At 40.6% G+C, this 57,671-nt stretch carries 43 protein-coding genes and 1 pseudogene (2 of these 44 running past the window's edge); 16 read left to right on the top strand and 28 right to left on the bottom strand.

The genetic code is table 11. From position 1 onward, the window contains the following. From MWU78_RS12575 to MWU78_RS12550, 6 genes are all read right to left on the bottom strand, one after another. Window positions 1-882 carry the 5' end (the start) of a sialate O-acetylesterase gene (locus MWU78_RS12575; protein WP_246998220.1) on the bottom strand. 1,062 nt of this gene lie to the left of the window's left edge, so the window shows 882 of its 1,944 coding nt (coding positions 1-882); it begins with the start codon at window positions 880-882; its stop codon lies beyond the left edge, outside the window. An 8-nt stretch (window positions 883-890) separates the two neighbouring features. After that, window positions 891-2,795, bottom strand: a complete 1,905-nt coding sequence (locus tag MWU78_RS12570) for a hypothetical protein (RefSeq protein WP_246998219.1) — start codon at window positions 2,793-2,795, stop codon at window positions 891-893. A gap of 193 nt (window positions 2,796-2,988) precedes the next feature. Next, on the bottom strand, window positions 2,989-3,936 hold the full coding sequence (locus MWU78_RS12565) for a DUF5017 domain-containing protein (protein ID WP_246998218.1): 948 nt from the start codon (window positions 3,934-3,936) through the stop codon (window positions 2,989-2,991). A gap of 29 nt (window positions 3,937-3,965) precedes the next feature. Beyond that, window positions 3,966-5,567 carry a RagB/SusD family nutrient uptake outer membrane protein gene (locus tag MWU78_RS12560; protein WP_246998216.1) on the bottom strand — a complete coding sequence of 534 codons (1,602 nt, stop codon included), beginning with the start codon at window positions 5,565-5,567 and terminating at the stop codon, window positions 3,966-3,968. A 26-nt stretch (window positions 5,568-5,593) separates the two neighbouring features. Beyond that, window positions 5,594-9,061 carry a TonB-dependent receptor gene (locus MWU78_RS12555; protein ID WP_246998215.1) on the bottom strand — a complete coding sequence of 1,156 codons (3,468 nt, stop codon included), beginning with the start codon at window positions 9,059-9,061 and terminating at the stop codon, window positions 5,594-5,596. 89 nt (window positions 9,062-9,150) lie between these two features. Continuing rightward, window positions 9,151-10,314: a FecR family protein gene (locus MWU78_RS12550; protein WP_246998213.1), complete on the bottom strand. Its 1,164-nt coding sequence runs from the start codon at window positions 10,312-10,314 to the stop codon at window positions 9,151-9,153. 118 nt (window positions 10,315-10,432) lie between these two features. On the opposite strand from MWU78_RS12550, the gene MWU78_RS12545 reads away from it, so the two are divergent. From MWU78_RS12545 to MWU78_RS12525, 5 genes are all read left to right on the top strand, one after another. Continuing rightward, the gene (locus tag MWU78_RS12545; RefSeq protein WP_246998211.1) at window positions 10,433-11,032 is read left to right on the top strand and encodes an RNA polymerase sigma-70 factor; all 600 of its coding nucleotides are present in this window, start codon (window positions 10,433-10,435) and stop codon (window positions 11,030-11,032) included. Between the two features lie 297 nt (window positions 11,033-11,329). Next, window positions 11,330-11,806: a (2Fe-2S)-binding protein gene (locus MWU78_RS12540; RefSeq protein ID WP_246998209.1), complete on the top strand. Its 477-nt coding sequence runs from the start codon at window positions 11,330-11,332 to the stop codon at window positions 11,804-11,806. A 4-nt stretch (window positions 11,807-11,810) separates the two neighbouring features. Further along, window positions 11,811-13,985 (top strand): molybdopterin cofactor-binding domain-containing protein, encoded by a 2,175-nt coding sequence (locus MWU78_RS12535; protein ID WP_246998207.1) that lies wholly within the window; start codon window positions 11,811-11,813, stop codon window positions 13,983-13,985. A gap of 146 nt (window positions 13,986-14,131) precedes the next feature. After that, window positions 14,132-14,596, top strand: coding sequence for a (2Fe-2S)-binding protein (locus MWU78_RS12530; protein WP_246998205.1), 465 nt, complete (start codon window positions 14,132-14,134; stop codon window positions 14,594-14,596). Window positions 14,597-14,610: 14 nt separating this feature from the next. Then, window positions 14,611-16,833 (top strand): molybdopterin cofactor-binding domain-containing protein, encoded by a 2,223-nt coding sequence (locus MWU78_RS12525; protein WP_246998204.1) that lies wholly within the window; start codon window positions 14,611-14,613, stop codon window positions 16,831-16,833. 116 nt (window positions 16,834-16,949) lie between these two features. Here the strand turns inward: MWU78_RS12525 and MWU78_RS12520 are convergent, their stop codons facing one another. The 6 genes from MWU78_RS12520 to MWU78_RS12495 form a co-directional block, all read right to left on the bottom strand. Further along, window positions 16,950-18,560, bottom strand: coding sequence for a sulfatase (locus MWU78_RS12520; protein WP_246998202.1), 1,611 nt, complete (start codon window positions 18,558-18,560; stop codon window positions 16,950-16,952). Window positions 18,561-18,762: 202 nt separating this feature from the next. Then, on the bottom strand, window positions 18,763-20,217 hold the full coding sequence (locus MWU78_RS12515; RefSeq protein WP_246998278.1) for a TolC family protein: 1,455 nt from the start codon (window positions 20,215-20,217) through the stop codon (window positions 18,763-18,765). Next, entirely contained in the window at window positions 20,207-23,452 is a 3,246-nt protein-coding gene (locus tag MWU78_RS12510; RefSeq protein WP_246998200.1) for an efflux RND transporter permease subunit, read from the bottom strand. Before MWU78_RS12510 ends, MWU78_RS12515 begins: the two co-directional genes overlap by 11 nt. 126 nt (window positions 23,453-23,578) lie before the next feature. Continuing rightward, window positions 23,579-24,661 (bottom strand): efflux RND transporter periplasmic adaptor subunit, encoded by a 1,083-nt coding sequence (locus MWU78_RS12505; protein WP_246998198.1) that lies wholly within the window; start codon window positions 24,659-24,661, stop codon window positions 23,579-23,581. A 157-nt stretch (window positions 24,662-24,818) separates the two neighbouring features. Then, window positions 24,819-25,256, bottom strand: coding sequence for a hypothetical protein (locus MWU78_RS12500; RefSeq protein WP_246998196.1), 438 nt, complete (start codon window positions 25,254-25,256; stop codon window positions 24,819-24,821). Window positions 25,257-25,462: 206 nt separating this feature from the next. Beyond that, window positions 25,463-26,311, bottom strand: coding sequence for a ThuA domain-containing protein (locus MWU78_RS12495; RefSeq protein ID WP_246998194.1), 849 nt, complete (start codon window positions 26,309-26,311; stop codon window positions 25,463-25,465). A 441-nt stretch (window positions 26,312-26,752) separates the two neighbouring features. Between MWU78_RS12495 and MWU78_RS12490 the strand changes: the two genes are divergently transcribed. Next, window positions 26,753-28,540 carry a sulfatase gene (locus MWU78_RS12490; protein WP_246998192.1) on the top strand — a complete coding sequence of 596 codons (1,788 nt, stop codon included), beginning with the start codon at window positions 26,753-26,755 and terminating at the stop codon, window positions 28,538-28,540. A 469-nt stretch (window positions 28,541-29,009) separates the two neighbouring features. On the opposite strand, the gene MWU78_RS12485 is transcribed toward MWU78_RS12490, so the two are convergent. The 3 genes from MWU78_RS12485 to MWU78_RS12475 form a co-directional block, all read right to left on the bottom strand. After that, window positions 29,010-29,291: a pyrimidine/purine nucleoside phosphorylase gene (locus MWU78_RS12485; protein WP_246998190.1), complete on the bottom strand. Its 282-nt coding sequence runs from the start codon at window positions 29,289-29,291 to the stop codon at window positions 29,010-29,012. A gap of 193 nt (window positions 29,292-29,484) precedes the next feature. After that, on the bottom strand, window positions 29,485-30,591 hold the full coding sequence (locus tag MWU78_RS12480) for an ATP-binding protein (RefSeq protein ID WP_246998187.1): 1,107 nt from the start codon (window positions 30,589-30,591) through the stop codon (window positions 29,485-29,487). Between the two features lie 95 nt (window positions 30,592-30,686). After that, window positions 30,687-31,496, bottom strand: a complete 810-nt coding sequence (locus MWU78_RS12475; protein WP_246998186.1) for an alpha/beta hydrolase — start codon at window positions 31,494-31,496, stop codon at window positions 30,687-30,689. Window positions 31,497-31,853: 357 nt separating this feature from the next. Here MWU78_RS12475 and MWU78_RS12470 point away from each other — a divergent pair, with 357 nt between their 5' ends. From MWU78_RS12470 to MWU78_RS12440, 7 genes are all read left to right on the top strand, one after another. Continuing rightward, window positions 31,854-32,819: a hypothetical protein gene (locus MWU78_RS12470; protein ID WP_246998184.1), complete on the top strand. Its 966-nt coding sequence runs from the start codon at window positions 31,854-31,856 to the stop codon at window positions 32,817-32,819. 18 nt (window positions 32,820-32,837) lie between these two features. Next, complete coding sequence (locus tag MWU78_RS12465) at window positions 32,838-33,812, top strand: nucleoside hydrolase (protein ID WP_246998182.1); 975 nt, start codon at window positions 32,838-32,840, stop codon at window positions 33,810-33,812. A gap of 15 nt (window positions 33,813-33,827) precedes the next feature. After that, window positions 33,828-34,175, top strand: coding sequence for a VOC family protein (locus tag MWU78_RS12460; RefSeq protein WP_246998180.1), 348 nt, complete (start codon window positions 33,828-33,830; stop codon window positions 34,173-34,175). 176 nt (window positions 34,176-34,351) lie between these two features. After that, window positions 34,352-35,155, top strand: coding sequence for a helix-turn-helix domain-containing protein (locus MWU78_RS12455; RefSeq protein ID WP_246998178.1), 804 nt, complete (start codon window positions 34,352-34,354; stop codon window positions 35,153-35,155). An 87-nt stretch (window positions 35,156-35,242) separates the two neighbouring features. Continuing rightward, window positions 35,243-35,785, top strand: coding sequence for a cupin domain-containing protein (locus MWU78_RS12450; RefSeq protein ID WP_246998176.1), 543 nt, complete (start codon window positions 35,243-35,245; stop codon window positions 35,783-35,785). A 175-nt stretch (window positions 35,786-35,960) separates the two neighbouring features. Then, window positions 35,961-36,416, top strand: a complete 456-nt coding sequence (locus MWU78_RS12445; protein WP_246998174.1) for an SRPBCC family protein — start codon at window positions 35,961-35,963, stop codon at window positions 36,414-36,416. A gap of 155 nt (window positions 36,417-36,571) precedes the next feature. Then, window positions 36,572-37,195, top strand: a complete 624-nt coding sequence (locus MWU78_RS12440) for a hypothetical protein (RefSeq protein WP_246998172.1) — start codon at window positions 36,572-36,574, stop codon at window positions 37,193-37,195. 99 nt (window positions 37,196-37,294) lie between these two features. Here the strand turns inward: MWU78_RS12440 and MWU78_RS12435 are convergent, their stop codons facing one another. From MWU78_RS12435 to MWU78_RS12400, 8 genes are all read right to left on the bottom strand, one after another. Next, window positions 37,295-38,515, bottom strand: coding sequence for a hypothetical protein (locus MWU78_RS12435; protein WP_246998170.1), 1,221 nt, complete (start codon window positions 38,513-38,515; stop codon window positions 37,295-37,297). Window positions 38,516-38,737: 222 nt separating this feature from the next. Next, window positions 38,738-39,922, bottom strand: a complete 1,185-nt coding sequence (locus tag MWU78_RS12430) for a M20 family metallopeptidase (protein WP_246998168.1) — start codon at window positions 39,920-39,922, stop codon at window positions 38,738-38,740. A 1,332-nt stretch (window positions 39,923-41,254) separates the two neighbouring features. Then, window positions 41,255-41,629: an endonuclease domain-containing protein gene (locus tag MWU78_RS12425; protein ID WP_246998167.1), complete on the bottom strand. Its 375-nt coding sequence runs from the start codon at window positions 41,627-41,629 to the stop codon at window positions 41,255-41,257. Window positions 41,630-42,291: 662 nt separating this feature from the next. Further along, window positions 42,292-43,206, bottom strand: coding sequence for an FAD:protein FMN transferase (locus MWU78_RS12420; RefSeq protein ID WP_246998165.1), 915 nt, complete (start codon window positions 43,204-43,206; stop codon window positions 42,292-42,294). A 125-nt stretch (window positions 43,207-43,331) separates the two neighbouring features. Further along, entirely contained in the window at window positions 43,332-44,768 is a 1,437-nt protein-coding gene (locus MWU78_RS12415) for a c-type cytochrome domain-containing protein (protein WP_246998163.1), read from the bottom strand. A gap of 3 nt (window positions 44,769-44,771) precedes the next feature. Continuing rightward, window positions 44,772-46,232 (bottom strand): DUF1501 domain-containing protein, encoded by a 1,461-nt coding sequence (locus tag MWU78_RS12410; RefSeq protein ID WP_246998161.1) that lies wholly within the window; start codon window positions 46,230-46,232, stop codon window positions 44,772-44,774. Between the two features lie 5 nt (window positions 46,233-46,237). After that, window positions 46,238-48,580, bottom strand: coding sequence for a PSD1 and planctomycete cytochrome C domain-containing protein (locus MWU78_RS12405; RefSeq protein WP_246998159.1), 2,343 nt, complete (start codon window positions 48,578-48,580; stop codon window positions 46,238-46,240). Between the two features lie 221 nt (window positions 48,581-48,801). Further along, window positions 48,802-49,218 (bottom strand): hypothetical protein, encoded by a 417-nt coding sequence (locus tag MWU78_RS12400; protein WP_246998158.1) that lies wholly within the window; start codon window positions 49,216-49,218, stop codon window positions 48,802-48,804. 27 nt (window positions 49,219-49,245) lie between these two features. On the opposite strand from MWU78_RS12400, the pseudogene MWU78_RS12395 reads away from it, so the two are divergent. Then, window positions 49,246-50,450: pseudogene (locus MWU78_RS12395) on the top strand (IS3 family transposase). A 23-nt stretch (window positions 50,451-50,473) separates the two neighbouring features. Further along, window positions 50,474-50,596: an AraC family transcriptional regulator gene (locus MWU78_RS12390; protein ID WP_348647085.1), complete on the top strand. Its 123-nt coding sequence runs from the start codon at window positions 50,474-50,476 to the stop codon at window positions 50,594-50,596. Between the two features lie 70 nt (window positions 50,597-50,666). Here the strand turns inward: MWU78_RS12390 and MWU78_RS12385 are convergent, their stop codons facing one another. Both MWU78_RS12385 and MWU78_RS12380 read right to left on the bottom strand, forming a co-directional pair. Further along, window positions 50,667-51,218 (bottom strand): YceI family protein, encoded by a 552-nt coding sequence (locus MWU78_RS12385; RefSeq protein WP_246998156.1) that lies wholly within the window; start codon window positions 51,216-51,218, stop codon window positions 50,667-50,669. A 48-nt stretch (window positions 51,219-51,266) separates the two neighbouring features. Next, window positions 51,267-52,283 carry an SUMF1/EgtB/PvdO family nonheme iron enzyme gene (locus MWU78_RS12380; protein ID WP_246998154.1) on the bottom strand — a complete coding sequence of 339 codons (1,017 nt, stop codon included), beginning with the start codon at window positions 52,281-52,283 and terminating at the stop codon, window positions 51,267-51,269. A 162-nt stretch (window positions 52,284-52,445) separates the two neighbouring features. Between MWU78_RS12380 and MWU78_RS12375 the strand changes: the two genes are divergently transcribed. Beyond that, complete coding sequence (locus MWU78_RS12375) at window positions 52,446-55,160, top strand: pitrilysin family protein (protein WP_246998152.1); 2,715 nt, start codon at window positions 52,446-52,448, stop codon at window positions 55,158-55,160. A gap of 84 nt (window positions 55,161-55,244) precedes the next feature. On the opposite strand, the gene MWU78_RS12370 is transcribed toward MWU78_RS12375, so the two are convergent. The 3 genes from MWU78_RS12370 to MWU78_RS12360 form a co-directional block, all read right to left on the bottom strand. Further along, window positions 55,245-55,427, bottom strand: a complete 183-nt coding sequence (locus tag MWU78_RS12370; RefSeq protein ID WP_246998150.1) for a CPXCG motif-containing cysteine-rich protein — start codon at window positions 55,425-55,427, stop codon at window positions 55,245-55,247. Window positions 55,428-55,506: 79 nt separating this feature from the next. Further along, window positions 55,507-56,871 carry a TolC family protein gene (locus MWU78_RS12365; protein WP_246998148.1) on the bottom strand — a complete coding sequence of 455 codons (1,365 nt, stop codon included), beginning with the start codon at window positions 56,869-56,871 and terminating at the stop codon, window positions 55,507-55,509. Then, window positions 56,871-57,671, bottom strand: partial view of an efflux RND transporter permease subunit gene (locus MWU78_RS12360; protein WP_246998145.1) — the 3' end only. Its footprint extends 2,499 nt past the window's final position; 801 of the gene's 3,300 nt are visible here — the last part of the coding sequence; its start codon lies beyond the right edge, outside the window; its stop codon occupies window positions 56,871-56,873. The genes MWU78_RS12365 and MWU78_RS12360 overlap by 1 nt, the downstream gene beginning before the upstream one ends.

Genomic DNA, 57,671 nt, shown 5'->3' with positions numbered 1-57,671 from the left:
AAACCACACGACCCCATCAATGTTCTTTAGCTCGGAGCGGTCCCATCGCAGGGGCATTTTACACGTCTTATAATCGGAAATGTTAGTTGGAAAAAAATATCCTTCTTCCTTACTGTCATCCTTGATTCCCTTTGCTTCTTGAAATGATTTTTGTGCAGTTTCCTGAGAGGCGACAAACCTAACTGGATCTACGCCAAAAACACCTTCTGGATAGCGTTCCCAATATTCTGCCGGTAGTTTCTTGTAAACTTCCCTATCAGTCCAAGTTTCAATTTGCGTACCTCCCCATGAATTATTAATCAGCGCTATGGGGATACCTGTATCTTCATAGACCTTACGGGCAAAGAAATAACCAACTGCTGAAAACTGCCCCACAGTCTCAGGATTACATTCCGTCCACGCCCCATCCAAATCCTCCAATGGATCATAGCCCATGTTCCTCTTTACCCTAAAAGAACGAATTTTGGAATAATGGGCCTTAGATATCTCATTTTCAGCATCTTTAACATGTCTCACTGAAAATTCCATGTTGGACTGCCCACTACAGATCCATACGTCACCAATTAAAATATTTTGCAGCACAATCGCATTCTTACCTTGTATGCTTAACGAATATGGACCTCCAAAAGCCATGGGTTTTAGGGTTATCTCCCAGTTTCCATTGGTGTCCGCCAAAGTTTTATGTTCCTGTCCGTTGAAAGCGACCTCTATTTTTTCGGCCGCATCCGCCTGGCCCCAAATTTTTACGGGGGTATCCCTTTGAAGCACCATATTGTCACTGAATATGTTTGGTAGCACAACTTCTGCCTTGGCAATCAACACGCCACACAAAGCTATAAGCAGGAATACAAGCTTCTTCATTTTCCTATATCTATTGTTCATAAAATGCATCAATTTGCAGTAATCACCGGAATGTTTCCTTGCCAATTAACCGTGATTTCTGTTTGACCATCATCAATTTTTAGAATACTATTATCCATATTAATAGACGGACTCTCTATCATTGGCCATTGGCGGTACCCTAACTCTGATTTATTTTTGATTTTTACAACGGGAACCGATTCTGCCATCCCTTTAATACCCTTTCTAGACAAATGTTCCGGCATTTTATTTTCTGGGGCTATAGGCAGCCCTTCCTGATATTGAATCTGTAGTTTCTCCTTTTGACTATCGGTATAAGTAACCCTCATATTCTTCCAATCTATGGAAAGCCGATTTTTATTCAAGGTTCGGCGAAATTTATCGAAGGTACCCGATTCACTTTTACTTCCGAGTTCGAATACAAAACCAGTCTGGGCGTGATCGCTTTTCACAATATTGAAACCATCCAATCCTTTCCCTTTCAAATCGGTCTGTTCATAATAGCTTTTTAAGGGTCTGATCCCGATATAGGTATCTCCTTCCCGAAGAAAGATCCAGCCGTTTTCCTCTACTTTTTCATCTACCGATTTCGGATAGCGCAACATCCCCCTTTTTATCAGATTATCTGCATGGCCGTCCCGCCAGGCCCATTTGGTCTCACTCGGAGTGTTGACCCATGGATCCTTTTGCGGAATATTAAAGAGTGTGATCACCGTGTTCTTGGAATGAGCGGTCTGTTGAAAGGGGGAGTTGGTCCCCTTATACCAGGTATCCGCGGTGCGATCCTGTTCGTCACCGTCGCTATACCAGTAGGGGTGAAAGCAATTGATATAATTAAATCGGTCCGGGCTATGATAGGAAATGTTGAACCCATTGGCATCGTGGTCGGCATAATCACCCCCGGGTGTCCAGCGAAAATTTCCTGTCCCGATGGCATAGGTCTTGTTGCGAAATACTTTGCGCATCATCCAGTGAGGGACTCCAGTTCCAAAGGGTCCAAAGGAGGAGGCCGAAGTTTTTAGTTCAAACGGGGCAGAATCGTTGGAAGCTAAGCGAAAAAAGACGCTTGGGGGCACCACTCCGGACAGCGCCGCAAAAATAGTATAGCTTGCTTCCTGATAATCGTCAAATTGATCCAACTTCACATTTCCCGTTGCAGGGCCCCAGCCCCACATCAACCAATTGTAATAGGTAGTGGCAGAGATATAACTCTCATCGGAAAGATGATCCTGCTGTGTGTTCATCCTACCATAGGGTGCCAAAATAGTTCCTTCAAAATTGTTCAAGGACAAAAGGGACCATTTATAAAGCATAAACGCTTCGGCTATGGCTTTGACTTCAGGATCCTCGGCATATTCCATTAACATTTCTACTGGGAAGTTCATAACCACTTCATAAGTAGTGGAAAGGTATTCTGCATACCCGTGATTATATACGTTTTTAAAGGTCTTGCGCAAACGCTCCTTCATATCGGCCATCAATTCCGTACTGCTCATGCCATTCGCCCAACGGGCATCGGGGAACAGCTGCCCAAAAAGATAGGCACTGGACCACATCATAGTGGCATGGTTCTCAGTACCGTGACCTAAGAAGCCTTCCCCTCCCTGCTTATCCGATTTAGCCAACTTTTCCAGATCCCTTTTAATCTTTTTCAACTGTTTTTCATTAAAGCTGTCCCAGTATCGACATAGTGCCAGGGCCATCCCAGGAAAGTCGAACATGCTTTGATATCGATTATCCAGGTCGTTGGTAATATAGGTCAATGCCGCCTCGTCGTATGGATCGGATTCAAGTCGGGCAATGGCCTTGGGCAGGCCATGTTTTCCCCTTTCAACTAGAGTAACATCCTTAAGTGAATTAACAACCTGACTTTTTCGGTCTTTATAAGATGTTAGATCTTGGGCGAATAGTGTTTGCGAATAAATTACAAACAACAGAGCGAAGATTTTTGTATTTATTTTTTGATATTCCATAATAATACTAGGCCTAACAATTAATTAGGCTTTTAATTTTAGTTTCAGGCTACCTGAATGATTAACCAAAATAGCTACTAGAAAAAATGTGGGCTTAAGTAAGTTTTAAGAAAAAAAGGACCAGCACCTAATGGTACCGATCCTTCTAAAAACGCTAGTCCTCTTCCAAGGGTTGTACTACGACATCTAATTCTTTAACCACTTCCTCCGCACCATAAATATTGCTTGCCTTGCCGACAAAGGATACCTTATATTCCCCGGCCGTATTGAACTGGTATTCGTAATCGGTCATTGACGCCGACATGTTCTTAACCAATTTCCCAACATCCGGTGTTACGTGGGTCAGGTCAATGGGCCCAGAGATACACCATGCCTCGGCTTCGGCAGCTGTACCGGCGTTAGTAGAACCTGTAATTACAAAGTTACTGGAACTAACCCCCCAATTGTAGGAGTTGACCAAATTACTGCCCACCCAACCAGGGCTAACCGTGGTGGAAACTCCATAATTATTAATAGCTGATGTACCATGGTTCGCAATGTTATATGAGGTACTATCAGCTAGATTATTTTTTACCGCAAGGGAGGAAATAGTCCATTTATTTTGAACAGATCCCGGATAGCCTTTGTACTTAAAAGCTAAATAAACCGGTTTATCCGAAAAATCGGTCAAATCAATATCCCCAGAACCTTTGTTCGAACTGCTTGTGGCCCACTCTGCACGATCGGTAATATCCGTCCAAGTAGCTGTAGTAATTCCCTGGGCCACTGTGGCACTATCTCTTGTACCCAACATATAGAGATCTTGGGAGATCAATAATTGAAGAGAAGATTCCTGAGATCCATTGGCCAAAGCCGAATTAAAACTCATTATCGGAGTGCCCTCTGCAGAAGTCCGCCCCGAGAATTCATGTCTGCTACCTACTTCCCCTGAAAAAAAAGTAACAAAATCGGCATTTCCCGTCAATTGAAATTGTGCAAGCTCACCTTCCACATACTCAGATTTTTCCACGGAAACGTTCAATGTAGGTAAATCTACGCTATCATCTTGGCAAGAGGTAAGAAAGGCACATGCCAGTACTATCATCGAATATATATTTTTCATATCTATTTTATTTTGTATTTGAAATATAATTACCACCCAGGATTTTGGGTCAACAATGGATCTAATGAAAGCTCCCTAACCGGAATGGGCAGATAATAATCCTTTTCGGAAATGTTTAACCCTGATCGATTGTAAACTGAATAAGCCAAGTTATTGGCATTATTATAATCCACCATTTCCCTCATCTCCTCCACCAAAATACCCCAGCGGATCAAATCCATTCTACGAAAGCCCTCAAAACACAATTCGGTATACCGCTCATCCTGAAGAATATCAAGGAATGCCTCCTTAGAGCTAATGTTTTCAATTTCAGAAACCTGCGCCCTGTTCCGCACCCGATTTAAATATTCATGCGCCTTGGGTGTGGGTCCGTTCAATTCGTTTTCGGCTTCGGCGGCCATTAGCAATACATCGGAAAAACGCAACAGCGGGTTGTTGGTTGAGTTATAATTTTTAATTTTATCCTCTTGCAATTCATATTCCCTTCTGAATTTACCGATATTTCTATTTACTACCCTGTTTGGATCTTCTGAAGTTCCTACATAAACTTCGGACCAATACTCTTTTACAGGTGGATTGGAATCTCGAACGAATCGATAAGAAGCAATACACCAATCCCTTCGTGTATCTTGATATTGGTCATTGTATTCAAAAGCATTGTATAGTTTAGCAGTGATCCTATATTGCGCCCCTGAATATCCGTATTCCAAAATCCTTTGGGCAATACCATTATTATTCCCTAAATCGCCGATTTCGGCCGTCCCAAAAACCCCCGATGCACCATCGGTAAAATGACCTATTTCGAAGATACTTTCTTGGGTTTCATACTGATCCTGAATTAGGTTGATAAATACTTGCGCATAATCTGGGTTAAGATCGTGCAAGCCAGAGTTGATTACCTTCTCGGCCCAGAACAAGGCGTTTTCATAATATTCCTGTATTTGTTCGGCGGATTTATCCTTTCTGTTCAAGAATCCCGCTCTATATAGACTTACTCTTGCCAAAATTCCCTGCACTGCCGATTTCGTAACCCTTTCAGCATAGGAATAATCGGTAATCGGGTTCACCAAGGATTCTGCTTCTACCATTTCCGCATAAATAAAATCGTATACTTCAGAAGCATTGGTTCGTTCAAAATAAACATCATTTGCCGATTGGGTGGGCTCGGTTTTTAAGGGCACGGCACCGTAATTTTGAACCAACATAAAGTAATAAAATGCCCTAAGGAATTTGGCTTCCCCTATAACAACATTCTTTGCATCTTGTTCCATATCAGCATCGTCAATATTCTTCAACAAAATATTGGCCCTTTCAATACCTATATACAATTCCCTCCAAATGATACTCACACGCACATCGGAGGCCGGATAATCATAGCTGGTGATAGAAACGCTCGTACTTCGCCAAGCCTGATCAGTTACATCGAACATGGTCGAGAGACAATCGCCTCCACCAAATATATAATTGGAGCCAATTTTATCGTAAATACCGTTTAGCGCGTATTCTACTTCCGTTTCATTACTAAAATAGGTAAGAGAGCTGGCCATGTCAGTGGGCTCCGTATCTAGTTTGACACATGAGGTCAAAAGTCCTACAAGGATAATATGAATGGATAATATATATTTTTTCATCGTATTAAAACTTAGTTTGGTTTACCTTAAAATGTTATATTAATTCCAGTGATTAGGGTTCTCTGTCTTGGATAAGGAGAGTAATCAAAGCCAGGGGTCAAAGCTGAATTCCGTGTAGAAACCTCAGGATCAACACCAGAATAGCCAGTCCATGTAAATATATTTTGACCGGAAACGTATGTCCTGAATGATTTGATACCCAATTCTTTCAAAAACTCTGAAGGAATTGTATACCCCAAAGAAGCGGTCTTTAACCTTAGAAAAGAACCATCTTCAACAATTCTACTGGAAAAGAAAGCAGGTTCTCCTTTTGCCCTTGGAATATCCGAAGTTGGGTTTTCTTCGGTCCAACGATCAGTATAAGTGGCATATTGGTTTCTACCTGTGAGGAAGGTGCCTTCAAAAACTACCCGATTGGCATTCATGATTTCATTGCCATAAGAGAATTGAAAAAAGAAACTAAGATCAAGGTTTTTATAGGTAAACGAATTGTTAAAACCCCCTACGAAATCAGGATTAGGATTCCCCATAACGGTATAATCGTTCAAACTAATATTTCCATCCCCATCAATATCTGTGTACTTCGCATATCCCGGTAATATATTGCCCCGTGCACTTCCGTTGCCCGGAATTTCGTCCTTTAAAGAATAATTTCCATTGGTCAACTGATTAAAATCCTCGTATTGATATAGCCCTTCATATAAAACGCCATAAAACAAGGCAACCGGCTCTCCTACCTGCGCTATATAACTTGGATTGCTGTTGTATACCGCAAATGTGGTAGATGTCAAAGAGCTCTGATTATCAACAAGTGCCAATACCTTACTTCTGTTAAATGAAATATTGAAGTCAGACTTCCAAGTAAAATTTTCACCATCTATATTTACCGTGTTCAAGGCAAACTCAACACCTTCATTGGAAACAGCACCAATATTCTTATATGCGGTTGAGAATCCGGTTGCGTAGGGCACTTGGGCATTTAGCAACAGGTCTTTTGTTTCCTTGTAATAGTAATCGCCTGTAAACGAAATCCTGTTGTCAAAAAAACCAAGGTCAAGACCAAAATTTAATTGCGAAGTGGATTCCCATTTAAGGTCAGCATTGTCCAATCCGGATACAAAGGTCCCTCGGGTAGGATTCTCATTTCCGAAAGAATAACCAGTCCAATTAGCCGTACCTATTCCTGACAAATAGGCAAAATCGCTCACTCGGTTATTTCCGGTCACCCCATATCCTATTCTGACTTTGGCATTAGAAACAAACTCGATAGGTTTCATAAAACTTTCCTGGCTCAGGCGATAGGCCAATGCTGCAGAAGGAAAATACCCCCACCTGTTTTTTGGTGCAAACTTGGACGAGCCGTCGGCCCGAACCGTAGCAGTAAAAATATACTTGGATTTATAATCGTAATTAAGTCGTCCAAAAAAAGATTGTAGCGCCCAGTTGGAAGAGGATGCTGAAATACTGGTCGGGGTACCTACATCCAACCCACTTAAACCCAATTCTTCATCTGTAATCTGAACAGATTGCCCACCAAATAATGAACTTTTATTCTTTTGTTGGGAATAACCGGCCAAGACAGTCAATGAATGCGTCTTGTTAAACCTATTTGAATAGGTTAAGAGATTTTCATTTGAAAAGGTCGTACTACGGTAATATGATTGAGATCCATTAGGCCCCTTAGATGATGGATGATTGGGACCTCCGTTACGCGTTTGTGAGTTATAGAATGAATTGCTTTGCCTTAAATTATCACTGGCACCACCCGTCATTCTAAATTTCAACCCTTTTATTATGCTATACTCTAGCGAAGCATTCCCCAATAAGTTCTGGGAAATGGATTCACGCAGTACATTTTCAGCTTCGAGAACAGGGTTAACCCGATAATCCGTCGCTGGATTCACTTCCGGATCATTTAGTTCTTCTTCAAGATCCACATCAAACGCAGTGGTTACAGGACGATAACTCCAGATACTATACATTAAACTGGCACTGGTAGATCCACCATTGTTTGTTGCAATAACCCCATAATTCTTGGTGTTACTGTAATTTACATTTATCCTGGCCTTTAATTTATTGGTAAGTTCCTGATCCAAAGAAATTCTGCCTTGATATCGTTCAAACCCCGTATTTATAAATATTCCCTCCTGCTCTAAATAGGATCCGGACATATAATACTTTGTTTTTCCACTACCCCCGGATATTGATAAATTATTGCTCTGCATGGCACCAGTACGCAACACCTTATCATACCAATCTATCTTTTCGTAGGTTTTGTAATCCTCCAAAGTCCTACCTGGACCTTCCAAGTAAACATAAGGTGAATTTAATGGGTCAATCTCCAACTGCAAAACAGCAAAATCATAAGGATCCATGGTTTCAATCCGCTTAATATCATCTTGTAACCCATAATACCTATCAAAACTTATGGTCGGAACTCCTTCCTTGCCACTTTTGGTAGTAATCATTATAACCCCATTGGCCCCTCGTGCCCCATAAATGGCAGTAGCCGAGGCATCCTTTAATATATCAATTGATTCTATATCCGAAGGGTTAATAGAACTGTTGTCATTGTCCTCCAATGGAAAACCATCAACAACATATAGTGGGGAATTGCTCTGTGTCAATGAATTTCCTCCCCTTATCACAATTTCGGGAAGTGTACCCGGTTGGCCATCACCTGAAATCACCGATACACCCGCCACACGGCCGGCCAAGGCATCATCAAATGAGGTCACGGGAGCTTTGTTCATTTCGGGCATCTTTACACTTCCTACCGACCCTGTTAAATCGCTTCTTTTCACTGTTCCATAACCCACTACAACAACCTCATCCAGGTTGGAAGCACTTTCCAATAGACTCACGGTTACAATAGCCTTTCCATTAATTGGAACCTCTTCTGTAGCGAAACCAACATAGGAAAATTCTAAAATGGAATTCTCATCAGCCACTGAAATGTAAAAATTCCCGTCAAAATCGGCCTGGGTACCATTTATTGTACCCTTTTCTACAATGCTGGCCCCAGGTAAAGGAACACCTTCCTTATCTGTCACAGTACCACTGACTTGAAATTGTACATTTTGATCCGCTAATTTGGTTGAACCGCTAATTGAAGTATTTGCCGATTTTTTCTTCACGACAATAGTGCCACCATCCGTGAAATTATACGTAAAACTAATTGGAGACAGGCATTTATCAAGCAGCTCTCCTGCTTTAATAACCCCCTTTTTCAAGTCGATATTTGGAGCAGTTTTTATCTGGTCATGCCGATAAATAAACTTATAATCGGTTTGTTTATTGATCAACCGAAATGCTTGTCTTATTGTCAGGGACATATCTGTATCAATGATAATCTCAGCATCTTGGGCCTCACCATTTAGGGGAGTGAGTGCAAATGAAATCGCACAAAACAGGAAAATAACGGATTTCATAAAAAAGTGTAAAATAACTTTGCCCAACGGACAAGGTGGTCGTTTGGTTAATTTAAATTTCATAAATTTGTAATGGTTTAGTTAAACATTGTTTTAATTGATCTACTTTGGAAAAAGGCTATTGCTGTGGAAGGTGCTGGCCTTTTCCTTTTTTATTTAATAATAATTGTTTTATCACTGATCTCGAAGGTTATTTGGCCTTCACTAGTGGCCTCTATAAACTTTAGAATATCTTCTACCGCCTCGGTTCTTTCCAATATTCCGGTAAAAACAAACTTTTTTTGTTTGGCATTCTCAAAAACAACTTCTGTATCATACCATCTGGCAAGTACTGTCATTATTTCCTCCAAAGGTTTTTCATTAAAGGTAAACAAACCATTTATCCATGATATTTCTTGGGACACATCTATTTCCTGAATGTCTATTTCATCACCTTCATGGTTAATTATAGCTTGTTGATTGGGCGCCAAGGTTTCACTAACCTCCCCTTTTTTAATTTTAATTTTTCCTTCAACCAAGGTAGTGGCCATAATTTGATCATTGTTATAGGCCCTAATATTAAATTCTGTACCCAAAACATCTATTTCCTGGGATTTAGTAATAACATGAAATGCTGCACCTTTGTGCTCGGTACTTGGCGAAACCTTAAAATAAGCTTCTCCGTAGATTAATTCTACCCTGCGAGTATAATCTTCACTAAATGCTACTGGATATTTTAATTTGGTTTCAGAGTTTAACCAAACTTCTGTCCCATCCGACAATTTAACAAAAAACTGCCCTCCCCTGGGAATAGTGAGGTAATTGTACATTTGCTCTTTTACAGCAACATCACTTTGTTCTTTATCAACATAAACCAGCTCCTCCCCATTACTGCTAACTTTACCACTTTGGAATTTTTTTCCTTTTTCCAGAGCCACTTCATCTCCATTTTCCAAGGTAAGAATAGCCTTATCGGTACCTGTAACAATTAAATGGGGCTGTTGCTTAACCTTAGTTCCATTTGCTGGGTTGTTGTTATACAACAGATAAAATGTCATTCCCAACACCAACATAACCGAGGCCGCTACAGCCATTCTCTTATAATGGTTTATCCTTTTTATCCGTTCACCCTTTTTTAGCCTAGCTTTTATAGATTCCTTGGCTTTTTTAATATCGAATTCTGTCATGGAAAGTGTACTTAGGTATTGTGTTTTAACAAAACTATTGAAGACATGTATCCCTTGGTCGTTTTTAAGCAATTCCTCCAATTTTTCCAACTCTGAAAGATTTGCTTCCTTATTTAAAAACTTAACGATTAATTTATCTATTTCAGCCATGTAATATTCAATAATTACTACCTAATACGTTTCATATTTTAATACCCCTCTATTTTTTTATGATTTTTTTTAGATATTCACTATTATTGCCAACTAATATTAAGAATTACCTATTTCAATGGAAAATCATAAAAACTTGTTTTTGGCCCAAAGATTAATTTCAGGTGACCCAAAAGCCTATGATCTATTGATGGATTCTTATTACCAGAATTTATGTGCTTATGCCCAATCTTTGTGCAATGACCATGATTTTGCCGAAGATATTGTTCAAAACGTATTTGTTAAGATTTGGGTTAAGAGAAAAAAAATTAATCCAGACTTATCCATCAAGAGTTATTTATATAAATCGGTTTATAATGAGTTCATCAATCAATACCGAAAAAATAAACCGGTAATTTATCTGGAGAAAAAATATTTTGAGGCTATTGATTTGGTGGTTGATATAGAGCCGGAAGAACTGGACAACTTAATACAACTAATGAATGCCGAAATCGAAAATTTACCCTCCAAATGCAGGGAAATATTTTTAATGAATAAAAAAGAAGGTCTTACCCATACTGAAATCTCCGAATATCTTAATATCTCTATAAAAACTGTGGAGGGCCACATTACCCGTGCCTTTAAAATTCTTACTGAAAAACTGGGCGCTAAAGTGGAAGCCGTGCTTTTTTTACTTTTTAGTATTAAGAAAAAAAAGGGGTGCTCATCTATCGGCTAATCTCATTTAATGTTAATTAAATGTCAGAATAAAAGGTTAGCTTAAGTTGTCATTACCCTATTGGTGATTGACTCCCTTATTCAATTGCCATATCATTTTACAGTTTTCATACCCCTAGATTTTGGATTTTCAATTGAAGCCATCCGAGCACTTTGGAAAAGGCTTCTCTATAATCTACCATAAAGCCACAACAGAACTCCCAAATACACAAAAGAACACCTATTATTCAAAAATTTCAAACTTACAATAGGCTACATCCTTCTTTTTCAGTAATTTAATGGGAAACATTGTTATATCATGGCTACATTTCAACTGGACATAAATAATACAAAACTCAAAGTTGAAGTTACTGAAGGTACTTCTCTGCTATGGGTATTAAGAGAGCATTTAGGACTCACCGGTACCAAATACAGCTGCGGTATTGGACAATGCGGGTCATGTATGGTCCATATAGACAATGGACCTATGCGGGCCTGTTTATTGCAGGTGGAGAATTTTGCGGAAGGACAAAAAATTAAAACCATAGAGGGTTTGTCCAAAAACGGGGATCATCCAGTTCAAAAAGCATGGATTGAAGCCCAGGCGCCACAATGCGGCTATTGTCAGTCTGGGCAGATCATGCAGGCCGTTGCCCTTTTGGATGCCAACCCCAATCCTACAACTGAGGAAATTAAGACCCATATGAATGGTATTCTTTGCCGCTGTGGTACCTACCTACGTATTATTAAGGCCGTTGAATTGGCTGCTGCATCCCAATCCAAAATTGAAAATTAATATCATGGTCCAAACGAAAACTACCATTAGTCGGAGGAAATTCATAAAATCATCCAGTGGAGTGGCCCTATTCATTGGTGTATCGGGTATTTTGCCTCAGTTGATATCCTGTAAAGATCCAAAAAAAATTAAAGAACAACTCGCCCAACAAACACTTACAGCCTGGGTGAAATTATCGGAAGATGGCGAAATCACTATTTATAATCCAGCTGCCGAAATGGGGCAAGGCTCTATGACATCTTTACCTTTACTTTTCGCTGAAGAAATGGATGCGGACTGGTCTAAAGTGAAAGTGGAGTTTTCTCCTCAGGAATCTGAGGTATATGGTTCCCCCGGCTGGGCCCCAGGTAGCAAACTTATGTTTACGGTAGGGAGTAGAACCACAAATAGTTACTACCAGGTTATGCGAAAAGCAGGTGGCCAGGCCCGTTATGTATTAATGAGCAGTGCGGCCAAACATTGGGAAGTGCCCATTTCTGAGATAACAACATCCAAAAGTTTTATAATACATGAAAAAACGGGTCAAAGAATAAGTTACGGTTCCTTGGTTCCATTTTTGGAAATGCCCGAAACACTACCTGTCTTTACGGAGGAACAATTAAAAAATCCCAAGGAATTCCAGTTGGTCGGAAAAGACATTCCTCGAACAGAAATCCCTGCCAAAGTGGATGGTAGTGCTCTATTTGCAATTGATATTCGCTTGCCAGGAATGGTCTACGGAGTGTTGGAAAGAGGAAATCTGCACGGTTCCAAACCCACTTTGACCAATGAATCGGAAATCCTGGCCATGGAAGGGATACTAAGAATAATCCCCTTGGATTATGCCATTGGGATTGTTGGCAAGACTTTGGAACAAACCTTGAACGCCAAAAAGAGCCTAAAAATAAATTGGAGTAAATCCAAGGCTACCGGACATAATTCCCAGGAGGTTTATACTACTTATGAAAAAATAGCCTCGCAAAAACAAAGTGGTAAGGTAATTATAGAAAAAGGAGATTTTCCAAAGGCCATAAAAACTGCGTCCAAAACCTATAAGGTCGATTTTAAAAACGATTATGTTTACCATGCACAAATGGAACCTCTAAATGCGGTGGTGCAGGTTGCGGAAGATGGTGGTAGTGCCGAAGTATGGGTAGGTAGCCAACAGGGTCCGGACACCAAGTTGGGTGTCCCTAAAATCCTGGACATTGCCCCGGAAAATGTAAACGTACATCTACAGTATTTGGGTGGTGGATTTGGCAGACGAAGTATGAACGATTTTGTTGAGGAATGTACCATACTGGCCAAAGAAATGGAGCCACTTCCCGTAAAATTAATATGGACCAGGGAAGACGATGTTACCTATGGAGCTTTCCGTCCACTTTCCCTACAGCGCTTAATTGCCTGTACAGACGCCAATGGTACTGTTACCGGTTTTTCGCACAGTGTTATTGGGGACGGCGGTAACCTAGTCGCAAGTGCTGTTGCAAATGATCATTACGATATCCCCAATCAATTTGCGGAATGGAGGGAAGCCTCCAATGGCATTCGATTAAAGCATTGGCGTGCCGTGGGCCATGGCCCCAATAAGTTTGCTATTGAGTGTATGCTGGATGAAATTGCACTGGACCAAGGATTGGATCCTTTGGAACTTAGGAGGAAATTAATGGTCAAGGCACCTAGGGCATTAGCTACACTGGAAAAAGTCGCTAAAATATCCAATTGGAACACACCATCTGTTAATGGCCGGGCCAAGGGTATGGCTTTTGTGGAACATGGATCATTAGGGACTGGGGTGTGTGAAATTTCTGTTGACCGCAGTACGGGCAATATTAAAGTACATCATTTCTGGATTGCGTTGGATGCCGGAGTCGTTGTACAACCGGACAACGTAAAAGCACAAATGGAAGGTGGTATCATTATGGGCATGAGCAGTGTACTAAAGGAACAAATTACTATAGTTGATGGACAGGTGCAACAATCCAATTTTCATGATTATGATTTGCTCAGAATGCAGGACATCCCGGAAAGTATTGAAACGGCAATCCTTGAATCCACAGAAGTACCCGAAGGGGTTGGGGAAACAGCAACACCTATGGTTGCATGTGCCATAGCCAATGCATTTCTTAAATTAACAGGGAAACCATTGCGACATCTGCCATTCTCCCCAGAACGTGTTTTACAGGCTTTAAATAGTTAATTAATTGAAATTATAAGACCTAACAAAAGCCACTATACACATTCTTAAAAATCCATTTTTAACTCATTGATCGGCTTCACCTATGAATTAACGATTCATTTGTTTTGGAAAAGCATTTCATTATCTTAGAAGCTTAACTTATGATCATGCCAACCTACCACCTCAACATCAATGGTTCCCAAAAAAGGGTCGAAACAGAAGCCGATACTCCCTTACTTTATGTCTTAAGGGATTATCTGGAACTCAACGGTCCTACGTATGGGTGTGGACTTTCGCAATGCGGGAGCTGTATGGTGTTGGTAAATGGTAGTGCAACTACCAGCTGTATGCTACCGGTATCGTCCGTTGACGAATCTGAAATAACCACCTTGGAAGGTCTTGTAAGTGATAATGGAAAACTCCATGCCGTTCAGCAAGCATTTGTAAAGGAGCAAGCTGCCCAGTGCGGTTATTGCCTCAATGGGATGGTGATGACCACTATTAGCCTATTGAATAAAAACCCTAGTCCGGATGACCTGGAAATCAGAAATGCGCTTGAAGGCAACCTATGCCGTTGTGGTAGCCATACTAGAATAATCAAGGCTGTTAAAATCGCGGCCAAAAGCCTCTAAACCATACTCACACCATGATCGCAATACCATTTCAATCTAGAAGAAAATTCCTCAAGAACATTGGTTATATCAGTGTAGGGTTCTCACTTCTGGGGGCTTGCATAGGTGCGGAAGACCCTACTATAGCTTCCCGTATAACTTATGACGGAAAACTTCCGGGCAGTATAGGACGTGCCAAAACCGTTAACGCCTGGATCGAAATATTGGAAGACGGCAACATTCGGGTATTATCAGGAAAGGTCGAATTGGGACAGGGAATACGCACCGCCATCCAACAAGTTGCCGCAGAAGAATTGGATATGGATTTGGACAAAATTCAAGTACATCTGGCAGAAACCGGGCTTACTCCAAATGAAGGCTATACCGGCGCCAGTGCTTCAATTCAAAATAGCGCAATGTCCGTGCGTTATGCCGCAGCCAAAGCAAGACAGGAATTACTGTTATTGGCAAGTAAAAAACTAAATACTCCCATTAACGACCTGCTACTATTCAATGGCATTGTTAAGTCGAAACTGGGCAACAAATCTCTCACTTTTGCTGAAATCCTCGAAGGTGAACAAATAGACAGGGAAGTTAGCATTCCGGTACCCATTAAAAACAAAGCAGAACACCGCTATGTTGGAAAATCTGTTCCAAGAACGGATATAGGAGAAATGGTTCGGGGACAGGCGGGCTATATTCAAAATCTGCGCTTTCCCGGTATGGTGCATGCCAGGGTGGTAAGGCCACCTGGGTATGAGTCAAAACTGCTTACTCTTGATGAGAACGGCTTAATGGCAGAAGTACCTGGCGTTATTAAAACGGTGGTGAAAGGAAGTTTTGTGGGGGTAATTACTGAAAGGGAACATCAAGCCATAAAAGCGGAACAATACCTTAAAAACCACTCTGAATGGACCACTTCGGTACCCTTTCCCGAAAAAGAAAATCTGTTTACGCACATCAAAGAGATTGCCAATAATCCTGAAACTGTAAGAAATGAAGGTAATGTGGAGGCTGCTATTAAAGGAGTGGAAACCATTAAGGCGAAATATACAAAACCCTATATAAAGCATGCTTCTTTAGGCCCGGCTTGTGGATTGGCCATGTTTGATGGGGAAGTATTGCACATCTGGTCCCATAGTCAGGGGATATATCCTTTGAGGGAAGCCTTGGCGACCATGTTGTATATGGAGGCCGAAAAAATACATATTACAGCTGTTCCTGGGGCAGGTTGTTTTGGTCATAGCACGGCTGATGATGCCGCAACCGATGCCGCCCTTTTGGCTTTGGAATACCCCAATACCCATATTCGGGTGCAATGGTCCAGACATGATGAACATTCATGGGACCCCTATGGCCCAGCTATGATCGTAGAATTGGAAGCTAGCTTGGATGAAAACAATAAAATAAATTCTTGGAAGGCCGAGGTGTGGACGGACTCGCACAGCACACGCCCCAATAAGGATGCCGGGACGGTATTGGCAGCGCGGTATTTGGAAACTCCGTTCACAATGAAGTCGAGAGGGTACTTGGGAGGAGGCCATAGAAACGCCGATCCGTATTACAAAATCCCCAATATGAAGCTGAATGCCCACTACTACGAAGGACCCTTCCGAGTATCCTCGTTGCGCAGCTTGGGATCTTTCACCAATATCTTTGCCGTAGAATCTCTTATGGATAGCCTTGCAGAAAAGGCGGGACAAAACCCGCTCGATTTTCGTCTAAGGCATCTGGAGGACGGAAGAGCTATTGCGGTTATCCACAAGGTGAAAGAACTTACCGCTTCCCAAAATATAGCCGTTGATCAAGGTGTTGGCTATGCCTTTATGAGGTACAAGAATACGGACGCCTATATAGCCATGGCTGCCAAAGTTGCCGTAGATAAGGTCACCGGCAATATTGAGCTTATTAAAATGTGGGCAGCAGTAGATGTGGGTGAAGTAATCAATATGGATGGGATTACGAATCAAATTGAAGGAGGTATGATCCAGGCGGCCAGCTGGACCCTAAAAGAGCAGGTGACTTTCAATACAAATGAAATCACTGGCACAGACTATTTAAAATACCCCATTTTACGATTTTCGGAAATACCCTTAGTGGAGGTAGCCATAATCAACCGTCCCAACGAAGCTGCATATGGCGTTGGGGAAGTCTCAATGCCACCAACTGCAGCTGCAATTGCCAATGCTATCTACAAGGCTTGCGGCAAACGTGTGTTTGATCTGCCGATTACACCTGAGAAGATATCGGATAGTTGAGACTATCAATGCAATGTTAAAGCAAAGCAGAAATTATATATATTAAACCCATCCCAAAAAAATAGCGTGCATTATGCCCGCTATTTTTTAATACCTATTTAATTTAATAGAATCCTTTAGTACTTTTTGGATTGTTCAATATACTTATCATCCAGTTCTTTGGAATCCTTATATTTTGTCCGTAATTGGGCCAGTTTATCCTTAAGTTCTTTGAGGATCTCAGCATAGTCTGGATCATCATAGACATTGTTCAACTCCTTGGGATCTTTTTTACGGTCATACAATTCCCATTCATCCACGTCATAATAAAAATGTGCCAATTTGTACTCCTTGGTAACTATACCATAATGACGTTTTACCATATGCACACTGGGATACTCATAATAGTGGTAATAAACCGCCTCCCTGTTCCATTGGTCGCTTTGCCCCTTTAACAATGGCATTAAACTTTCTCCTTGCATATCAGCAGGCGCCTCTATTTGTGCCGCCTCCAAAAACGTCTGGGCAAAATCGAGGTTCTGTACCATCTCTTCCTCAGTGGTTCCAGGTTTAATTTCATTGGGCCAACGGATCAACAATGGTGTTTTAAACGATTCGTCATATATAAAACGCTTGTCGAACCAACCGTGCTCACCTAAATAAAACCCTTGGTCAGAAGTATAGACTACTATGGTATTTTCGGCCAGGCCGTTGTCATCCAAATAATCCAACACTCTTCCTACATTATCATCCACCGAAGAAATACTGCCCAAATAATCCTGCATATACCGTTGGTATTTCCAAGTCATTTTTTCCTCGTCGGTCATGGAAGGCCACTTCTCCATAAAATCCTGATTTATGGCATCGATAATTGGCTTATATTCTTTCTTTTGTTCTTCGTTTGCGCGATTAAATTCGTTATAAATATTGGCCTGTGTATTTTGAACTACAGGAACGACATTTCCCATGGTCTCTATGGTTTCGGGCCAAATCTTGCTATCATGGCTATACTCCATGTGGTACAAAAGATTCATTTCGGCAGTTTTGGCCGCAGAGCCCCTATTCTTATAATCGTCGAAAAGGGTCTCCGGCAAGGGAAATGTTTTTTGGGTGTACTCCTTAAACTTATCGGATCTTGGCCACCAAGGTCTATGGGGTGCTTTATGCAGATACATTAAAAGAAAAGGCTTATTGGGGTCCCGTTTTTTGTCCAACCAATTAAGACTCATTTCAGTTATAATATCGGTTACATATCCCGTAATGGTAGTATCTCCTTTTTGGGTGATAAAATCCGGATTAATATAATGTCCCTGACCTGGCAAAATCATGAATTCGTCCACTCCTTTCGGATTGTTTCCAAAATGCAGCTTCCCGAACATGGCCGTTTGGTAACCCGCTTTCTGAAAAAGCTGCGGAAAGGTGACCTGGGTGGTATCAAAGGGATTATGATTATCAATTTTTCCGTTAATGTGGGTATGCTTCCCTGTTAGAATGGTAGCCCTGGACGGTGCACAGATCGAATTGGTAACACTGGCATTTCTGAACAGAATTCCCTCCTTGGCCAAACGATCAATATTTGGGGTCTGGATTAAGTGGTCACTATATGAACTTATGGCCTGATAGGCATGGTCATCGGACATGATGAAAAGGATGTTGGGTTTCTGTGGCTTCTTGTCTTCTTTCTCTGCACAGCTGTGCAACAACAAAAGGCAAAGTGTAAATAGGGAAAATAATGGTAATGCTTTCATATAGTTGAATGGTTTAAATAAGGTACCTAATATAGGAAACAATAAATATATAAGGTTTATGGATAATCCTCAAATAAATTTGAGGCGCCCCTTCATTTTGGAATTAATCCAAAAGTCTTATCAGCCTCAAAATAGGAAAAGCCATTCTACATGAATGTAAAATGGCTTTCCTTCAAAGTTATTGGCAACCCTTGGATAAACTTTATCTATCCCATCCTCCTCCTAAGGCCCTGTACACACCTACCTTGGCCAACATTTGGTCCTTTTTGGTCTCTACAAGTTCCTCACTGGATTCGAGGGCATCACGTTGGGTCAGAAGTACTTCCATATAATCTGCCCTGGCCGATTGAAAAAGTCGAATGGAAATATCGATAGACTCCGTAAGTGCTTGAACCTGCCCTACTTTTAATTCATAACTTCTGTTAAGATTATCAATATTGGACAATTGATTTACTACTTCCATATAGGCATTCAATATAGCCTTCTCATACTCATATACCGACTGTATTTGCCTAGCGTTGGCATTGGCATACGCAGCCTTAATTGCATTTCTATTGATGAACGGGGCCACTACATCCCCAACTACATTATACAATAAGGACTGGGGCGTAGAAGTCAAAAACTTTGGCTTAAAAGCCTCCAAACCAACCCCTGCCTTTATCCCTAGGGAAGGATAGAAATTGGCCTTGGCCACTTTAACATCCAACTTGGCCGCCGCCAGTTCATATTCAGCCTGTCTAATATCTGGCCGGTTTTGAAGTAGTTGGTAGGGCATCCCTGCCATTACCTCACCCACGGTCCATTCAATAAAACCATTAGAATCCCTTACGATATGTTGCGGTGATCTCCCGATCAGAAAATTAATCTTATTCTCAGTCTCTACGACCTGCTGTTGTATCTCGTATTTTTGACTCTTGTTCTTGAGTACCTCCGCCTCAAATCTACGCACCGCCAACTCCGTTGCCCTTGCTGCTGTTTTTTGAAGCTTTACCATGGCAAGGGCATTTGTTTGAATGGCAAGATTCTGTTCAATAATAGCCAATCGACTGTCCAAAGCCACCAATTCATAATAAGATGCGGCTAATTCGGAAACCAGATTGGTCACCATAAAATTCTTGCCCTCAATAGAGGAAAGATATTCGAAAACAGCAGCCTTTTTGGAGTTTCGCAGCTTTTTCCAAACATCCACCTCCCAAGAAGCGTAAGCTCCTACCATAAAATTGGATAGAGGTTCCGGGAACTCCTCCCCCTCTCGAATTTCAAGATGCTCCTCCACTGCACCATTCCTGGTATAAGCGCCCACTTTTTCAACTTCCGCTCCAGCCTGAATATTCACAGAGGGCAGATATTCCCCTTTTCTGGTCCTGATCTCATTTTTGGCCATCTCCACCTGTTGAAGCATTATATTCAACTCCTGATTTTTAATCAAGGCTGTATCTATCAGCGCGCTTAGATGGGGATCCGAAAAAAAATCCTTCCATTGGATACTAGCACTGTTCAAACTATCTTCCAATTGATTTTGATACCTCTCCGGCACATCTGAATTTTCTTCCAACAGCGTTTTTGAAGGAACACAGGAATATACGGCTACAACAGCAATTAAAGCCAACCCATACAACCTGATCCTTTTAATGGTTAACATTCTCTTATTTTTCATCATCTTTTCCTTTGGTTAGTTTTTTCAAAAGTTTCGTAATCTCCCTCAGTTTGGCTCTAGTCCTACTTTCTCCCTCACTGGTACGCATTAATTCTTCGGAAAAAGGTTCACTGGCCTCATCTTTGATCAGATTCCTTCCTTCTGCCATACTGCCAAAAATGTAATAAAGTCCTGGTATAACCAACACCCCGAATAGTGTACCTATGAGCATTCCGCCCATGGCCGACCCACCGATGGTCCTGTTTCCAATGGCTCCAGCTCCGGTAGCCACGACCAGGGGAATCAAACCAGCGATAAACGCGAATGAAGTCATTAAAATGGGCCTAAACCGGGCACGGGAGCCTTCTATGGCCGCTTCAAGAATTGTGGCGCCCTGCCTATGTTTTTGAACGGCGAACTCAACTATAAGCACCGCGTTCTTGCCCAATAGACCAACAAGCATAATTACCCCTATCTGGGCATATACATCATTGGCCAAGCCCATCATTCGCAGTAGCGCAAATGAACCGAAAACACCCACAGGCAACGATAGAATAACGGCAAAAGGCAAAAGAAAGCTCTCATACTGGGCCGCCAGCACGAAATACACAAATATCAATACAATAATAAAAATGTATAGGGATTCATTTCCTCTTTTGGCCTCATCGAACGAAAGCCCTTCCCAAGCAATGTCATACCCTCTGGGCAGGGTTTGGGCAGCCACCTCTTTTATGGCGTTGATAGCGTCCCCAGTAGTGTACCCAGGTGCAGGAAGCCCATTGATTGTGGCCGAATTATACAAATTGTAGCGGGTAATCTCATTGGGGCCCAAACGTTTTTCCATGGTCATAAAGGCAGAATAAGGTACCATTTCCCCTTCTTCATTTTTTACGAACAATTTTTCCAGATCAGATGGAAGTGCCCTATACTCAGGGGCCGACTGAGTATAGACCTTAAAGAACCTTCCGAATAGTATAAAGCCCTGTTCATAGGTACTACCAATCAAAATATTCAGGTTTTCCATGGCCTTACCAATAGAAACCCCTTTTTGCATGGCAATCTTATTATTAATTTTAAGTTCGTATTGGGGATAGTTGGCAGAGAAAAAAGAGAACAATCCTGTTAATTCTTCCCTTTTGGCCAAAGCGTCCATAAAATCATCATTTATCTTTCCAAAACCATGATAATCCGTGGAATTGGTCTTATCCAATAAACGCATCGAAAATCCGCCCGAAGAACCAAAACCAGGTACCGCTGGCGGCTCAAAATATTCTATCCTGGCCCCCAGATTTTGGGTTTCCTCTTCCAATTCCTCCATAATCTCATGTACGGAATGATGACGCTCGGACCATGGTTTTAAATTGATTAGACAGGTACCGGCATTGGACCCACGTCCTTCGGTCATAATCTCATAACCGGCCAAAGAAGAAACAGACTCTACTCCATCCATTTCTTCACAAATCTGCTGCAATTTACGGGCAACATCATTGGTCCTTTCCAAAGTGGCTCCAGGTGGCGTCTGTATAATGGCATAAATCATCCCTTGATCTTCATTGGGAATAAATCCTGCCGGCAGCGATTCGTTCGTAAAAAATATCCCCGCGCAAAAGGCTAACAAAATTCCAAAGGTGACGATCCTTCTGGTTACGATTTTATCCAATAGTTTTACATAGGTTCCCGTAAGGCGTTCAAAACCCTTATTGAACCAGGCAATAAACTTATCAACGGGCGATTTCCTTTTGGGCTTCCCATGATTGTTCTTTAGCATTATAGCACATAATACCGGGGTAAGGGTAAGGGCTACAACGGCTGATATTACGATGGACCCGGCCATGGTAATCGAAAACTGTCGGTAAAACACCCCCACCGGACCGGTCATAAAGGAAATAGGAATAAATACGGATACCATAACCAAGGTTATGGCAATAATTGCCCCTCCAATCTCACTTAATACCTCTGTTGAGGCCTTATAGGGCGTTAGATTCTCCTCCTCTATTTTTACGTGAACCGCCTCCACCACAACGATGGCATTATCCACAACGATACCAATAGCAAGTACCAAGGCGAATAAAGTAATAAGGTTAATGGACAGCCCGAAGAGCTGCATTACGAAAAAAGCACCGATCAATGATACCGGCACCGCGATGATAGGGATCAGAGTAGAACGCCAATCGCCCAAGAAAAGGAAAACAACAATGGCAACCAAAATAAAAGCATCGCGAAGCGTATGGAGTACCTGTTCGATTGAGGCATCCAAGAAGTTGGCAACATCATAGCTGATCTTATAATCCAATCCGGGAGGAAGGTCTTCTTTAAGCTCCAGTAATTTTGATTTAACCTCGTCAATAACATCCTTACCGTTACTGCCCAAAGTCTGTTTTAAGATAATGGATGCTGATGGGCGACCATCCAAATTGGAATAAATATCGAAAAACTCGCTTCCAAGTTCTACATCGGCCAAATCGCCCAAGGTAATGGTCTCCCCCTCCGCATTGGCACGAACTATAATATCCTTGTACTGTTCCGGTTTATTGTATCGACCTATGTAGGTAAGGACATATTCCAAAGACTGGGATTTAATTCCGGAACTTTGCCCTATCCTCCCTGGCCTGGCAATTATGCTCTGGTCCTGCATGGCCTCCATGATTTCTTCGGCAGATACATTGTAGGCACGCATACGATCCGGTTTTAACCACACCCGCATGGCGTACTTTCTACTACCCAATATCTGCGCACTGGCAATACCGTTGATACGTTGTATTTCGGGTATAATTTTAGTATAGGCATAATTGTAAAGAAACTTTTCATCGTTATGCTCGTCTTTGGCAAACAGGTTTACGTACATCAACATACTGGGTTGTACAGGGGTTATAATCACCCCTTCCTTTTGCACCAATTCGGGTAGGTTCGGCATTACCTGATCTACCCTTGTCTTTACCATTACTACCGCCGTATTGGGATCCGTTCCCGGTTCAAAAATAACACGCAGCGTACCTTCCCCGGCACTGGTGGCATCGGATGCCAGATAGCGCATTCCCTGAACACCGTTAATGGCCGTTTCCAATGGAATAAGCGTTGAGTTTACCAATACATCCGCACTTGCACCCGGATACGCTATAAATATATTAACGGTAGTAGGTGCTATTTCGGGGAATTGGGAAATAGGTAATTGTTTAATGGCCAAAAGGCCAGTAAAAACTATCATGACTGATATGACTATGGCCAATACCGGTCTTTTTATAAATTTTTTGAACATCTTTTCTGAAATTAGGTTAGGTATAAAAATTAATTACCGAAGGGGCTTTCTTGTCCTCCTTACCTTTGGATGGGATAACGCCCCATACTTTGTACAATTAATCTTTAAGTTTCCTATAGGTTATACTTACTCGGCGTAAAGTGATAAGTTGTTTATAACCGATTTTGGTTCAATAAATTCGGTTTCTACATGGTCCCCGTCCTTTACCATACGAATGCCGTCAAGAATTATTCTATCTTTCTGGGAAAGTCCCTTTTCAATGATAAAAAGATTAGGTAGTTCACCGGCGATAGCTATTTCCTTCTGTTTTACTACTGCCTTATCATCAACTACAAAAACATATTTTTTATCCAAAACCTCAAAGGTGGCCTTTTGCGGAATAATAAGCGCGTTCGTATGGGGTACCTGCATAATTATGCTACCTGTTTCCCCATGGCGTAAAATACCATCGGGGTTGTCAAAAGTTGCCCTAAAAGCAATATTACCGGTCTCATGGCTAAACTCTCCTTCAATGGTTTCAACAATACCAGTCTGATTAAAGCGTTTATTGTTGGCCATTAAAAGTGCCACCTCTTTTTTACTATTTCGATCAACACTAGTAATGTAATCCAAATACTCCGCCTCGGGCACATTGAAATAAACCCACATTTTACTATTGTCCGATAGGGTAGTCAACAATTCCCCTTCATCCAAAAGACTGCCTTCCCTAACATGCAGGTGATCCATAATACCATCAAACGGAGCTTTAATATTAGTGAACCCTAGATGGGTCTCTGCAAGCATAACTTCTGCTTTGGCCTTTTCAAAATTAGCCTTTGCCATGGCCAGCTCATTTGCAGAAACTACATTGCCATCGGCCAATAATTTAGTATTCTCATATTCAATTTCGGCCACCCGAGCTTCCGCCGTGGCCTTTTGAAATTCCGCCTCATATACATTGGGCATAATATGAAACATTTGTTGACCCTTTTTTACGGATTGACCTTCATCAACCGAGATTTCCTGTAAATAGCCCTTTTCCAGAGCACGGACCTCAATATTTCGAATGCTATGTATTTGGCAGACATAGTCTTTTACAACCGCGGTATCTTTTTTTATTGGACTGGTCACGAGATATTTGGTTTCCTCTCGTTTTTCATGTTTTTCGGAGTTACAGCTTAATTGGCTCAGTAGTAAACACACACCAATAATCATGGGGGATTTCCTCATAATCTTAATTTATTAAAAATGAATAATTAGTTTTTTAGCAAATAAAATGCCCGGTAAGTCCTTCTAAATTAGCTTCGGACTTACTCAATTTTGATTAAGAACAGTACTTAAAAAAAAGGGGGAACAGCCCCAATAGAATTGGGTACTGTCAGATTTCCTAAATTCTGAAAACTTGGAATCTAATGTACCGCTTATAAGGAGTAGTAAAAGCGTGGGTGTCAATGTAAGCGAGGTCATTTTCCAGATTGGAAGACAAATACTCCCATATTTGGGCATAAAAAATGGCAGTTGTTAGACCACCATAAATTAAATTTGTTTCCGGAGATAAAACAATTTCATCGCTCTCCTCCTCCTCTTCCTCGAAATCCGCAACTTCCGCCACAAGTAGCTTTTGAACTTCAAGTACAGAAGTATCCGCAAAAACAACAGGGGCCAATTCTTCCTCAAACTCACAGGGAAAGCTATCGGAAGCTGCTAAATTTAAAATTGAAAAATAACGATCAACTTCAAAATTTGTATGGGCATAAATAGTGTTGAATCCATTTATTAAAAGGATACAGGGAAGTAGAATATATTTTTGTAATGCCCGATTCATACGGGAATCAAAACTAGAACTTGAATTTAACACTCACAAGTGGTAGTTGTTAAAATTAAAACGAGACACATTATTTTTATGAAAAACGAAGGCTTTTCATCCTGAAAATCAATTAATACTAATTTCAGATTCCAACTTTTAACAATTAATCATAATAATCTATCAAAAGCCAACTTATCCAATCCAATAAGGCAAAAACAGTATTATCACTCTTTTTTCACTACCCATTTTATTCCTTCTATAAGATGTTGTCGTCCAAAATCTGTATCCAATGAGCGAATGTCATGACCCAACTCTGTATAGAAAAATCTTCCTCCGCCCCAAACTCGGGTCCAAGATATAGGATGATCCTTGCCCATTGCTACACCTCCTCTAGTCTTAAAATACTCTCTAACCGGATCGTATGTGGATTCATCTACCCTGAGTAAAACCTGTACACCCGGCAAACCTGTAACAGAATTGGTGTGGTTGGTCCAATCTACTTCGTACCAAAACTCTTTACCCATCCCCTTAACGGCAGGATGATCCATGGCCCTGGGATCAACCACCAATTTAGCCTTTAGGAATTCAGAATCACTATTAAAATCACAACCTCCCAATTCCTTTATCCAAGGCCAGTTTTCCTGATGCACCAACAATGCATGTAAACCAACAATAGCTCCCCCTGCTTTGTACCATTCCTCTATGGCATTGCGTTGTTCTTCATTAAAAACTTTATCTAGAACATTTGCATTGTTGAATAGCAATACATCGTAATAACTCAGTTTTTCCTTCGATATATCATTTCCAGTTTCACTAACATCTATCTGCATATTGTGCTCGGCACCTAGCCGTACAATCCATCCATTTACTATAGGAATGTCCGGATGGCGGAACCAACCTGTACCGGAAAAAAGTAAAACCTTCAATGTTGATCCGTCTCCCATAGCATTGCGCTCGTGCATTTTCTTTTGATGATCAACATCAAGATGCTCTTGCCCAATTAACTGAAAGGTCGAAAAAAACAACAACGATAAAAAGATGGTTGAAACAATTCGGGCTCTTTTGCTTTTCATGATTGGTAAATATTATTCTTTCGAATTAAGAATATGTACACTTAACATCTGTTTCATTAAAAATAAGGGTTTTACACCTATAATTAAGGGTCAAAACTCTCCATAGCGGAATTATGCCAAAAAATTACCTTTTTTAAATAATAAACGTTTAAAATTTAATGTATTAAAGTACTTATTTTCAGTTATTTAAATAACATACTGTTTATGATTTCCAGAGACAAAAGTATTTCATACAAGCACAGTGAACGTACCCAGAAAACAACACGAATATATAAGATTTGCTATATTGGGAACTTTAACAACAAACATGTACCAAAAATAACCTACCATAAATTCAAACCGTATACTCCAATGTTTAAAATTTATCACAGCATAATTTTCAAGACTTGCACAATTCTTCTGTGCGCCTTCACTCTTATTAGTTGCCAAACAAAACCGAAAGTGGAGCAGCCCCCAAATATAGTCTGGATTACCTCCGAGGACAATTCTAAGCACTATCAAAAGCTTTTTGATGACAACGGAATTCCTACCCCAAATATTGAATCGCTAGCCAAGGAAGGTTTGATCTTTAGTAGGGCATTTTCCAATGCCCCGGTCTGTAGTGTTGCCCGTTCGGCAATAATATCTGGTTGCTACGGACCTCGTATCGGAGCCCAATTTCATAGAAAAATGGCCCTTGTCCCAATGCCAGATTCACTCAAAATGTTTCCTGCCTATTTAAGACAGGCCGGTTATTACACCACCAACAATAGCAAGGAAGATTATAATATTATTAAAGGTGCTGATGTTTGGGATGAATCTTCAAAGAAGGCCAGTTGGAAAAACAGGGCTGAAAAACAGCCATTTTTTCATGTTTTCAACATTGGGGTTTCCCATGAATCCAGCATGCACTTTACTACTGAGGGTATGGATACTATTGCTTCTGAAACAGATATAAACTCCTTTAAAATTCAACCCAATCATCCCAACACAGACGTATTTAAATACACCAATGCTCTGTACCGTGATAAAATCAGGGAGATGGACCGCCAGGTCGGAGAAATTGTCAAAGAACTAAAAGAGGATGGTCGACTGGATGACACCTTCATTTTTTATTTCGGTGATCATGGTGGCGTATTGCCCGGAAGCAAGGGATATCTGTATGAAACTGGACTGCATGTGCCTATGGTGGTCCATGTTCCCAAAAATTATAGACATCTGGTGAAAAACCAGATAGGTAGTACCACAAATGGTTTTGTGAGTTTTATAGATTTGGCTCCAACAATTTTAAATCTTGCAGGTATTAATATTCCTAAAGAAATAGATGGAACTGCATTTTTAGGCAAGGATATAGAGAGTGGGGAATTGAATTCCCGTGATGAAACGTATAGTTATGCAGATAGATTTGATGAGAAATATGATATGGTACGGGCTGTGCGAAAAGGGAAATATAAATACATTAGGAGCTATCAGCCATTTAATTATGACGGATTAATGAACAACTATCGTTACAAGCAATTGGCCTATCAGGAATGGCAGTCCTTATACAACGATGGTAAACTCGACGAGCTACAATCCGCCTTTTTTGAAAAACGTGCCCCAGAAATGCTTTTTGATATTGATGCCGACCCCTATGAAACAAAGAACTTGGCAGATGACCCAGCGTATAGCTCTACACTTATTAGCATGCGAGAAAAACTCGCTATCTGGGTAAAAGGAATGCCGGATCTCTCTTTCTATCCCGAACACTTCCTGATCGAGAAGGCGTTCGAAAATCCTGTAGAATTCGGAAAAAAGCATAAAGACGAAATTCAAAAATATATCGCTATTGCCGATTTAAACCTATTGAATTTTGATAATGCCAAGAATTCCCTTACCACCGCCCTAAAGTCATCCGATCCATGGGAAAGATATTGGGCACTTATCGCTTGTAGTACTTTTGGGCAGCAAGCCATTGGAATGGAATCCCAGATTAGGGAAATGGCCTCCCATGACACAGCGCTAATTAACAGGGTACGAGCAGCCGAATATCTAGGTATTGTAAAGAAATTGGATCCTTCAAACGTAATGACCAGTTCTTTGTACGAGTCAGAAAAACCAAGTGAGGCGCTTTTAATTTTAAACTCTATCGTACTTATGGAGTCGGGCAATTACAACTATAAATTTAATATTCAGTTGGACAGCATATCCATAACGGTTGCTGAAGATTCGGAAGTACAGCTGAGATTCAAATACCTGAATATTCTATAGTATAGTTCAGCATCAATATACAAGCTTGCAAATCAGGGACAGAAGAAAATAATTTAGTTTTCATCAAGGTTTTACAATTGCCCTAAACGCAGCCAAGGGGCAACTTACTGTGGTCATATACAAGGTGTTATGTTTGTAGCCGGAAAGATGAAAACATTCATAGGGAGCCCCGAATTTAGACCCTTTTCTAAAATCGTTTTCCCGTAGATCCCATATGTATTCTTGGTCCAATGAAAATTACCAGGCTGTGGACTCGTTAAAATCATCTGTGATTAAAATGTGTCTAATATTCCCCTTATACGCAAGGTGGCCTTTTCATAGGCGTTGGACAAGAACCGACTTATTCTTTCAGTATTTTCCCTACTTAAGATATCGTAATAAATGGCTAGGGCCGTGGACCAAACATCGGCTTGACTTCCTTTTCCATTTGATGCTTTAAGCCTATTGACTTAAAGGCAGAAAATTTCCATTATTCGTATTGACACAAATAGGATGTTTGCCCTACCGATTTTACCTTAAAAGAAGTATTGGCCCCAACTTTAAATGAAGTACCAGTCTTAAACGATTTCCATTCCGATTCACCTGGCAATAAGGCTATTAACTCACCTTCAACGACATTCATGGTTTCTTTGGCAGAGGTTCCGAATTCATACTCTCCAGGCTCCATTACCCCAATGGTAGATTTTCCAGTTGCAGAAGTATAACCTAAGGATTTTACTGTTCCATCAAAATATGCGTTGCTCGTAATCATAAGTTTTCCTTTAATGTAAGGCCGCAAATATAAAGAAAGGAAGTTCAGAATTGTAAAATTTATGACCTTATTAGGTTCGATATCATTATTTATTTAAATAATAATATAAATTTCTTTAGAACTTATATTTATTCAAAAAAAATGGATTACGAGTTATAATTTCATAACGCCTTGTTTAAGGTTTCATTATTACTCATGATAAGTAAGGCAGTAGAATTGTAAATTGTGACCCTCCCCCAGCAATGTCCTTTGTTAAAATATGACCATAGTGAAGATCCACTATTTTTTTACAATAAGCCAGGCCCAAGCCTGTGCCACTTTCAACATGAAATTTTTGTAGAAGTCCAAAAATTTTATCTTGATCCTTAATTGGAAATCCCTGGGAATTGTCCTTAATCCGTATTTGGATAAAGTCCGTATACCTGTAGGCGTCTTGTACAGCCTTATAATAATTATCCTTGATCAAGCCCGATGAAATTTCGATAAACAAGGGTTTGTCCTCGGTTCGGAAATGGTATGCGTTGGCCAATAGTTCTTTCAATACCCATGTCAATCTAGGTATATCTCCACGAACATTCTTTACCATCAATTGGGTCAAATCTGGCTGAATCTCTGGTATACCCAGCTTTGAGATGGCCGCTTGAATCATTTCTTCCAAGTTGCCCGTAGTGAAGTTGTTCATCCTTCTTTCCAAGGAATGATAGCGCTGTAATCGCATCAATAAGTCACGCGAATATTCTGAAAGTCCCTGAAGTTTCTTAAGGTGGGCTCCAAATTCTTCCCCAACTCCCTCTTTCTCAGTTTTCCCTTCAAGGAGACCAGCAAATAGCTGAATTTTACGCAAAGGTTCCTGCATATCATGGGAAAGTACTTTATTAAATTCCACATGCTCCTGATTAATGCGTTTTAATTCCCGTAATTGTTGTTCCAGTAATTCCTGTTGCCTTTCCAACTTGGCCTTCATTTTCAACAACAAATCGTTCTCCTTAAGCGCCTTTTCTGCGGCTTGCTTGGCCTCCAGAATTCCTTTCTCGTACTTATTGCGTTTAGCCATGTGAAGACCTACGGCATCTACGGTCGGATTTTCCGAATTATCGGATATGGCCATATTCATAAGAACAGGATATTCCATTCCCGATTTGGAATTTAGGGATAGGAACATTTCATCTACCTTACCCTGCATCATCAACATAGGGAGGAAATGGGTCTTATAAAAAATCCGGCTTCCACCGGTTAGCAGGTCTTCAAAGCGAAGTCGGCCTATCACCTCCACCTCCTCATATTCCAAATGAACCAACATTAATTGGTTTATTTCTTTGAGATATCCATCAACCGAAAAACAAAAAATGTAGCATGGGGGATTAGTATTCACGGATCTTTACTTCAAAGGTTTAACTAGGCAAGTGTATCTTCAGCCTGTAAATATTGTTGGATACATTTAATCGTTTCTTCTGGATGACTCATATGCGGGCAATGTCCAGTAGCTTTCATATGGTAAATTACACTTTTACTTAATTTATTGTGGACATAGTCACCCACCTTGTCACTGGCAATATCATCTTGCGTACATTGAAGAATAAGGGTAGGAACCTTTACCTTGGGAAGGTCTTCCCTATTGTCCGAAAAAAAAGTTACTTTGGCAAAATTACCTGTAATCTCCTTATCCATAGAACAAAAACTTTTTTCGAGTTCCTGTGAAAGTTCTGGTCTTTCTATGTTTTTCATAACCACTGGCGCCAAAAAACTTGCCCAGCCTACGTAATTATTTTCCATGACCTCCATAAGTTCCTTTAAATCCTTTTCTTCAAAGCCTCCTATATAGCCTGGCTTATTAATATAACATGGAGAGGGACACACCAGAATCAAAGACTGGAACAGTTCCGGCTGTTGTATGGAGGCGAGCATGCCGATCATGGAACTTACGGAATGCCCTACTAATATTACGTTTTCAAGGTTTAGTGCATTGCAAATTTCAAGAACATCTTGGGCGTACCCTTGAAGCGAACCGTAGCGATCTTCATTATACTGCCCAGTATCGGAATTACCACAGCCAACATAATCAAACAAAACCAATTTATAATCCTCTTCAAAAGCTGGTGTAATATATCGCCACATTACCTGATCACATCCAAAGCCGTGCGCAAACATAATGACTTGGGTTCCCTTTCCAAATACATTTACATTATTCCTTTTTAAAACATCCATTCACAATCTTTTTCCTAAAGATAGAAAAAAGTGCAAATAATTTATTGCAATTCACGGAAAGAGCCCACATCTTAAAAAAGTATATCATTCTGCTTTTATGATAATACAATGTCAATTTCCTACCAACCTTTAATTCCTCCTTTTCATTTTTATAAATCGACAACATCTAAATTAAGGTTTTAACATTTGCTTTTCACTGATTACATTCGTATTTTGTTTCAACAAATCCCCCCTCGAAAACCCCCTCCTATCAAAAGATTCCCCAAAGTATAGATTTGACAATACCTTGGCGTGCTTTTCTTTTTATGAAATGCCCGCTAAAGTTTCACACTGTATACAACTGAAAAAGCTAAGGCTATGAAAGCACTGCAACCCTTCTTTAAAAGCCCCGAAAATACCTTTAAAGTATTAATTATTTTAGCGTTTATGCTCCATAGTTGTGGACCGGACAAAAAAGCTAAAACAGAAGAAAAATTAGTTGCTAAAAAGGATAGCATTGTCCAGATCACAACAGCGGTTATGGACTTTCAAAGCCCCGATACAATTCCATATGGTTGGAATACTTTTGATTATCTAAACAACTCTAATGAAACACATTTCTTTTTACTGGACAAATATCCCGAAGGCAAGACGATCCAAGACACAAAAAATGAAGTTTTTCCACCCTTCGACAAGGGAATGGATTTAATTAATGAAGGAAAAACGGAGGCGGGTTATGCCGAATTCAACAATCTACCAGCATGGTTTTTTGAAGTAGTTTTTTCAGGAGGATCTGGACTGGTTTCACCAAAAAAGAACAGTACAACTACGGTTAAATTGGAACCTGGATATTACATTTTGGAATGTTACGTAAAAATGCCCGATGGAAAATTTCATTCCTCCATGGGCATGGCAAAACCAATCATTGTGTCTAATAAAAAAAGTGCCGTTTCCCCTCCTTCCGCTACTACAAATATTACAATTTCCAGTACTGAAGGCATTAATTATGGTGGATCTATTACAAAAGGTCCGCAAGTCTTTTCCGTAGAATTTAAAGACCAAATTGTACATGAAAATTTTGTAGGACATGATGTAAATTTGGTTAAATTAGCGGATAACACCAATCTTGAGGCTCTTGAAAGCTGGATGAATTGGGCCGATCCAAAAGGACTTATCACCCCCGCCCCGGAAGGCGTTACCTTTTTGGGTGGCGTTAATGATAGCCCTGCCGGTAGTATTGGCTATTTCAAAGTGGATCTTGAGCCGGGTAATTACGCCTTTATCTCAGAAGTGCCCAATACTATGAAAAAAGGGATGTTAAAAACATTTTCAGTCCAAGAATAATTCACCCTATAATCATTTATGAAAACAATACTTTGGCTTCCACTGATCTTCCTAACTATCCATTGTACCGCTCAAACCAAGGTTATTCTGGATACGGACATTGATTCCGACGTAGATGATGTACAGGCTTTGGCCATGCTACATGCCTATCAGAAACTGGGAAAGTTAGATTTAATTGGGGTGATAGTCACCAGTTCCGACAATTATTCCTATCAGTGTGTAGATGCCATCAACACTTTTTACAACCAGGCCGATATCCCTATCGGCTTTTTGAAACAACAGAACAATCTCGAAAATTTTTCCAAATACACCAAGCAGATTAGTGAAGAATTTCCACACACCATAACTTCAATAGATCAAACCACTGAAGCTGGCGAACTATACCGAAGGCTTCTGCATGAAAGTAAGGACAATTCAGTTGTTATAGTTACCATTGGGCATTTGACCAGTCTTCAAAATTTGTTGAAATCCGAAGGAGATGAAATTTCCCCCTTGACAGGAAAGGAACTCGTGAATAAAAAAGTAAAAAAATGGCTTTGTATGGGCGGAACATATCCAAAGGGCTTGGAAGCCAATTTTCATCGTCCAGATCCGGCCTCCACAGTTTACTGCCTTGACAATTGGGAAAAGGAGGTTATTTTTTGCGGCTGGGAATTGGGAAACAAAATTATTACAGGCGGAGATTATTTAAAGTCGAAATTAAACACCTCCAATCCTGTATACCGCGGCTATGAACTTTATAACAATTTCGCAGGCCGACCTGCCTGGGACCAGGCTTCGGTGATACTTTTGGACAATGAGATAAGTTCCCAGTTTTTCAAACTCAACACCAATGGTTATGTTTCCGTGAAGAAAGATGGGAGTAACGAATGGCATTTCGGTCAAAGCAAAAAAGGTAAAAATCACGCTTACATTTCCATCAAGGAAAATATTAATCCGGAGGTCATTGCCAAAACCATGGATAATCTTATTCTACAACTAGAGTCCAATTAAAAACTACTCCGCTAAATGAAAGCAAAAGACAGCCACATCAACTACGTAGAGTTTAAGTCGAAAGACTTAATAGAAACTAAAATGTTCTATGAATCCTCCTTTGATTGGAAATTTACAGATTATGGTCCAACCTATATCGCATTTTCAGAAAGTGGATTGGAAGGTGGATTTGAAAAGACTGATAATGAAATTGTAAATGGTGCACTCGTTGTTTTGTTTCATTCCAACCTTAAGCTTACAAAAAACAAAATAATCGAAGCGGGTGGTGAAATCTCAAAAGATATTTTCTCTTTTCCCGGAGGGCACAGATTCCATTTTAAAGACCCTTCCGGCAACGAACTTGCCGTTTGGTCCGATCAGTAGTAATCCATCAATGCCATATTACCAAAACCCTGTCATAAACGGAGGATTCTTAGCAGATATCGAATACCAATCTTGCTAATCCCCCAAAGTTTTCGCATATTTATGTATCGGATTATCCATCCGAAAATCGTTGCAGATTAATAATCACCAATGTTGAATGAGCTGCACCTTTATCTATGGACCCAGAAGCAATAAAAATATCGCGAATAGCAAACAAAACCACTTCCAAAAAAAAGGAGGGATATTATTCGGTTTTCTGGATTCAAAACGGCGTGAAATCACTGGAAATAAACAAGGTTCCGTACAGAAATGTGTCTAATTCAATATTCTTTCTTCACCCTAGCATCGATTGGAAATTATCAAAGGAAAATACGGACTCATCCTCTGGCTATATTTTGTATTTATCCCAAGAGATATTGGACAACCCATTGTTGAGCAAACTCCACATTAACGAAATAAGGCTTTTTGCTTCAGATACAATTCCTAAAATAAATCTCTCCCCTGGTATAGAAAAAAGAATTCAGTCTATTTTGGAAATGCTGGACGAGCTGATAGGATCGGAACTTAACCATAAGGACGATGCTATAATCTCTCTATTGAATACCATTTTTGTCTATTGTGACGGACAATGCAACATTAAATCGGTCATATCGGAAAACAACGCAAAAAAAACACTCGTTTATAAATTTAAAAAGCTGGTGGACAAACGCTTTTCCGTGAACCATAAAGTGAGCGACTATGCAGAGATGCTCAATGTATCCGACAACTATTTAAATGAATGCATAAAGGAAACCATAGGTGTTAACGCCAAGGCCGTTATTACCGAGAAAAGAATAATGAGCTCTCGCCACCAATTGAAATTTACGGATAAAACCATCAAAGAAATCTGTTACGAACTGGGCTTCTCCTCTCCAGATTATTTCAGTTATTTTTTTAAAAAGCACACTGGAATTACCCCATCCATGCTTAGAGAAGGCTAAAAACGGCAAAATCTAAGGATATACCCTGTTTTTCACATTCCCTCGCTTTAGGTATTAGCCTAATTTGCTAATTCTAAAAACAATATTATGGACAGGAAAAAATTTTTAAAAGCATCTGGAATAGGATTGGGTATAGTGATGATACCTGGAATGGTACAATGTCAGTCGGCCTCCGCCAACGACTATTCCATAAAAACAGAACCCAAGATCATCAAGGATGAAGAAGGAAATGTTTTAAATGTAATAGGGGACATACAGACACATAAACTGGTAGGTAGCGAAACTGGAAACCAGATTGTGGAATGGGTAGATAATGTGGACCCGGGAGTAGGTATACCTCCGCACATCCATACTAAGGAAGATGAAATATTTAGGGTAATTAAAGGACAAGTCGAAATAATGGTCGATGGGGAAACCACGGTTCTAAATGAGGGGGATGTAGCATTTGCCCCAAAAAACATTCCGCATTCCTGGACAGTTGTGGGTACGGAAAAGGCCAAAATGATTACCTCTGCCTTTCCGGCCGGCATAGAACATATGTTCACTGAATTATCCCAACTACCACCTGGACCACCAGACTTTCAAAAGGTAGCGGAGATTTGTGCAAAACAAGGCATTACCTTTGTGTAAATTACATAAATGCAATTTTACAGTGCACAGCCTTCCCTTAAATATGGGAAGGCTTTTTTGTTCGCTATTTTCAAATCCTATTAGCTGGCCTATAAATTCGGAAATGAATTAAGATGGCCTTATCTTTAATGTATAGAGTGCTTATCCTTATTGCCAAAAATAAAAAGAAATTGCTATGGGTTTTTTTCAATTTAAGAGAACACAAGAAATAAAAGCCAACCTGGAAGAGGTATGGAAATTTATTGCCAACCCTGCTAATCTAAAAAAAATAACGCCGGATTATATGGGGTTTGATATCACTTCCAAAGACGTTCCTTCCAGAATGTATGCTGGAATGATTATAAGCTACAAGGTTTCTCCCTTGCTGGGTATTAAAACTACCTGGGTCACTGAAATTACACACCTGAAGGAAAACAGCTATTTTGTGGATGAACAAAGGGTTGGTCCATACAGTATATGGCACCATCAGCATATTATAGAATCCATGCCCATCGGGACTTTAATGACCGATATTGTTAGCTACCAACCTCCATTCGGCTTTTTAGGGAGTATAGCCAATGAAGTGATTATCAAGTCAAAGCTCAACGAAATATTTGATTATAGGACCAAGGCTTTGGATGAAATATTTTAAAAAGTATGTATCAATTATTTGGTGATTTAAGCTAAATTTGGGGTAAGTAGTCTTATGGCATCTGGTAAGTAACCTTAGTTTAGATGCCTTGAAATGGTCTTTATTCATAATAAATTTTGACTTTCTTCAGTATTACTTTTTAAGGATGTAAGAAAATGAATGGAAAATCCGCAATAAAAATTCAAGAAGGCAAAGTAGGAATGATTGGTTACGGTATGCTATCCTCTTTGGAGAGTCTAGAGGAAATCCTAGGAAGAAAATATAAGGATCCTATCTATTGGATACATCTTAGGGGCATGCAACGCGCTTGGAACTTTGTGGCCCCCAATAACGATCCAAATTTTCCTGCAGAATATATAAAATATGAGTCGTTTTGTCTTAAAAATAACAGCACCACACCTTACGAAAAGTCTATTTTTTTAAATATTATAGAGAATAATGACATACGATTAAACTGTATTTTGTATTTCGTAACCCATGAGGAATTAGCATTGTTTGATCAATTTGAATTAGGGTACACAAGAATTGATGTCACCGATCGTGTTGAAGAATACTATTTTGAAAGCGGTAAAGTCTATGCCTACAAGGCATTACCGGCATATGAGTATGATGCCATTAATGACAAAGACAAAAGTATCATAGAAAAAGGCTATTTAGATTTAGTATTGGCATCCTATGGTAACATGGGAAAGGAACACAAACTGGAATTTGAACAATCCACATTGCCCCATGACCCAAATTTAGTAGCTCCAGTAGTGCACATTAAAGTAAGGGACTAAATCGGTTTAAATATTATGAAAAATTATCTGCTGGGTAAGAAACTTTAAACTAATATCCTGACCATTATAATACCTTACAATTACTGGTTTTGACCTTTCCTATCCCATAGTGTCCCTATTTTTCTCCTTAAAAGTAACAAGCACAAAATGCACCGACATAATCAAAAGCATTACAAATAAATACTCGTTAAAAAAATTATCCTTAGATGGAAAACTGGGTATATACAACCTAAACGCAACTGCATAACTTATTGAGGACAAAAGCAGTAATAACATACTATATCTCCAATCTTTAATACAATCCAAATACAAGTAGGGCCTTATTAAAAGCCGTAATTCCTTTCCAAACAATTGTCCGACCAAAGGCCATATAAAAAAAAGGGGCAGTGCAAATAGTCTTGTTTCCCTAGCCAAAGTAGCCGCCATTACAATAGGAGAATTTATCACTAGAGCAAGTAGAAAGGCCAAGACATATTTTTTTTCCAAAAGGGTAAATGCCTTGGGCTTTATGGACATATAAAGAAAATAAAGACTAGGACCCAATACCAAGAAAAAAGATACTATAGTTTCAACGGAGCTGGAATACGTTCCGAAATTCTGAAAATAACAGCTGAGTCTATTGGCAACCACCTCGGAGGTTTCCTTCCAAATACCGGTTGCCCATAAAAATATCCCTAAGTAAATACCATATAAAGGAAGGGGTAAAAAGAGTAAGAACAACTTTTTTCTTATGGTTGGGGACCACATATTTTTGGATTTCAGACTTAGGCCAGAAAATATAATTACCAATCCTGGCCATAGAAAAACAGTACTTTCCCTAGCTATGGTGGCCATTAAAAATAAAGGGACATAATGGCGCCACTTTTCTTGGATCAAAGCCATTATACTGAGCATTATCAAACAATACTGAAGCGGCTCATCATAGCTGAATACCGGAGGAAAAAAAGCGAAAAGAATTGAAAATGTCAAAAAATAGGCCACCTGGTTAAATAGTGCCTGCCCCCTAGTTGCGTTTAGCTTCAATGAAATCTTATAAATCAACAATCCACTAAAAAACAACAATAATAGGTTTACAAGTACAAATGACTCCCCTAGGGTAATTCCAAAAGTACCGGATGAACCCTCGATCAACAAAGACGTTAATGGGCGCCTAGCAAAGGGTGCAAATTCCTGGTGATATCTAATTTGGGATGCCAAAAAAACATGGGACAGCTTGGTGTTGTTTTCATTCAACATACTATCCGACACCGGCATCATATGAATCGCATAGATAAGCAGCACAAACAGAAAACTAATAATATACTGCAAATAGTTTTTCATATTATACGCACCGAAGGAATGCCTAAAAGTAAACAAAACATTACTTGGTTACCAGAAAGCCATTTATTTATTCCGCCCAAATCTGCAAAAGACCAGCTTTTAGTCCCGGCACGAATAACATTATGACCTTCAGCTGATTAAGAAGTGATATTTTTCATCATAGCACAGGGCCTAACCGAAGGCACACCTATCTGTAAGTATCCATGCAGTAACGATCAAGATCTAAGCAAGAGACTCTATAGCCAGCCAGGCCATTAATCCCCCTCCTGTTTCCAAAGCCGATTCATCTATGTTGAAGGTTGGGGTATGCAAGCCGGAAGTAATTCCCTTTTCCGTATTCCCTACGCCCAACAAATAAAAGCAGGCCTGATTTTTTTGAGTGTAGTATGCAAAATCTTCGGCGGCCATCCATAAATCCAGGTCAACCACATTGTCAGGTCCAAGGTATTCTATTGCCCCATTTTTCATCACATTCGTCAATTCCGGGTCATTTTTTAAATGTGGATATCCTCTTGGAATATCCACTATGCATTCTGCACCCATCCCCTCTGCTATGGATTTTACCATCTTGGTAAGTTTGTCAATGGCCTCTGTTCTCCATTCCTCATCGTAGGTTCTAAAAGTACCTTCAATAGTTACCTTGTCCGGAATAACGTTATTAGCACCATCACCAATAATGCGCCCAAAGGACAATACACTGGGAGTTTTGGGTGATGCCATTCTGCTCACCACTTGTTGCGCCGCAACAATAACATGCGAGGCAATGAGAATTGGGTCTATACATTCTTCTGGAACTGCAGCATGACCCCCTTTTCCAAGGATGGTAATATAAATCTCATCCATGCTGGCCATAAATAGTCCAGGTCTAAAACCTACCTTCCCGACAGGAAGATTTGGCATTACATGCTGTCCTAAATGGGGAATGGGACCTATGGACTTATAGGCGGTCTCTTTCATTACCAAGGTAGCACCACCTGGCATTACTTCCTCCCCAGGTTGAAACAATAATTTTACAGTTCCTGAAAAATCCTTACTGAGCTCCCATAGAATTTTAGCGGTCAGCAATAAAGAAGTCATATGCACATCATGCCCACACGCATGCATTACCCCATTATTTTGGGAGGCGTATTCCAGTTTATTCTCTTCCTGAATGGGCAGTGCGTCCATGTCCGCCCTTAAAAGGATCGTTTTGCCTTTACCTGTTCCATTAATCGTGACCAACAAACCTGTATCTGCCACAGATTCAATAGTGTCAATTCCAATTGCCAAAAGTTGCTGCCTTACATAGGCACAGGTCTTATGTTCCTTAAAAGACAATTCCGGGTGCTGGTGCAGATACCTCCTGACACCAACAAACTCTTGGCTATAGGTTTGTGCAAGCTCTTTTATTTTATCCTTTATATTCATATAACTTCCCGAATAACTTGTATTCAACCACAATATTACAATTATAATCTTTGCTCAGTGCATCATCCTTTATTCCCCCAATATATCAACCACTTTGCTCCTTCCCTTGACAAGGGAAGGTGGCTTTTGAACCTTTTTCAGGGGCAAAAGTCGGAAGGGATCCAGCTCTGAACACCAATTGACCCTCCGTTAATCACCCTTTCCGTCCCAATCCACTCATCCGTGGATTGGTCCACCTTCCCCTTCTAGGGGAAGGAGCTCTTTATACTTTACTAATCTTCAAATTACCCAGTATTTCCTATATAAAACAATAACTTTTGCTCCTTCCCTTGTCAAGGGAAGGTGGCTTTTGGACCATTTTTAGGGATAAAAGTCAGAAGGGATATAGCTCAAAACACCAAATGATTCTACAAAATCACCCTTTCCGTCCCAATCCACTCATCCGTGGATTGATCCACCTTCCCCTTCTAGGGGAAGGAACCCACTAATCTTTTACATTCCATTCCTATAATTCTCAGGAATTTCCTATTTATAAAAATAACTTCTGCTCCTTCCCTTGTCAAGGGAAGGTGGCTTTTGGACCTTTTTCAGGGACGAAAGTCGGAAGGGATCCAGCTCTGAACACCAATTGACCCTCCGTTAATCACCCTTTCCGTCCCAATCCACTCATCCGTGGATCGGTCCACCTTCCCCTTCTAGGGGAAGGAACCCACTAATCTTTTACATTCCATTCCTAAAATTCTCAGGAATTTCCTATTTATAAAAATAACTTTTGCTCCTTCCCTTGTCAAGGGAAGGTCGCTTTTGGACCATTTTTAGGGATAAAAGTCGGAAGGGATCCAGCTCAATACACCAAATGATTCTACAAAATCACCCTTTCCGTCCCAATCCACTCGGCCGTGGATTGGTCCACCTTCCCCTTCTAGGGGAAGGAGCTCTTTATACTTTACTAATCTTCAAATTATCCAGTATTTCCTATATAAAACAATAACTTTTGCTCCTTCCCTTGATAAGGGAAGGTGGCTTTTGGACCATTTTTAGGGACAAAAGTCGGAAGGGATCCAGCTCAAAACACCAATTGACCCTCCGTTAATCACCCTTTCCGTCCCAATCCACTCATCCGTGGATTGATCCACCTTCCCCTTCTAGGGGAAGGAGCTCTTTATACTTTACTAATCTTCAAATTATCCAGTATTTCCAATATAAAACAATAACTTTTGCTCCTTCCCTTGTCAAGGGAAGGTGGCTTTTGGACCATTTTTAGGGACAAAAGTCGGAAGGGTTACGGCAACTACCATAAATTATACCTCCGACCAAATTACCACTTCCCTATTAATGTTCATTTCTCTTAAAATTATCCCTTAATTCCTGCAAAACACTGGGCAAATTTTCAAAAACCATTTTATTTTCAAAACGGACTACCGTGTATCCCTTCCCATGCAAAAATGCTGTTCTTTTATCATCTTTTTCAATTGAAATTGCATTGTTGTGTACCTCTCCGTCCAATTCTATTACTAAATTCTCTTGTGCACAATAAAAATCCGTAATATAATTTCCGATACCGTGCTGTCTTCTAAATTTTCTGCCATCCAGTTTTTTGCCCTTCAATTCATTCCAAAGAAAGGCTTCGGCTGAAGTCAAGCTTTTTCGAAGCTGTATTCTACTTGCTTTGTTTTCAGGTCTGTTATGTATTTTTTCGGGCTTCATTATTAAACCAAATATAATATAACTTTTCCTCCTTCCCTTGATAAACGAAGGTGGCTTTTGGACCATTTTTAGGGATAAAAGTCGGAAGGGATCCAGCTCAAAACACCAAATGATTCTACAAAATCACCCTTTCCGTCCCAATCCACTCGGCCGTGGATTGGTACACCTCCCCTTCTAGGGGAAGGAACCCACTAATCTTTTACATTCCATTCCTATAATTCTCAGGAATTTCCTATTTATAAAAATAACTTTTGCTCCTTCCCTTGTCAAGGGAAGGTGGCTTTTGGACCATTTTTAAGGACAAAAGTCGGAAGGGATCCAGCTCTGAACACCAATTGACCCTCCGTTAATCACCCTTTCCGTCCCAATCCACTCGGCCGTGGATTGGCCCACCTTCCCCTTCTAGGGGAAGGAGCTCTTTATACTTTACTAATCTTCAAATTGCCCAGTATTTCCTATACAAAACAATAACTTTTGCTCCTTCCCTTGATAAGGGAAGGTGGCTTTTGGACCATTTTTAGGGATAAAAGTCGGAAGGGATCCAGCTCAAAACACCAAATGACCTTCCGTTAATCACCCATTCCGTGCCAATCCACTCATCCGTGGATTGGTCCACCTTCCCCTTCTAGGGGAAGGAACCCGTAATTATTTATAATCTTATTTCAATCCTCAACTATATAATTTAAAAATCTAGAACTATTCCACTGCTGGTATGATCCAGGCACATCCTCCACCATAAAAACCTCCAAATCCGTTGTTTCCTCAACAATTTTCCTACCTTCCTCAATTCCCAAAACACTTAAGGCGGATGCGTAAGCGTCTGCCATAGCACCATTGGGAGCTATCACTGTTACTTGGATATTGTTGCTCAACGCCATGCCATTTCTTGGGTCAATAATATGGGAATAACGCTTCCCATCGATCACGGCATACTGGTATAAATCCCCAGAAGTGGCCACCGCCTGATTTTTCAACTTTATTTTTTGAAAAACTCCCCCCCCATTTTTATCGAAATAACTGAAGCCCAAAGTCCAAAACTCCCTATTGGGCGGGGCATCGCTAACGGTAACGTCGCCACCCATATCCACCAAGGCAGATGAAATGCCATGCCTTTTCAACAAATTTATTGCCTCATCCGCAGCAAACCCCTTTCCTATCCCACCAACATCCAGTTGCATTCCTTCTTGTTTTAACCTTACCATATTTACCATCGGGAATTCCAGATTTCCATAACCGGTTCTTTGATGTGCGGTCCTTATTTCAGTTATTGAAGGAATCTGTCTATTTTCCCTAGCCTTTCTCCATAGTTCAATGAGCGGACCTAGGGTAATATCGAAAGCACCATTGGTATTTGCGGCATAGTCCCCGGAAATTTGCAGTAATCGGGAAAGGTCATCGCTAAGTGCAACGTTAATATTTGAACTGCTGCTAAGTTTATTAATTTCACTTTGCGGTAGATAGTTACTCAAAGTGTTGTTAAGTGCATCTATTCTATCGAAAACCAATTGGGCAATGGAATCGGCCCTGGCCATATCCTCATTGTTGTTGTAAAAAACCAGACCAATTTGTGTACCCATTTGTTGGTGGGTATACTCACACCTGGTTTGGGCAATTGATAACGAATGAAAGACAACAAGTAAAATGACAATAGGAATACGGCAGGTCTTATACATTCTAAGTATTTATTTATCTACTTACGAATTTACTGTATACTATCCACAATGGTGTCCTTCTCTATAAATTCTGCTTTGAGTTCAGGGTCAATTCCATGGTCCAATTTTAAATTGGGCAATGCTTCCATTAGCTCGGAAAGTCCTTGATCGGAAATTTGTGTCTCCCATACATATAGACTTTTAAGAACCTTGAAATCTTTTAGGACAGCAACACTTTCATCGCTAATGCCCGTTTCATATGCCTTTAATACTCTTAAATGTTGAAGCCCGGCTATTTTTGCGAACTCCATATCCGTGATGGGGGTACGGTCCACTTCCAACCATTCCAAATTTTTACACATTGCCACTAGTTCCATTTCCTTTTCCCCAAGAGGGATCCCACTCAAATCCAATTCAACAATATTATTGGCAATCCGCTTTAAATCCGTAATATTCCTAGGATCATATTCTGGTGGTAAGAATACAGATATACTTAAAGCCTGCGAATTACTGGCAATCCTTTTTATGGTAACGTAATCCGATGCCAAATTTTGCAAGGTGCTGTCCGCTACTTTGGAAAGTTTTGCCCATGAATTCTTTGTGCCGGAATCCATCATTTTTTTGACCATCCCTGCCAAAGGTTCACTGTTGTCCAAATGACTCAACTTTAAGGTGTCCGACGCCCCCAAGGCAATCCAGCGTTCCAAAATTTGTATTTCATCTTCAGTTAAAGGTTTCTTGCCATCCGGAGGCATATGTTCCTCGTCCTCCAATGGCAAATGAAGGCGCCGAATTAGCTCGCTATTCCTGGGATCCCCTAGGACCAAAGCCGGTCCACTTTCACCTCCCTGGAGAAGCTCGTTTATATTGGTCATCAACAGCTCCCCTTTTTTCTTGTTGGGATTATGGCAGCCTATGCAATTATTATCCAATACCCGATAAACTATATGCTCATAAATTATAGGGTCTTCGGGAATCTTCTCCAATTTCTTACTTCGAGGCAAGGCCAAAAAATCCTCCCCATGGGTAATCATACCCCCGTAATGGCCAGTGAGTCCTACCAAGAGGATCAATACCACCTGTATGCCTTTGACCAAGTATGTTTGCTGTAAGTGGTTTGTACTCAACCAATACCACAAAACCGCCAAAATAGCTACGCCTGCCCCCATCCATTGGTGCCAAAAAATAAGGTCTCCCTTAGGCACCGTTTCTGTTCCTAAAAAGAATCCTGTAATGGCAGTGACCAAGGCAGAAAGTGTGGCAACAGTTAGCAAAAGCTTAGGCACTAGTCTATTGAAAAGACCAATGGCCGCAGCCATTAGTAAAAGCACTATGGGAAAATGCAGAATTAGAGGATGCCAGCGTCCCAACCATGCCACAAGACTTGGAAGATCTATAAAAGATTCGAAAATTAAACAGAATATAAGAAATACAGTAAGACCGAAAATAACATAATCGACCCAAGGAGAACTATTTTTTTGAGCCATATACTATGTTAAAATATCATTTACAACATTACCGGCAACATCCGTAAGCCTAAACCTACGTCCCTGGTATTTATAAATTAATTGTTCGTGATCAAGTCCCAAATTATTCATGATAGTGGCGTGGAAATCGTTGATATGCACCGGGTTTTTCACAATATTATACCCAAATTCATCGGTTTCCCCATAGGTAATTCCAGGTTTTATTCCTCCACCGGCCATCCATATACTAAAGGCACGCGGGTGATGGTCCCTACCGTAATTTTTAGGGTCAAAATTACCTTGACAATAATTGGTCCTACCAAACTCTCCACCCCAAATAACCAAGGTATCCTCCAACATTCCACGTTGTTTTAGATCCAAAATAAGTGCGGCAGAGGCTTGATCAACATCCTTGGCCTGTCCTGCCATTTCATTGGGCAGATTTCCGTGCTGATCCCACCCTTGGTGGTATAACTGGATAAAACGCACCCCATTTTCCGCAAGCCTACGGGCCTGAAGACAATTGGCGGCATAGGTACCTGGAACTTGGGAATCTTCCCCATATAATTTTATAATGGACTCCGGTTCTTTCTTAATATCCATAACATCGGGTACCGACATTTGCATCCTATAGGCCATTTCATATTGGGCTATTCTAGATTCTATCTCATCGTCCCCTGTTTCCACATGATGTATTTTGTTCAGTGAGGATACGTGATCTAATAAATGCCGCTTATCGGAACGTGAAAGTCCATCTGGATCGTTCAAATACAGTACGGGATCCTTACCGGACCGCAACAGCACCCCTTGATGCTTGGAATCCAAAAACCCACTGGACCACAATTTAGAATACAGGCCTTGGCTGTTGCCCTTTCCCCTTGAGGTAAGCACAACAAAGGAAGGCAAATTTTGATTTTCACTGCCCAAACCATAACTCATCCAAGAACCCATACTTGGGCGACCGGATTGTTGACTACCCGTCTGAAAAAAGGTAATTGCCGGATCGTGGTTAATAGCCTCGGTGTGCATACTCCTAACAATACATATCTCGTCCGCAATTTTCGCAATATGAGGAAAAAATTCGCTTACCCATGCACCACTTTTACCATATTGGGCAAACTTAGCGGCCGATGGCATTAATGGAAATTTATCCTGACCAGAGGTCATACCGGTAAGTCGCTGACCGTTCCGTATAGATTCCGGCAGATCCTCCCCCATACGTTTGTTTAGTGTAGGTTTATAATCGAACGACTCCAATTGTGATGGAGCCCCCGATTGAAACAAATAGATTACCCGTTTGGCTTTTGGGGCAAAATGGGGAATACCAAGAGGCTGACTGGCCAATGGTCCCTTACCACCTTTAAACAGGTCTGGAATCAACAATGACCCTAAAGCCAAAGAACCTATCCCAACACTCAATTGAGAAAAGAAGTGTCGGCGGTTTACTTTAAGTGGGTTTTCAGATTTTGATTTGTCTTCTTCCATAATCGTTATTCTTTAGTAATCGTTTCATCAAGATTATAAATCACCTGGGCCGTTAACATAAGCGCAGCTGTCTTTGCCGGATCGGTATCCAACCTCTTATATTCGCCTTGAGCAATCAATTTTTCGGCATTTTCCTTGTTGTTCAGGAAATTTTCCAGGGCATCGATATAGTATTCCTCCAAAACCTTTTTTTCTTCCTCTTTGGGGTTCCTGACCAAAATGCGTTGGAATACTGTGGTGACCCATTGCTGTGAATCTTTTGTTTCTGCAATGGTATTTTCCGCCAATACCCGTGCAGCCTCCAACATTTGAACATCGTTTTGAAGCGCCAGTGCCTGTAAGGGGGTATTGGTCTTCTGCCTCCTAACTTCGCAAATGTCCCTATTGGGCGCATCAAAAATGGACATACTGGGCGGTGGCAATGTCCTTTTCCACAGGGTATACAAAGATCGCCTGTACAATTTATCACCTTCATCGGCCACATATGTAGTAAGAACTCCTCTATTACCTCCAGCGTTGGTCTCTTCCCATAGTCCTGGGGGCTGGTAAGGTTTTACACTTGGACCACCGATTTCTTTGTTCAACAGGCCGCTGCTCGCCAGAACGTAGTCCCGAATAATCTCCCCGCTCATCCTAAACCTTGGGACCCTGGAAAGCCACTTGTTGTCGGGATCCGACTTTTTGGACTCCTCCGTGGCTATGGAACTTTGCTGGTAGGTGGAAGAAAGCATTATCTTCTTCAACAGATATTTGATGTCCCAATCGTGCTCCATAAAATCTCTCGCCAGCCAATCCAACAATTCTGGATGTGTGGGCAGGCTTCCCTGTACCCCGAAATCCTCTGAGGTCTCTACGAGTCCTTTCCCGAACAACATCCCCCAGACCCGGTTCACGAAGACTCTGGAGGTCAATGGATTATTTTCATCGGTCATCCATTGTGCCAATCCCAATCTGTTCTTTGGAAGTTTTTCGGAAAAGGGTAGGATGAATTCCGGGGCATTGGGAGTTACTTCTTCCCCAGGGCTGTCATATTCGCCACGATTGAAAATGTAAGTTTTTCTAGGTGTGGAATCGTTCATGACCATCACCTTGACCGTTTCCCCTTCAGCCTTGTTGATAAAGGACAGTACCCCTTTGGTCTCTTCATCGGTAATGGTCATAAATGGTGCATCGGCAAAATATTTCTGATTGGCAGCTTGTACAGCATCCATACGCAGGCCTTTTTCATCCACATTGTTGAAGAAGGAATAGATTTCAAAATAATTCTTTTGGGACAATTGATCGTATTTATGGTCATGGCATTTGGCACATTCCAGGGTGAGGCCCAAAATGCCCTTCCCCAAGGTATTGGTGCGGTCCACCACATAATAGGACTGGTATTCCTCCTGGATAACACCGCCCTCCTGGGTTATGGGGTGGTTCCTATTGAACCCGGTGGCCAGCAACTGCTCCTTGGTGGCATTGGGCATAAGGTCGCCCGCCATCTGCATGGTCAGGAACTCATCATAGGGCATGTTGTTGTTAAAAGCATGTATCACCCAGTCGCGCCAGGGCCACATACTCCTATAGCTATCGTCCTGATAGCCGTGGGAATCCGCATATCTCGCCACATCCAGCCAGACCTGCGTCATTCGCTCCCCGTAGCTTGGAGAGGACAAAAACTCATCTATGGCCCGTTCCAAAATATCCGCCGATGAACCGGAAAGATATCGTCCCACCTGCTCCGCATTGGGGGGCAAACCCGTAAGATCCAGACTCATTCGTCTGATCAGCGTGTGCTCTTCCGCTTTTTGGGAGGGGGTTAGATCGTTCTCCTCCATCTTTTCCAAGATAAACGCATCGATCTCATTTTGGGGCCATTCCGCCAGTTCCGTTTTTGGAAGGTCGGCTTTCTTGGGAGGGATAAAGGCCCAATGTTTTTCAAATTTGGCACCCTGTTCTATCCATTTTTTCAACAGTTTCTTTTCATGGGAATTCAGTGCCAATTGCGAATCCGGCGGGGGCATCAACTGCTTTGGGTCATCCGAAACCACATGTTGATACAAAAGACTTTGGCCGGGTTTTCTGGCTACAATGGCATATTTCCCGGGATTCTCCGGCAATTCGGAAAGTGCCGCCTTCTCCAGATCTAGGCGCAGGCCCGCTTTCCGCTTATTGGCATCAGGGCCGTGACAGGTATAGCAATTATCAGAAAGTATAGGCTTTATATGGAAATTATAGTCTACGACCTCTGGTAGCTTCTGATTGACATACCCATCTTGGGAGGATTTAAAAAATCCCGATTTAAAGGCAAACAGTAAAGCTACCAGGCCCAATAAAATAACTACTATGCCTACTTTTTGTTTCATTAGGGAACAAATTTTCATTTATTAAATTTCTAGGAGGGAAGAACTACATAATCCTGTGCTCTCCTATGAGGAGATACCACTCCTTAATTTACATATATGATATTATTTATACTAAAATAGCAACATATTTCGAATTAAAGGCGTAAATTTTTCATAATTAACGCCACAAACTGCCCATTATTTAATAATATACATTCTCGATCTTAGACACCGATCCACATTCACATTCCTAACACTAGTGCAGGACTATTTTCAGTTACCGCAAATCGGCCTACTTCCTCCTGAGTTATGGCCGTTCCCCAGGCATACACTCGTTCCAATCCCTGCATTTTGACAAAGTTCTCAAAGCTCAATGCCGTAATTTTTGTTTGATCTAAATTGAGTGCCGTAAGGCTCTGGTTAGCCAATATTTCAACAATGCCCATATCGGTAATCGGATTTTTTTCAATCTCCAGTTTTTGAAGGTTAACGAATTTGCCGATGGTTTTTAAATGCTTGTCCTGGACATTGTTGTCCTTAAGGGAAAGCCACATAATATTATTCTTAATAGGCAGAAGCTTTTCCAGCATCATATCCAATTTGCTGCCATTCTTGGAATTGGACTTACTATATTTAACTGGACACAAAGTTAAGAGCATGTTGGCTGTTTAAATTAACTTTAAAACATGTCAAGAGAAAAAAGAAATTACACTGTAGAGTTTAAAGAAAAAGCCGTGGAACTTAGTTACGCACTTGGTAGCGTTGTCGAGATATGCAGGGAATTGGACATCCCTACATCGGTGTTGTGCCGCTGGCGTAGAGAAATAGGACACCTATGGCAAGAATAGTTTTCCTGGAAAGGGAAACCCGAAACTGACGGACGAGCAACGTGAAATCGCCGAGTTGAAGAAAAGGTTAAGGGATGCCGAATTGGAACGTGATATCCTAAAAAAGGCGATAGCCATCCCCGTCTGGACCGGACGGGCAGGTTCTCCTAGGGCGACAGGAAAAATATAGGTTTATAAAAAACCATAAGTTTAAATTTCCGGTTGGGAAGATGTGCAAAATGTTCAAGGTAAGTAAAAGTGGGTATTATCATTGGCTGGTCAGGGGGCCGACCAAACGCTGGTCCGAAAACCAGGCCATAACATCACTCATCCATGATGTTTTCAAAGATAGTTTTGGGAGTTATGGGGCACCAAGGATTAAAGATGAGCTCTCAAAAAAGGGATATCGAGTTTCCAGACCAAGAGTCTCCAGGATAATGATGGCCAATAATCTGTTTGCCAGAAGAAAGCGCAGGTTCAAGATTACAACGGACAGCGAACACAACTATCCAGTGGCCCGCAATATTTTGAACCAGAACTTTACGGTCTTTAGAAAGAATCAGGCCTGGGTGTCCGATATTACCTATATAGAAACTAAACAGGGATGGGTGTATCTGACTGTAATCATCAATCTGTTCCACCGGAAGGTCGTGGGGTGGTCGATGGGCGAAACCTTAAGTACGGACGATACAATAATACCTGCTTGGAATATGGCCGTCAGATCAAATGACATTACTAAAGAACTGATATTTCATTCCGGTAGGGGATCACAATATGCCAGTCATGGATTTACCGATATGCTGAAAAATCACAACGGCCTTATAAAACAAAGTATGAGCAGAAAAGGTAATTGTTGGGACAATGCAGTGGCTGAATCATTTTTTAAGAGCTTAAAGGTAGAATGGGTCTATAAACATAGCTATGGCCTTAAATCGGAAGCCGAGCTATCTGTTTTTCAATGGATAGAAACTTGGTACAACAGAAGAAGGATGCACTCCACTTTGGGGTATAAAACCATAGAGGAATTTGAATTGGAAATGTATAATCAAAAAACAGCAGCATGACTCTTATCTAATTATCCACTTTTTTGTTGCAAGTCCAAATTGCGGAAAAGGTGGGATTGGAGAATCCGTCCTATTTTACAAGAATATTCAAGAATCATACTGGGAAAACTCCAGGAAGTTTCCGGGAAGAACAGTTAAAGAAATAACGGTAGCCAACAATTATTAATAATTCACCTTACCGTCCATATAAAACAGCCAAAGCAACCTATCGCAGTCCTATCCCTTGGCAAAAACCAGATCAAAATGGATAGTGACATTATCGCCTACAATAATCTGGCCGAACATTGCCGTGGGCGGTTCCATATTAAAATCTTGCAACTTTATTTCCTTGCTGCCCTTAAAAACATACTTCCCACCTACTTCTTGGAATTCCGATGTAATGTCTACTTCTTTTTCTGCTCCAGCGATATTGAGCATGCCCATAATATGAAATGAATTTTCCGCGCTTCCGTCCTTCTTTATTTCTTTGAATTTAAAGGATACTTCAGGATGTTCCTCCACCTTTAGGGCAGCATGCATTTTCTTGTCCATAGCCGCACCCCGTTCACTATTTATCTCGGCCACTTCTACCTGAAAATTCAAATTTTTAAGTACCCCAGCATCCATTTTCATAGATCCCTTCATTGAATTGGCTATCACTGTCCAATCATGAATTGTAGAACTACCATTTATTTTTAGGACACTTTCCTTGGCCAAGGTGTATGTTTCTTGTGCATAGCCAGCAAAAACGAGGAATAATAATGCTATTAAGGACAGTCTATTTTTCATCTGTTAAATTTATTGTTCTAATTACTAAGTGTTTTTATTGGGGTCTACCTACTCATCCAATACGGTCTGCCAAAACTGTTTTTGTTCCTCTTTAGATGGTTGCACTATTGGACTCACCAGTCTAAATCCAATAAAATTGGAATCGGTGTTCCACCAAAAGCTTTTTGGAATCTGTGGATCTCTCTTTTGCAATTTTAAGCTGGATGCGATTCTCGCTGAAGACCTCAGTGTCTTTGCATCATCATCCCATGACCCACCCTTGATCACTCGCGGATGAATTACCGTTGGTTTTACCCAAGGGTTCTTGGATTCGGTAACAGCAAATGCATTTTCCTTATACTCATCCAAAGTCCACTCGGAGACATTACCGTGCATATCATATAATCCCCAAGGATTCGGCAATTTACTACCGACTTTGGCATACTGATTATTGGAGTTTTTATAATACACTGCATATTCATCCAATTTTGTTACATCATCACCAAACGAATAGGCGGTATTGGTCCCTGCCTTGGCGGCATATTCCCATTCCGCCTCGGTTGGCAATCTATAAAACCTACCTGTAACGGTACTTAACCATTTACAAAATACCAGAGCGGAATAGGTGGACATACTTATTGCCGGATACCCAACCTTTCCCATTCCATAGGAAGGGTCCTCATAAGGAGGACTAGGCCTCGTAATGGCATCTATATTATTTAACCTATCGGCGTCCAATGTCTGGAACAATTCTTTGTTTTGTTTAAAGAACAATTCAAAAACCTCCCAGCCAAGCTCATACTTGCCCATATAAAAGGCGTCCAGTTCAACATCCTTCACAGGGCCTTCATCGGCCTTTCTGTTGACCTGGCCCTCTGGACTTCCCATCGTAAATTTTCCTTCGGGAATCAGCACCATTTCAAATGAAATATCTGTGACCGGAATATTTTCTGTAAATATTTCTGCAGTATGCATTTTTTTATCGGGCTCAGGGGCAACCGATTTTCCTGTTTTACAGGATTCCAAGGAAATTAGCAATAAGGCAACTAGGAGAAAATTAAATACTCTGGAGGCAATTCTAAGCATTGAAAAAGTCAGTTTAGGTTGATTGCATAAAAATATTACTATTTTTTAAAAGAGCCATCCCAAAGTCTTATTTATAACTCCAAAACTCAAAATTTCTAAGGTTTCAACTCCTAAAACACCCTGTAATTTTTGTATTATTGAACAACATTAAACAACACTTCCATGAAAACAAAAATCTTATCGCTTATTTGGATCGGATTAATCATTAGCAGTATATCCTATGGACAACTAAAGAAAGTTGCTTCTGTAGAAGGAATAACCGAATATAGAATGGACAATGGGCTTAAAGTGCTCCTATTCCCTGACAATTCTTCACAGACCATAACCGTTAACATCACCTATCTGGTAGGATCCAGACATGAAGGTTACGGAGAAAAAGGAATGGCCCATTTATTGGAACACATGGTTTTTAAAGGCACTCCCAACCATCCGGACATCCCTAAAGAGTTAAGCTCCCATGGAGCCAGACCAAATGGCACAACTTGGTTCGATAGAACCAACTATTTTGAAACCTTCAATGAAACCGATGAAAACCTGGATTGGGCTTTGGATTTGGAAGCCGATCGAATGGTGAATTCCTATATTGCCAAAAAAGATCTGGATTCGGAATTCAGTGTAGTTCGCAATGAATTTGAAAGTGGGGAAAACGATCCCTCAAGGGTTCTTATGCAGAAGGTGATCAATGCAGCTTATCTATGGCATAACTACGGTAATAGCACCATTGGAAACAGGTCCGACATTGAACGTGTTCCAATTGAAAACCTTAAGGCTTTTTATAAAAAATTCTACCGTCCGGACAATGCCATTCTTATGGTCACCGGCAAATTCGACGAAAGCAAAACATTGGCTCTGATAGAAAAGAAGTTTGGTAAAATTGAGAAACCCTCAACTCCAATAAGGGATTCCTACACCGAAGAGCCCGCACAGGATGGAGAAAAGACCGTACATCTCAACCGTGTTGGCGATCTGCAGATCGTAGCTGCCATGTACCATACCCCAGCTGGATCCCATGAGGATTATGCTGCCATATCCATAATAGAAAATGCCTTAGCGGATGAACCTTCGGGCAGACTCTACAAAGCACTGATCGAAACCAATAAGGCTTCTTCCATATGGTCTTTTTCGCCTTTCACCAAAGAGCCAGGTTTTTTATATATAAATGTAGATGTGCCATCCGATAAGAATGCTGACGAAGCTGAAAAAATTCTTAAAGAAACTTTGGACGCTTTAAAAACTACCCCCATCACACAAGATGAATTAGATCGTGCCAAGGCCAATCTTTTAAAACAAACAGATCAAATATTTAGAAATTCGTCCTATCTCGGGACTTATATGAGCGAATTTATCGGTGCAGGCGATTGGCGATTGGCATTTATACAACGGGATAGAATTGAAAACACTAATCTGGAAAAGGTAAATGAGGTGGCCAAGAAATACTTGATCAAAACCAATAGAACCGTTGGCAGATTTAATCCTACCAAGAATCCTGAAAGAGCAGAGATAGAACATACACAAAATCTAGATGCCCTGGTGGCCGAATACAAAGGAAAAGAAGATATGGGCACGGGTGAAGCCTTCGATGTATCCTATGATGCCATTCAATCTAGATTGGATGATGGCAAGCTTTCCAACGGAATTGAGTATGGCCTTATTAAAAAAAGCAATCGAGGCAAAACGGTAAGGGTTAGTTTTAGTACTAGAAATGGCAACGCCGAATCCTTGACCGACAAAGGTGTTGTTCCGTCCTTTACTGCAAGTATGCTGAACAAGGGCACTCTCACGAAAACAAGACAACAAATTGAGGACGAATTGAGCAAATTAAAATCTTCCATATCCTTTAGAGCCAGTAACGGTAATGTTTATGCCAATGTAGTTTCTACCGAAGAAAACCTGATGGCCACATTGGCCTTAATGACCGAAATGCTACAAACCCCATCCTTTGAGGCGGCGGAGTTGGAAAAACTAAAAACAGAGTCCTTGGCTTATTTGGAAAGTAATAAGACAGAACCGCAATTTTTGGCTTCCAAAAGATTGTCGGAAATAAATAACACCTTTCCCAAAGGCCACCCTTTATACTCCATGTCCGTTGAAGAGGAAGAAGCTGCCATAAAAGCAACAAACATTGAAGACATAAAGAAGTTTCATAAAGATTTCTATGGCCTTGGCAAGTCTATTTTGGTGAGTATAGGGGATATGCAACCCATGCAGTTAAAAACCTATATGGAAAAAGAATTTGCAAACTACAAAAGTAAAAAGGACTACGAGCGGCTTAAAGACCCATTTCATGATTCTCGGGATGTTAACGAAGACATTCTTACCCCGGACAAAAAAAATGCTATGACCCTCGGAAACATGAATATTAAAATTAGTCAGGATGATGAGGATTATGCCGCATTGAATATGGCGGCTACCATATTGGGTGGGGGTTTCTTAAATTCAAGGATTGCAGATAGGTTGAGACAGAAGGATGGTGTTAGTTATGGTGCAGGAGCTGGATTCCAAGCCGATTTCAATGCTGATGACCAAAATTCGGCCATGTACATATATGCCATTTATGCACCTGAAAATTACAACAAGGTACAACAGGGATTTATGGAGGAATTGGATCGTTTTATTAAAGATGGTATTACTGAGGAAGAATTGAAGAATGCCGTAAACGGTTGGATCCAGGAGCAAAATGTCTCCAGAGCCAAAGATGCCGAACTTGCTGGCCTAATAAACAATAACATTTATTATGACCGTACCATGGACTTCCAAAAATCTTTGGAAGAAAAAGTTAAAAACTTGACAGTAAACGACGTAAACAAAGCTATCCTAAAGTATATTAAACCTTATAAAAATTGGACAGTGATAAATGCCGGGGATTTCAAGAAATAAATTCAGACAAATACCCCTCTTAACAAAAAAAGAGCCTAAAAGCAATTGCTTTTAGGCTCTTTTTCATTGATACATAGCTGATTCCTATTGGCCAATATCCATTGCTTCAAACCCTATGAGCTCCCCATCATTAAAAACCGGAGAAACCGATATAGGATTACAACAAACTTCGCAATCTTCCACATAGGTCTGTCTCGTTATGGAAGGGTCCAATAACATAGATATTTCTTCCCAACAATAAGGACATTGAAAGAAATGTTCGAACATGGATCAATAGTTTAAGTACTTAAACAATATAACTGTGAAAAGCTAGTTTTCCTTCTATTGGACAAGAGAAACAATGCCACTAGAATTCTTCCGATAACAACTGCCCTGTTAATTGTAATAGCTGTAATTCCGCCAACTTGGCGTCGTATTTGGCCAAATTCTTATTGGTCTGTGCGTTTAGCAAGTTTATTTGGGCCTGCCTAAATTCTATGGATGTTATTCTCCCCAATTGAAATTGCTCCTTGGAACGCTCAAAATTATTTTGATTGGTTACCACATTCTGCTCCTGAATCTTAAATATCTGCAACCTATTTTCATAGATTCCCAAGGCATTTAAAATATCCCGGTCGACCTCAAGTGTTACCTGATCTTTGAATAACTCTTGATTTTCATAGGCAATTTTTGCGTTTTTCACCCTCACGGTAGTTCCGCCACCGTCAAATAAATTCCAAGTAAGATTGGCCCCCAATGCCAAATTTAAACTATTCCTATTACTCCCAGGTATAATTTGACCAGGGAGAAATGAAGTTGCCGCGCTTTGGTTTAAATTCCATCCATAGGAACCAGTCAGACCTAAGGTTGGCAAATAACCCGATCTGTTCACTTTAACATCGTACTCGTTTATAGCCAAATTCCGTTCGGTCTGGAGTATGGCTACATTGTTTTCTTTTGATTGGGCAACATAATCCTCCAACTGTAATTTCGGAATAAAACTCACTAAGGTATCCACTACAAAGGTTTCATTGAGATTTTGATTGAGCACTACATTTAAATCCCGCTTGGTATTGGCTAAGTTCTGTTGAACGTTCATTAAACTGATGCTGTCGTTGGTTACATCTACCTGTGCATTAAGGATGTCCAGTTTTGTGTTTTGTCCATATTCAAAAGAATACTCAGCTCTTTTAATTCTGTCCTTGGAGATTTCCAGCGCTTGCCGCAACACATTCTCGTTTTCGGTCAACCTAGCAATTTCGTAATACACGCTAAATAACTGCAGAACGGTATTTTCTATTGTTTCCCTAGCTTGCAGCTCTGTTAACTGATACTGCTCTTTTAAACGTTTAAAATTATAGAGTCTGCCCATACCATCAAAGAGGGTATAGTTTAAACTAAGAGCTGCATTATACCCCTGGGACTCGGCATTTTTAATTTCCAAATCCTGCCTAGGATCTCCATTGTTTTCAAATTGCCCCGGATACTCTGTGGTACTATTAAAATCGTTATATGTAGCTCCAGCCGTTCCAGTAAGCCTGGGCAAATAGCCAGAGTTCAGGATTCCCGCATTATTGTCGGCTATGGCCAACTGATTCTTGGCAACCTTAATGCCAAAATTGTTTTCCAAGGCCAGCGACACTGCTGCATCCTTGGACAATAATTTCTCTTGTGCACTTAAACCCCCACAAATACCGATTAGTAAGGCTGTAATTAAATATCTATATCCCATTATTTATTGTCTTCCAATTCGTTAGATATTACAATTTCATCTTCTAACGATGTTGTAATTTCGGTAGATTGACCATTCTGCTCATGTTTTTCAAAATTTTGCATATGACTTTCCTCCTCTTGTTCCTTTATAGCCCTTTCCACCTCCTCTTTGGTCACTTTTTTACCGGTGAGCAACCATTTGGATCCTACCTTAATTTTATTGCTAAATGCCAGAAACAGTGGCAACATCAACAAGGTCAGTACCGTAGCATAGCCAATTCCGTAAGCAATGGATATGGCCATAGGCTTAAGGAATTGGGCCTGACGGCTTTTTTCCATTAGTAAGGGAGCCAATCCTGCAATAGTAGTTATGGAGGTTAAAAATATAGCTCTAAATCTAGATTTCCCAGCCTCGTAAATAGCGTCATCAAACTTCATTCCCTCCCTTAGATTGCCATTAAATTTCCCAATAAGTACTAAACCGTCATTAACCATTATTCCAATAAGGGCTATTATTCCCAACATGGATAAAACGTTAATAGGGAAATCGTGGATCCAATGGCCCCATGCAACAGCAGTAATACTGAAAGGCACTAAAACAATTAACATTAGGGGCTGACTAAAGCTACGGAAGGTAAAGGCGATGGTAATGTATATCAACATCAAAACAGTAAGACCTACAAATTTTAGCGAACCAAACAGTTTAGCGGTTTCCCTGTTCTGCCCTTCGTACGATGCTGTAACCGTTGGATATTTGGAATGGATATCCGGCATAATTACCGTCCTGATATCATTCATTATATCTGTGGCACTGGTAGT

This window comes from Arenibacter sp. F26102, from assembly GCF_023015865.1.
Lineage (GTDB): Bacteria > Bacteroidota > Bacteroidia > Flavobacteriales > Flavobacteriaceae > Arenibacter.
Note: the sequence above shows the minus strand (reverse complement) of the source record. Positions and strands in the feature narration are given on the sequence as shown.

Excerpts from the sequence above, each read along its gene's own strand:
- MWU78_RS12505 (WP_246998198.1), bottom strand. The coding sequence starts at position 24,661 with ATGAGGAAATCCCCCATGATTATTGGTGTGTGTTTACTACTGAGCCAA.
- MWU78_RS12560 (WP_246998216.1), bottom strand. The coding sequence starts at position 5,567 with ATGAAAAAATATATATTATCCATTCATATTATCCTTGTAGGACTTTTG.
- MWU78_RS12550 (WP_246998213.1), bottom strand. The coding sequence starts at position 10,314 with ATGGCTGAAATAGATAAATTAATCGTTAAGTTTTTAAATAAGGAAGCA.
- MWU78_RS12410 (WP_246998161.1), bottom strand. The coding sequence starts at position 46,232 with ATGGAAGAAGACAAATCAAAATCTGAAAACCCACTTAAAGTAAACCGC.
- MWU78_RS12540 (WP_246998209.1), top strand. The coding sequence starts at position 11,330 with ATGGCTACATTTCAACTGGACATAAATAATACAAAACTCAAAGTTGAA.
- MWU78_RS12385 (WP_246998156.1), bottom strand. The coding sequence starts at position 51,218 with ATGAAAAATAGACTGTCCTTAATAGCATTATTATTCCTCGTTTTTGCT.
- MWU78_RS12465 (WP_246998182.1), top strand. The coding sequence starts at position 32,838 with ATGAAAACAATACTTTGGCTTCCACTGATCTTCCTAACTATCCATTGT.
- MWU78_RS12470 (WP_246998184.1), top strand. The coding sequence starts at position 31,854 with ATGAAAGCACTGCAACCCTTCTTTAAAAGCCCCGAAAATACCTTTAAA.
- MWU78_RS12500 (WP_246998196.1), bottom strand. The coding sequence starts at position 25,256 with ATGAATCGGGCATTACAAAAATATATTCTACTTCCCTGTATCCTTTTA.
- MWU78_RS12530 (WP_246998205.1), top strand. The coding sequence starts at position 14,132 with ATGCCAACCTACCACCTCAACATCAATGGTTCCCAAAAAAGGGTCGAA.
- MWU78_RS12460 (WP_246998180.1), top strand. The coding sequence starts at position 33,828 with ATGAAAGCAAAAGACAGCCACATCAACTACGTAGAGTTTAAGTCGAAA.
- MWU78_RS12430 (WP_246998168.1), bottom strand. The coding sequence starts at position 39,922 with ATGAATATAAAGGATAAAATAAAAGAGCTTGCACAAACCTATAGCCAA.
- MWU78_RS12475 (WP_246998186.1), bottom strand. The coding sequence starts at position 31,496 with ATGGATGTTTTAAAAAGGAATAATGTAAATGTATTTGGAAAGGGAACC.
- MWU78_RS12520 (WP_246998202.1), bottom strand. The coding sequence starts at position 18,560 with ATGAAAGCATTACCATTATTTTCCCTATTTACACTTTGCCTTTTGTTG.
- MWU78_RS12510 (WP_246998200.1), bottom strand. The coding sequence starts at position 23,452 with ATGTTCAAAAAATTTATAAAAAGACCGGTATTGGCCATAGTCATATCA.
- MWU78_RS12440 (WP_246998172.1), top strand. The coding sequence starts at position 36,572 with ATGAATGGAAAATCCGCAATAAAAATTCAAGAAGGCAAAGTAGGAATG.
- MWU78_RS12400 (WP_246998158.1), bottom strand. The coding sequence starts at position 49,218 with ATGCTCTTAACTTTGTGTCCAGTTAAATATAGTAAGTCCAATTCCAAG.
- MWU78_RS12405 (WP_246998159.1), bottom strand. The coding sequence starts at position 48,580 with ATGAAACAAAAAGTAGGCATAGTAGTTATTTTATTGGGCCTGGTAGCT.
- MWU78_RS12375 (WP_246998152.1), top strand. The coding sequence starts at position 52,446 with ATGAAAACAAAAATCTTATCGCTTATTTGGATCGGATTAATCATTAGC.
- MWU78_RS12545 (WP_246998211.1), top strand. The coding sequence starts at position 10,433 with ATGGAAAATCATAAAAACTTGTTTTTGGCCCAAAGATTAATTTCAGGT.
- MWU78_RS12525 (WP_246998204.1), top strand. The coding sequence starts at position 14,611 with ATGATCGCAATACCATTTCAATCTAGAAGAAAATTCCTCAAGAACATT.
- MWU78_RS12480 (WP_246998187.1), bottom strand. The coding sequence starts at position 30,591 with ATGTTGGTTCATTTGGAATATGAGGAGGTGGAGGTGATAGGCCGACTT.
- MWU78_RS12450 (WP_246998176.1), top strand. The coding sequence starts at position 35,243 with ATGGACAGGAAAAAATTTTTAAAAGCATCTGGAATAGGATTGGGTATA.
- MWU78_RS12535 (WP_246998207.1), top strand. The coding sequence starts at position 11,811 with ATGGTCCAAACGAAAACTACCATTAGTCGGAGGAAATTCATAAAATCA.
- MWU78_RS12380 (WP_246998154.1), bottom strand. The coding sequence starts at position 52,283 with ATGCTTAGAATTGCCTCCAGAGTATTTAATTTTCTCCTAGTTGCCTTA.
- MWU78_RS12420 (WP_246998165.1), bottom strand. The coding sequence starts at position 43,206 with ATGGGTACACAAATTGGTCTGGTTTTTTACAACAACAATGAGGATATG.
- MWU78_RS12495 (WP_246998194.1), bottom strand. The coding sequence starts at position 26,311 with ATGAAAAGCAAAAGAGCCCGAATTGTTTCAACCATCTTTTTATCGTTG.
- MWU78_RS12485 (WP_246998190.1), bottom strand. The coding sequence starts at position 29,291 with ATGATTACGAGCAACGCATATTTTGATGGAACAGTAAAATCCTTAGGT.
- MWU78_RS12425 (WP_246998167.1), bottom strand. The coding sequence starts at position 41,629 with ATGAAGCCCGAAAAAATACATAACAGACCTGAAAACAAAGCAAGTAGA.
- MWU78_RS12445 (WP_246998174.1), top strand. The coding sequence starts at position 35,961 with ATGGGTTTTTTTCAATTTAAGAGAACACAAGAAATAAAAGCCAACCTG.
- MWU78_RS12435 (WP_246998170.1), bottom strand. The coding sequence starts at position 38,515 with ATGAAAAACTATTTGCAGTATATTATTAGTTTTCTGTTTGTGCTGCTT.
- MWU78_RS12515 (WP_246998278.1), bottom strand. The coding sequence starts at position 20,217 with ATGAAAAATAAGAGAATGTTAACCATTAAAAGGATCAGGTTGTATGGG.
- MWU78_RS12365 (WP_246998148.1), bottom strand. The coding sequence starts at position 56,871 with ATGGGATATAGATATTTAATTACAGCCTTACTAATCGGTATTTGTGGG.
- MWU78_RS12415 (WP_246998163.1), bottom strand. The coding sequence starts at position 44,768 with ATGGCTCAAAAAAATAGTTCTCCTTGGGTCGATTATGTTATTTTCGGT.
- MWU78_RS12370 (WP_246998150.1), bottom strand. The coding sequence starts at position 55,427 with ATGTTCGAACATTTCTTTCAATGTCCTTATTGTTGGGAAGAAATATCT.
- MWU78_RS12565 (WP_246998218.1), bottom strand. The coding sequence starts at position 3,936 with ATGAAAAATATATATTCGATGATAGTACTGGCATGTGCCTTTCTTACC.
- MWU78_RS12555 (WP_246998215.1), bottom strand. The coding sequence starts at position 9,061 with ATGAAATTTAAATTAACCAAACGACCACCTTGTCCGTTGGGCAAAGTT.
- MWU78_RS12455 (WP_246998178.1), top strand. The coding sequence starts at position 34,352 with ATGGACCCAGAAGCAATAAAAATATCGCGAATAGCAAACAAAACCACT.